The sequence below is a fragment of the Devosia sp. ZB163 genome (assembly GCF_028613635.1).
GTDB lineage: Bacteria > Pseudomonadota > Alphaproteobacteria > Rhizobiales > Devosiaceae > Devosia_A.
Genome location: NZ_JAQRMY010000005.1, coordinates 225,344 through 271,716, shown reverse-complemented (window position 1 = coordinate 271,716; position 46,373 = coordinate 225,344). Strand labels below are relative to the sequence as shown.

General features: G+C 66.2%; 46 protein-coding genes (1 of these 46 cut by a window edge). 16 read left to right on the top strand and 30 right to left on the bottom strand.

The window, feature by feature from the left end; translation table 11 throughout:
- The first annotated feature begins 803 nt into the window (after positions 1-803).
- The gene (locus PRN20_RS22750; protein ID WP_273959957.1) at positions 804-2,762 is read left to right on the top strand and encodes a M23 family metallopeptidase; all 1,959 of its coding nucleotides are present in this window, start codon (positions 804-806) and stop codon (positions 2,760-2,762) included.
- A gap of 2 nt (positions 2,763-2,764) precedes the next feature.
- Here PRN20_RS22750 and PRN20_RS22745 read toward each other — a convergent pair whose 3' ends face one another.
- The 8 genes from PRN20_RS22745 to PRN20_RS22710 form a co-directional block, all read right to left on the bottom strand.
- Positions 2,765-4,270: an MFS transporter gene (locus PRN20_RS22745; RefSeq protein ID WP_273959956.1), complete on the bottom strand. Its 1,506-nt coding sequence runs from the start codon at positions 4,268-4,270 to the stop codon at positions 2,765-2,767.
- A 37-nt stretch (positions 4,271-4,307) separates the two neighbouring features.
- Positions 4,308-4,652, bottom strand: coding sequence for a VOC family protein (locus tag PRN20_RS22740; RefSeq protein WP_273959955.1), 345 nt, complete (start codon positions 4,650-4,652; stop codon positions 4,308-4,310).
- Positions 4,653-5,022: 370 nt separating this feature from the next.
- The gene (gene clpB, locus PRN20_RS22735; protein WP_273959954.1) at positions 5,023-7,638 is read right to left on the bottom strand and encodes an ATP-dependent chaperone ClpB; all 2,616 of its coding nucleotides are present in this window, start codon (positions 7,636-7,638) and stop codon (positions 5,023-5,025) included.
- A 220-nt stretch (positions 7,639-7,858) separates the two neighbouring features.
- Positions 7,859-8,518: a DUF4167 domain-containing protein gene (locus PRN20_RS22730; protein WP_273959953.1), complete on the bottom strand. Its 660-nt coding sequence runs from the start codon at positions 8,516-8,518 to the stop codon at positions 7,859-7,861.
- A gap of 314 nt (positions 8,519-8,832) precedes the next feature.
- Positions 8,833-9,684 (bottom strand): peptide chain release factor N(5)-glutamine methyltransferase, encoded by an 852-nt coding sequence (prmC, locus tag PRN20_RS22725; RefSeq protein WP_273959952.1) that lies wholly within the window; start codon positions 9,682-9,684, stop codon positions 8,833-8,835.
- A gap of 8 nt (positions 9,685-9,692) precedes the next feature.
- On the bottom strand, positions 9,693-10,769 hold the full coding sequence (gene prfA / locus PRN20_RS22720; RefSeq protein WP_273959951.1) for a peptide chain release factor 1: 1,077 nt from the start codon (positions 10,767-10,769) through the stop codon (positions 9,693-9,695).
- A 184-nt stretch (positions 10,770-10,953) separates the two neighbouring features.
- Positions 10,954-13,221, bottom strand: coding sequence for a phosphoenolpyruvate--protein phosphotransferase (ptsP, locus tag PRN20_RS22715; RefSeq protein WP_273959950.1), 2,268 nt, complete (start codon positions 13,219-13,221; stop codon positions 10,954-10,956).
- 66 nt (positions 13,222-13,287) lie between these two features.
- The gene (locus tag PRN20_RS22710) at positions 13,288-14,559 is read right to left on the bottom strand and encodes an aspartate kinase (protein ID WP_273959949.1); all 1,272 of its coding nucleotides are present in this window, start codon (positions 14,557-14,559) and stop codon (positions 13,288-13,290) included.
- A gap of 142 nt (positions 14,560-14,701) precedes the next feature.
- Between PRN20_RS22710 and PRN20_RS22705 the strand changes: the two genes are divergently transcribed.
- The 3 genes from PRN20_RS22705 to PRN20_RS22695 all read left to right on the top strand — a co-directional run bounded on the left by PRN20_RS22705 (position 14,702) and on the right by PRN20_RS22695 (position 17,252).
- Positions 14,702-15,475: a DUF2711 family protein gene (locus PRN20_RS22705; protein WP_273959948.1), complete on the top strand. Its 774-nt coding sequence runs from the start codon at positions 14,702-14,704 to the stop codon at positions 15,473-15,475.
- On the top strand, positions 15,475-16,215 hold the full coding sequence (ubiG, locus tag PRN20_RS22700) for a bifunctional 2-polyprenyl-6-hydroxyphenol methylase/3-demethylubiquinol 3-O-methyltransferase UbiG (protein WP_273959947.1): 741 nt from the start codon (positions 15,475-15,477) through the stop codon (positions 16,213-16,215). The genes PRN20_RS22705 and ubiG overlap by 1 nt, the downstream gene beginning before the upstream one ends.
- A 74-nt stretch (positions 16,216-16,289) precedes the next feature.
- Positions 16,290-17,252, top strand: a complete 963-nt coding sequence (locus tag PRN20_RS22695; protein WP_273959946.1) for a VOC family protein — start codon at positions 16,290-16,292, stop codon at positions 17,250-17,252.
- A gap of 2 nt (positions 17,253-17,254) precedes the next feature.
- On the opposite strand, the gene PRN20_RS22690 is transcribed toward PRN20_RS22695, so the two are convergent.
- The 6 genes from PRN20_RS22690 to PRN20_RS22665 form a co-directional block, all read right to left on the bottom strand.
- A complete protein-coding gene (locus PRN20_RS22690; RefSeq protein ID WP_273959945.1) occupies positions 17,255-17,500 on the bottom strand; it encodes a hypothetical protein in 246 nt (81 codons plus the stop codon).
- A 114-nt stretch (positions 17,501-17,614) separates the two neighbouring features.
- Positions 17,615-18,475: an aldo/keto reductase gene (locus PRN20_RS22685; protein ID WP_273959944.1), complete on the bottom strand. Its 861-nt coding sequence runs from the start codon at positions 18,473-18,475 to the stop codon at positions 17,615-17,617.
- A 92-nt stretch (positions 18,476-18,567) separates the two neighbouring features.
- Complete coding sequence (locus tag PRN20_RS22680; protein WP_273959943.1) at positions 18,568-18,993, bottom strand: DUF1178 family protein; 426 nt, start codon at positions 18,991-18,993, stop codon at positions 18,568-18,570.
- Entirely contained in the window at positions 18,990-19,865 is an 876-nt protein-coding gene (locus tag PRN20_RS22675; protein WP_337956277.1) for a carbon-nitrogen hydrolase family protein, read from the bottom strand. The genes PRN20_RS22680 and PRN20_RS22675 overlap by 4 nt, the downstream gene beginning before the upstream one ends.
- Complete coding sequence (gene grxC / locus PRN20_RS22670) at positions 19,858-20,112, bottom strand: glutaredoxin 3 (protein ID WP_273959942.1); 255 nt, start codon at positions 20,110-20,112, stop codon at positions 19,858-19,860. Before grxC ends, PRN20_RS22675 begins: the two co-directional genes overlap by 8 nt.
- 34 nt (positions 20,113-20,146) lie before the next feature.
- Positions 20,147-20,899, bottom strand: a complete 753-nt coding sequence (locus PRN20_RS22665) for a ComF family protein (RefSeq protein WP_273959941.1) — start codon at positions 20,897-20,899, stop codon at positions 20,147-20,149.
- Positions 20,900-20,965: 66 nt separating this feature from the next.
- Between PRN20_RS22665 and PRN20_RS22660 the strand changes: the two genes are divergently transcribed.
- Positions 20,966-21,823 (top strand): methyltransferase domain-containing protein, encoded by an 858-nt coding sequence (locus tag PRN20_RS22660; protein WP_273959940.1) that lies wholly within the window; start codon positions 20,966-20,968, stop codon positions 21,821-21,823.
- A 3-nt stretch (positions 21,824-21,826) separates the two neighbouring features.
- On the opposite strand, the gene PRN20_RS22655 is transcribed toward PRN20_RS22660, so the two are convergent.
- From PRN20_RS22655 to PRN20_RS22635, 5 genes are all read right to left on the bottom strand, one after another.
- Positions 21,827-22,036 carry a Flp family type IVb pilin gene (locus PRN20_RS22655; RefSeq protein WP_273959939.1) on the bottom strand — a complete coding sequence of 70 codons (210 nt, stop codon included), beginning with the start codon at positions 22,034-22,036 and terminating at the stop codon, positions 21,827-21,829.
- Positions 22,037-22,045: 9 nt separating this feature from the next.
- A complete protein-coding gene (mutT, locus tag PRN20_RS22650) occupies positions 22,046-22,444 on the bottom strand; it encodes an 8-oxo-dGTP diphosphatase MutT (protein ID WP_273959938.1) in 399 nt (132 codons plus the stop codon).
- On the bottom strand, positions 22,441-23,205 hold the full coding sequence (locus PRN20_RS22645; RefSeq protein ID WP_273959937.1) for a GNAT family N-acetyltransferase: 765 nt from the start codon (positions 23,203-23,205) through the stop codon (positions 22,441-22,443). The genes mutT and PRN20_RS22645 overlap by 4 nt, the downstream gene beginning before the upstream one ends.
- Positions 23,205-24,437: a bifunctional glutamate N-acetyltransferase/amino-acid acetyltransferase ArgJ gene (gene argJ, locus PRN20_RS22640; protein WP_273959936.1), complete on the bottom strand. Its 1,233-nt coding sequence runs from the start codon at positions 24,435-24,437 to the stop codon at positions 23,205-23,207. The genes PRN20_RS22645 and argJ overlap by 1 nt, the downstream gene beginning before the upstream one ends.
- A 192-nt stretch (positions 24,438-24,629) precedes the next feature.
- The gene (locus PRN20_RS22635) at positions 24,630-25,616 is read right to left on the bottom strand and encodes a peptidylprolyl isomerase (RefSeq protein WP_273959935.1); all 987 of its coding nucleotides are present in this window, start codon (positions 25,614-25,616) and stop codon (positions 24,630-24,632) included.
- Positions 25,617-25,819: 203 nt separating this feature from the next.
- On the opposite strand from PRN20_RS22635, the gene secA reads away from it, so the two are divergent.
- From secA to PRN20_RS22615, 4 genes are all read left to right on the top strand, one after another.
- Positions 25,820-28,591, top strand: a complete 2,772-nt coding sequence (secA, locus tag PRN20_RS22630) for a preprotein translocase subunit SecA (protein ID WP_273959934.1) — start codon at positions 25,820-25,822, stop codon at positions 28,589-28,591.
- Between the two features lie 170 nt (positions 28,592-28,761).
- Entirely contained in the window at positions 28,762-29,064 is a 303-nt protein-coding gene (locus PRN20_RS22625) for an ArsR/SmtB family transcription factor (RefSeq protein WP_273959933.1), read from the top strand.
- 2 nt (positions 29,065-29,066) lie between these two features.
- Entirely contained in the window at positions 29,067-29,573 is a 507-nt protein-coding gene (locus PRN20_RS22620) for an SRPBCC family protein (protein ID WP_273959932.1), read from the top strand.
- A gap of 115 nt (positions 29,574-29,688) precedes the next feature.
- Positions 29,689-30,621: an SRPBCC family protein gene (locus PRN20_RS22615; protein WP_273959931.1), complete on the top strand. Its 933-nt coding sequence runs from the start codon at positions 29,689-29,691 to the stop codon at positions 30,619-30,621.
- Here PRN20_RS22615 and PRN20_RS22610 read toward each other — a convergent pair.
- From PRN20_RS22610 to PRN20_RS22825, 8 genes are all read right to left on the bottom strand, one after another.
- On the bottom strand, positions 30,618-31,517 hold the full coding sequence (locus PRN20_RS22610; RefSeq protein ID WP_273959930.1) for a DMT family transporter: 900 nt from the start codon (positions 31,515-31,517) through the stop codon (positions 30,618-30,620). The genes PRN20_RS22615 and PRN20_RS22610 overlap by 4 nt on opposite strands.
- Before the next feature lie 119 nt (positions 31,518-31,636).
- On the bottom strand, positions 31,637-32,245 hold the full coding sequence (locus PRN20_RS22605; protein ID WP_273959929.1) for a hypothetical protein: 609 nt from the start codon (positions 32,243-32,245) through the stop codon (positions 31,637-31,639).
- The gene (locus PRN20_RS22600) at positions 32,218-33,003 is read right to left on the bottom strand and encodes a L,D-transpeptidase family protein (RefSeq protein ID WP_273959928.1); all 786 of its coding nucleotides are present in this window, start codon (positions 33,001-33,003) and stop codon (positions 32,218-32,220) included. Before PRN20_RS22600 ends, PRN20_RS22605 begins: the two co-directional genes overlap by 28 nt.
- A gap of 15 nt (positions 33,004-33,018) precedes the next feature.
- Complete coding sequence (locus PRN20_RS22595) at positions 33,019-34,038, bottom strand: murein L,D-transpeptidase family protein (RefSeq protein ID WP_337956276.1); 1,020 nt, start codon at positions 34,036-34,038, stop codon at positions 33,019-33,021.
- A gap of 131 nt (positions 34,039-34,169) precedes the next feature.
- On the bottom strand, positions 34,170-35,129 hold the full coding sequence (locus tag PRN20_RS22590; protein ID WP_273959927.1) for an acetyl-CoA carboxylase carboxyltransferase subunit alpha: 960 nt from the start codon (positions 35,127-35,129) through the stop codon (positions 34,170-34,172).
- Positions 35,130-35,352: 223 nt separating this feature from the next.
- The gene (locus PRN20_RS22585; RefSeq protein ID WP_273959926.1) at positions 35,353-35,943 is read right to left on the bottom strand and encodes a YdcF family protein; all 591 of its coding nucleotides are present in this window, start codon (positions 35,941-35,943) and stop codon (positions 35,353-35,355) included.
- Positions 35,940-36,854, bottom strand: coding sequence for a site-specific tyrosine recombinase XerD (locus PRN20_RS22580; protein ID WP_273959925.1), 915 nt, complete (start codon positions 36,852-36,854; stop codon positions 35,940-35,942). The genes PRN20_RS22585 and PRN20_RS22580 overlap by 4 nt, the downstream gene beginning before the upstream one ends.
- Positions 36,851-37,153, bottom strand: coding sequence for a hypothetical protein (locus PRN20_RS22825; RefSeq protein WP_337956275.1), 303 nt, complete (start codon positions 37,151-37,153; stop codon positions 36,851-36,853). Before PRN20_RS22825 ends, PRN20_RS22580 begins: the two co-directional genes overlap by 4 nt.
- A gap of 131 nt (positions 37,154-37,284) precedes the next feature.
- Here PRN20_RS22825 and PRN20_RS22570 point away from each other — a divergent pair, with 131 nt between their 5' ends.
- Positions 37,285-37,878: a shikimate kinase gene (locus PRN20_RS22570; RefSeq protein WP_273959924.1), complete on the top strand. Its 594-nt coding sequence runs from the start codon at positions 37,285-37,287 to the stop codon at positions 37,876-37,878.
- Positions 37,871-38,986 (top strand): 3-dehydroquinate synthase, encoded by a 1,116-nt coding sequence (aroB, locus tag PRN20_RS22565; RefSeq protein ID WP_273959923.1) that lies wholly within the window; start codon positions 37,871-37,873, stop codon positions 38,984-38,986. Before PRN20_RS22570 ends, aroB begins: the two co-directional genes overlap by 8 nt.
- Positions 38,987-38,989: 3 nt before the next feature.
- Here aroB and PRN20_RS22560 read toward each other — a convergent pair whose 3' ends face one another.
- Both PRN20_RS22560 and PRN20_RS22555 read right to left on the bottom strand, forming a co-directional pair.
- A complete protein-coding gene (locus PRN20_RS22560; protein WP_273959922.1) occupies positions 38,990-40,018 on the bottom strand; it encodes an OmpA family protein in 1,029 nt (342 codons plus the stop codon).
- 245 nt (positions 40,019-40,263) lie between these two features.
- Positions 40,264-40,524 (bottom strand): BolA family protein, encoded by a 261-nt coding sequence (locus PRN20_RS22555; RefSeq protein WP_273959921.1) that lies wholly within the window; start codon positions 40,522-40,524, stop codon positions 40,264-40,266.
- 50 nt (positions 40,525-40,574) lie between these two features.
- On the opposite strand from PRN20_RS22555, the gene PRN20_RS22550 reads away from it, so the two are divergent.
- Positions 40,575-41,216, top strand: coding sequence for a J domain-containing protein (locus tag PRN20_RS22550; RefSeq protein ID WP_273959920.1), 642 nt, complete (start codon positions 40,575-40,577; stop codon positions 41,214-41,216).
- A 3-nt stretch (positions 41,217-41,219) separates the two neighbouring features.
- Here the strand turns inward: PRN20_RS22550 and PRN20_RS22545 are convergent, their stop codons facing one another.
- Positions 41,220-41,534: a hypothetical protein gene (locus tag PRN20_RS22545; RefSeq protein WP_273959919.1), complete on the bottom strand. Its 315-nt coding sequence runs from the start codon at positions 41,532-41,534 to the stop codon at positions 41,220-41,222.
- A gap of 315 nt (positions 41,535-41,849) precedes the next feature.
- Here PRN20_RS22545 and cobS point away from each other — a divergent pair, with 315 nt between their 5' ends.
- The 4 genes in view from cobS to PRN20_RS22525 are tightly spaced (at most 13 nt apart) and all read left to right on the top strand, a layout consistent with a single transcriptional unit that may run on beyond the window.
- Positions 41,850-42,827 (top strand): cobaltochelatase subunit CobS, encoded by a 978-nt coding sequence (cobS, locus tag PRN20_RS22540; RefSeq protein ID WP_273959918.1) that lies wholly within the window; start codon positions 41,850-41,852, stop codon positions 42,825-42,827.
- A gap of 13 nt (positions 42,828-42,840) precedes the next feature.
- On the top strand, positions 42,841-43,590 hold the full coding sequence (locus PRN20_RS22535) for a class I SAM-dependent methyltransferase (RefSeq protein ID WP_273959917.1): 750 nt from the start codon (positions 42,841-42,843) through the stop codon (positions 43,588-43,590).
- Entirely contained in the window at positions 43,590-45,485 is a 1,896-nt protein-coding gene (gene cobT, locus PRN20_RS22530; RefSeq protein ID WP_273959916.1) for a cobaltochelatase subunit CobT, read from the top strand. Before PRN20_RS22535 ends, cobT begins: the two co-directional genes overlap by 1 nt.
- A protein-coding gene (locus PRN20_RS22525) for an esterase-like activity of phytase family protein (RefSeq protein ID WP_273959915.1) crosses the window boundary here: on the top strand, positions 45,482-46,373 show its 5' portion. It continues 140 nt past the right edge of the window; only the first 892 of its 1,032 coding nucleotides appear in the window; it begins with the start codon at positions 45,482-45,484; its stop codon lies beyond the right edge, outside the window. Before cobT ends, PRN20_RS22525 begins: the two co-directional genes overlap by 4 nt.

Sequence of the window (46,373 nt, the reverse complement as noted above, 5' to 3'; positions counted from 1 at the left end):
CCGCAAGAACCTCGCCGTCCACGTTTCTCTTTCTTCAATCTTCACAATGTCAAAGAGCTGACCCCGGATACGTCTCGCGACGGCGGCGTCGGTGGAAGCACAGCTTCCGAATTTCGAGGACAATGATCTGGTCCCGGTTGCCCGGCAGCAAATCTGCCCTTTCAGTGAGCGCTGAACAGTGGGAGCAGCAAGTGCTCGGCGTCGTCAACGTGGCGGGTTGTATGCGAGACATTTCTGTCTGTCAACACCCTGTTTTCAGCTTTCGGAAGGTCCGAGTTCTGAAAACCTGAAAGAGCCAATTTCTTAGTTCTTTCAGAGGTTTGCTTCAGTCTTTGGCGTCGTTTCCGGCGCCGCGGTCTTCAGCGATGGGCGGGTTATAGGGGCGGCCCTTTTGGGTGTCAACAGCCGAAAATGACGAATCTGACATCTTTCGCTGCCGGCCCGCCGGACCGTCATCTGCCTACCCGGAGCGTATATAGCACGCGCGCGCGAGACTTGTCATCTGGTACCCGGAGGGAGGCGTTTCAAGGGGGCGAGCGAACCGTCCGGCCCCCTGTGGACAACTCTCAAGCGCCCGGTCAGACCGGCTCGAGACCGCATCCTGCGCCGTTCGCGATCGCTGCCTGCTCCTCCCTCGCCCCCTCCTGGCCCCGCCATTCTCGGGAGGACCGCCTGCCCACGGTCCCGATAGGCCAAGTTTTGCCGTATTGTCCGCCCACCAAGGCTCGGGGCTGGTGAGTTGACTCGCGCGTAAGCGCGCGCCACTGCTTGCTTCCCAGGGCAACGGGGCTAGGACGAGCGGGTTGAACCCAGCACAGCGCAATCGCAATGCGGCACTCCTCAAGGCCAGCGGCTTCGAGGACGGACCGGCCCTCACCGTGCAATCGACGGACGGTGAGATCCCCCATGGCCGCGAACTGAGTTTCGCCTGGCTCACCGGTACGGTGATGACCGGCCTCACCTCGGTGCTGCTCATGGGCGCCGCCCTCTATGTCTCGTTCGAGGGCCAGGACACTTTCTCGACTGCCTACGAGGCGCTGCAGCTCATCACCCGCCCCGCTGCCGAGACCTCTCACGAATCCAATGTGAAGGGCGACCGTGTGCGCCCGGTCGCCAAGACCCGGTCCGAGCTCGAGATCGTCGAGGCCTCGATCCGCGAGACGGTCGACGGCCGCGCCCTGATCCGCAAGCAACCCTTCGTGCGTGTGCGCGCTACGCTCGCGACCGCCGCGACCGCCCTTTCCGGGGACATCCCCGACTACGACCCCGTCGCCATGATCGATGCCAGCCAGCCTGTGGTCGAGGACGAAGAGGTCGCCAATCCCGACATCTATGGCGCCGAGGTGGAAGGCGAGGTGCAGATCCGCACTGCCGCCCTGCCCGTGACCTTCGTTCCCGCCCCGGCGATTTCCGACAAGGGCGCCTCCGACTTCGTGCGCCTGACGGTGGACAACCTCTTCGCCGAAGGTGGCGGCGAGGGCGAGTTCGCGCTCGCCTATGCCCCGGCCGACACCGGCATCCGTGACCTCGGCGTCGTGACCGATGGCGGCGTCACCGGCATCGCCGAGAACGTCACCGTTCTCCCCAAGACCAAGAGCGCCGAGATGGCCGGCCTCGGCCGGTCCGAGCGCGTCATCACGGTCAACGGCCCGTTGAAGGACGCCCTGCTCAAGAACGGCTTCGACGAGCAGACTTACGACATGGTGGTGGCAACGCTGCGCAACGTGCTGCCGGCCAAGAATGTGCGCCAGGGCGCCAAGCTCCGCATCCTGATGGGCCCGGCCCGCAACGAACCGCGGCTGATTCCGCACCGGCTCAGCATCTACCTGCCCGACAGCCGCTCCAGCACGATCAAGCATGCCGCCACCGCGGCGCTGACCGACCGTGGCAACTACGTGCTCGGCCTCGAGCCGCCGATGATCGAGTTCCCCGAGGAAGACACCGAGGAAATCAACGTCAACAACCTGCCCTCGATCTACCGCTCGATCTGGGAAACGGCGCGCAAGCACGACATCGACGATGCCGTCACCTCGCGCATCGTCGCCATGTTCGCCTACGACATCGACCTGACCAAGAAGGTGTCGGCCGGCGATGCGATCGAGATTCTCGAGACGCAGAAGGACGCGCAGGGCCACCAGGACCTGCTGTATGTGGCGCTCAAGCTCGGCACGACGACGCGCGAGTTGTTCCGCTTCCGCACCGATGACGGCACGGTCGATTTCTATGATCCCTCGGGCGAGACCGGGAAGCGCTTCCTGACCCGCCGGCCGCTGCAGGGCGGCGGGAGACTCGCCAGCCGCTTCGGCAACCGCGTCCACCCGATCTTCAAGTCGCGCCGCATGCACACCGGCGTCGACCTCGCCGCTCCTCGCAACACCCCGATCTATGCCGCCGGCGACGGGGTGATCGAGAAGGCCCAGTGGGTTTCGGGCTATGGCCGCTATGTGCAGCTCAAGCACGTCAACGGCTTCGAGACCGCCTACGGCCACATGAACAAGATCGCCGACGGCATGAAGCCGGGCACCAGGGTCAAGCAGGGCCAGATCATCGGCTATGTCGGCTCGACCGGTAACTCGACGGGCAACCACCTGCACTTCGAGATCAAGGTCAACGGGCGATTCGTCGATCCGCTGAGCGTGAAGCTGCCGCGCGACAAGTCGCTGACCGCCCAGTACGAAGGCAGCTTCGAGCAGACCATGGCGCAAATCCGCGAGCTGATGCAGCGCGACGCCGCCCCGATGACCGTCGCTTCGATCCAGTAGGCCTAGCCCTTCCGCAACCTGTTCACCTGCGTGAACCACGCGATCACCGCCGAAATCAGCGCGAGGGCCGCGTTGCTGTAGGCGATGGCGGCGAAAGCGGCGTCGTTCGCCGCCATTCGCGCCGACTCGGCATCCGCGGCGAGCGGGGAATCGGGCTGCATGCCGAAAAAGACCGGCAGTTCGGCGAATCCGCCCAGCGACCGCTCGAAGACGAAGGCCGCGACTCCGCCCATCAGCGCCACGGCGAGAAGGCCGGCGACGCGGGCGACGGCATTGTTGACCCCCGAGGCGAGACCTGTGTCGCGGTCCTCGACCGAGGTCATCACCGCCGTCGAGAGCGGCGACACCACTGCGCTCATGCCGATTCCCATCAGGATCGTCAGGGGCAGCACGCCGAGCCAGACATTCTGCAGCGGCGCCATCACCCCGAGCAGGGCGAATGCAAGCGCCACGATGGCAGCGCCAATGGTGATCATCGGCCCCGGCCCGATCTTGTCGGCGAGCTTGCCGGCATAGGGCGACAGCACGGTCAGCGCGATTCCGAAGGGCAGGAAGGCGATCGACACCTCGGCCGCGGTCACGCCCCAGCCCCCGATCATGGTCATTGGCAAAAAGAACGTGACCGCAGCGAGTGCGAAGTAGAGGAGGAATGTCAGGCCCTGCGCGCCCGAAAAGGCGACGTTCCTGAAGTGGTGGAGCGGCAGCATCGGCGTTCTGGTCCGCGATTCCCAATAGAGGAAACCAAGCAGGGCGAGGAGCCCGATACCGCAATAGATGACGATGTGACTGAGCATCGGAACACTGCCGTCTGTTCCGGTAAGGCCGAGCGCGACCAGCAACAGTCCTGCCGTGACGAGCGCCCCGCCCAGCAAGTCGAGCCGGCGGCCCGGTTCGGGCGCATCGGCCGGCACGCGAAGCAGCAGAAGCGCGAGCGCGATGCCGCCCAGCGGCAGGTTGATGGCGAAGACGAGCCGCCAGCTCCAGTCGCCCATTGTGGTGAGCACGAACCCGCCGATCACCGGCCCCAGAATCGTGGTGAGCGACGAAAACGCCGACCACAACCCGATCGCCTTGCCCCTCTCCTCGCGCGGATAGGCCTTGGCGATGATGGCGAGACTCCCCGGCACCATCAGCGCGGCGCCGATTCCCTGCACGGCGCGGGCGATGATGAGAAAGGTCGGATCGGGCGCCACCGCGCAGACGAGGGAAGCGGCGACGAACATCAGGATGCCGAGGGCGAAGACGTTCCGCAGCCCGAACCGATCCCCCGCCGCGCCACCGATCAGCAGCAGGGAGGAGAGAAAGAGCAGGTAGGCGTTCGATATCCACTGCGCATCGGCGAGCGTAGCGCCGAGATTGGCCCGGATCGCCGGAGTGGCGATGGAAAGGACCGAGCCGTCGATGAAACCCATCGAGGAGGCGAGAATCGCCGCGACCAGCACATAGATTCGATCACCTGCCGGGCAGAAGGTCGCCTGCGCAGCCGTCGCCGGCCCGGTTTCCGTCATCGCTCAGCCTCGCCTCTCGCCTCGATATCGCGAAAGCCTACGCCTTCTCGATCCAGACGGCGAGTTCGACGCCGCCGGGCTCACGGAAGTGGAATCGCCGTCCGCCGGGAAAATCGAAGGCCGGTCGCGTGATCTCACCGCCCGCCGCCAGCACCTCACGCTCGGCCTGCTCGAGATCCTCGGTGCGGATCACGGCGAGCGGCGCGGCGCTTTTCGCCTCGCTCGAATCGATCCCGGCGTCGATCCCGCCATCGTTGATGCCTTCGTATTGCGGGCTGTAGGTGGTGAACTGCCAGCCGAACGCTTCCGACAGGAAGCGCCGGGTTGCGACACCGTCGGTAGACGGGAACTCGAGGTAGTCGATCTGGTAGCGCTGCTTCATGGGGGCCTCCATTGTTCTTGTTTTGTTCTAGCAGGACGGAACGAACTCGGCAACCAGCGCATCTGCCGGGGAGCCGATGCATCGCTGTCAGCGATCGATCAGGTGGATGGTGGTCAGATGGCGTCGAGGCGACTCGCGGGAATCATGATGCTGGCAAACATTCTGATGAAGCTCTGGTGGTACGCGCTTGTCGCCGCGGCGATAGCCGTGCCGGTGGTGACGCTGCTGGAGTACATGCGGTGAGGCTGGCGATTGCCGGAGCCGGCGCGGCCAGCCGCATCATCGCGTGGGTCCCCGGGATGCGCGGCTCTCTACCCTGCCGAACCGCCCAAGGAAAAGGGCCGGTCTCTCGACCGGCCCTTTTCGATTCTCATGCGGCTTCGGCGTGTTCGCCGGGGCCGGCGGGGCGGATCGTCAGGCCGCCGTCTCCGGCGTCGACGATCACGGTCTGACCGTCGACGATCGTGCCACCCAGGATTTCCTCGGCCAGCTTGTCCTGCACTTCGCGCTGGATGACGCGCTTGAGCGGGCGGGCGCCGTAGGCCGGGTCGTACCCTTCGTTGGCGAGCCACTCGCGCGCCGCCGGAGTAAGTTCGAGGGCGATTTCGCGTTCCTTGAGCAGCTGGCGCAGCCGGCCAAGCTGGATATCGACGATCGCCCCCATGTGCGAGCGGTCGAGCCGGTGGAAGACGATGATGTCGTCGATCCGGTTGAGGAACTCCGGCCGGAACGAGGCCTTCACCACGTCCAGCACCTTGCCGCGCACGGTTTCGACCGATTCCCCGTCCTGCAGGCTGACGAGATACTCGGACCCCAGGTTCGAGGTCATGATGATGAGCGTGTTGCGGAAATCGACTGTCCGCCCCTGCCCGTCCGTGAGCCGGCCGTCATCGAGCACCTGCAGCAGGATGTTGAACACATCCGGATGCGCCTTCTCGATCTCGTCGAACAGCACGACCTGGTAAGGCCGGCGCCGCACCGCCTCAGTCAGCACCCCGCCCTCGTCGTAGCCGACATAGCCCGGAGGGGCGCCGATCAGGCGGGCGACCGAGTGCTTTTCCATGAACTCGCTCATGTCGAGCCGAACCATGGCGTGCTCGTCGTCGAAGAGGAACTGCGCCAAGGCCTTGGTGAGCTCGGTCTTGCCGACACCGGTTGGGCCGAGGAACATGAACGAGCCGATCGGCCGGTTCGGATCCTGGAGGCCTGCCCGGGCGCGCCGCACGGCCTTGGCCACGGCCTCGACCGCCTCGGCCTGGCCGATGACGCGCTTGCCGAGTTCTTTTTCCATGTTGAGCAGCTTCTCGCGCTCGCCCTCGAGCATGCGATCGACCGGAATGCCGGTCCAGCGGCTCACCACCTGGGCGATGTGCGTGGGCTGGACGACTTCCTCGACCATCGGATTGTCGGGCTTGCCGTCGCCATTGGGATCTTCCGCCGCCTTGATGCGCCTCTCGAGATCGGGAATGACGCCATAGGCGAGCTCGCCTGCCAGGGCGAGATTACCGGTACGCTGTGCCAGCTCGAGATCGGTGCGGGCCTTGTCGAGCTCTTCCTTGATCTTCTGGCTTCCCTGCATGCGCTCCTTCTCGGCCTGCCAGCGCGCAGTCAGAGCATTGGCCTGCTCCTCGAGATCGGCGAGTTCCTGCTCGAGGCGGGCGAGGCGGGTCTTTGACCCTTCGTCGGACTCCTTCTTGAGAGCCTCGCGCTCGATCTTGAGCTGCATGATGCGCCGGTCGAGCTCATCGAGCTCCTCGGGCTTGGATTCGGCGGCCATGCGCAGGCGCGCCGCCGCCTCGTCGACGAGGTCGATGGCCTTGTCGGGAAGGAACCGGTCCGAGATGTAGCGGTTCGACAGGGTCGCGGCCGCGACCAGGGCCGAATCCGAAATCCGGATGCCGTGGTGCAACTCGTACTTTTCCTTGAGGCCGCGCAGGATCGAGATGGTGTCCTCGACCGTGGGCTCGGAGACGAACACCGGCTGGAAGCGGCGGGCCAGCGCCGCGTCCTTCTCGACGTGCTTGCGATACTCCTCGAGCGTCGTCGCGCCGACGCAGTGGAGTTCACCGCGGGCGAGTGCCGGCTTCAGGAGGTTCGAGGCGTCCATCGCGCCGTCGGTCTTGCCGGCGCCGACGAGCGTGTGCATCTCGTCGATGAACAGGATGATCTTGCCTTCGGCCGAGGAAATCTCGTTGAGCACGGCCTTGAGCCGCTCCTCGAACTCGCCGCGATACTTCGCGCCCGCGATGAGCGCGCCCATGTCGAGCGACAGCAGCGACTTGTTCTTCAGCGATTCCGGCACGTCGCCATTGACGATGCGAATGGCGAGGCCTTCGACGATGGCGGTCTTGCCGACGCCCGGCTCGCCGATCAGCACCGGATTGTTCTTGGTGCGCCGGCTCAGCACCTGGATGGTGCGGCGAATCTCCTCGTCACGGCCGATGACCGGATCGATCTTGCCCTCGCGGGCGGCCGCGGTGAGATCGCGCGCGTATTTCTTCAGCGCGTCGTACTGGTCCTCGGCCGAAGCGGAATCGGCCGTGCGGCCCTTGCGTATCTCGTTGATCGCGTCGTTCAGCCCCTGTGGGGTGACGCCGGCACTGGCGAGAATCTTGCCGGCATCGGTGTCCTTCTCGACGCAGAGCGCGAGGAGCAGGCGCTCGACGGTGACGAAGGAATCTCCCGCCTTCTGCGCGGCGCTCTCGGCCGTATCGAAGATGCGCGCCAGCTCGCGGCTCATGTAGAGCTGGCCAGCGTCGCCGGAAACCTTGGGAATCTTCTTGAGGGCCGCCTCGGTCTCGGCCCGCGCAATGCGCGCGTCGCCGCCGGCCTTGGTGATCAGGCCCGCCGCCATCCCCTCCTCGTCGTCGAGCAGCACCTTGAGCAGGTGGATCGGCGCGAACTGCTGATGGCCTTGGCCGAGCGCCAACTGCTGCGCATTCTGGATAAAGCCGCGCGCCCGCTCGGTGTATTTCTCGATATTCATTGAACTCTCCTCTGTGGCACGCTGGCCCGCCCAAGGTGAGGCACGGTTCCAACGCCTGAAGCGTTGATTTGGCTCAAACGAAAATTCGCTCTCGCCAGATCAAGTCCGAATGCCCGCTTGGCGGCGCTCCCCGGCCTCAAGGCTGATATGGGGTGCGTTGGACAAAACAAAAAGGCCGGGATTGCTCCCGGCCTTCTGGATTTTCCAAGGGTCGTCCGGCTCACTCGGCCGGCGTATTGCCTGCCGTCAGGAAGGCCGGCAGTTCGCCCACTTCGGGCTGTGGGGCGTTGGCGGGATCGGCCCCGCCTTCCGCACCCTGGCCACTGCGCGAACGGCGGCGCGGACGACGGTCGCGGCGACGCGCCCCGCCCTCACCCTCGGCCTGCTGGGCCTCGCCTTCGACGGGCGCAGCCTCGGCGACAGTGCCTTCAGCCTCGCCGGCCTCGGTGGTCTGGGCGGCTTCAGCCACCGGCTGCGGCTGCTGGTGCGGCTGCTGCTGCGGTTGCTGCGGATTGAACTGGCGCGGCTCGGGCGACGCGAAGCGATCGTTGATCGGGGCGAAATCGTCGTCGAAATCGTCCTCGTCCTGCTGCACTTCGCCACGGAACTGGGCCTGTTGTGCCTGCTGGGCCGCCGAAATGATGCGGAAGTAGTGCTCGGCGTGCTGCAGATAGTTCTCTGCCATCACGCTGTCGCCGGAGGACTGCGCATCGCGGGCGAGCTGCAGGTACTTCTCGGCGATGTGGGCGGCGTTGCCGCGCACCTTCATGTCAGGTCCGTTACTCTCGTAGTTCCGGCTCAGCGGGTTGCCGTGCTTGCGGCCACCATTGTTGTTCCGGCCGCGGGAGCGGTTCTTGTTGTTCTGCTGGTTTGGTCTCATCGTCTCTTTTCAAGCCTTGGAAAAGAATACTGAAGGCAACATCTGGCCATCGGGCACCGGGGGCCACAGACGCCAATAACGAGGCGTGAGCAGTCAAGTCCTCACGGTGCCTGAGCTATCGCGGTTGAACCACTTGTGGCCCATCAAAGCGCCCCGGTTCCTCGTCCGAGTGTCGAACACTGCCTACTGCAGTATCGCCGATGAGCGGGTGGCCGTCTCCCAGGTGCAATCTACTCGCACCGCTGACAGCACCGGCAACCTAACTGGTTCGCCCCCGCATTCCAAGCGAAATATTGGCGTTGCCCAACCGATCATCAAGGGGCGGTGCGCAGGCGCGCCACCGCCATCCGGTCGTGGCCGCCGTAGTCACGGACGATCTCGACCTCGCCGAACCCTGCTCCGACGAGAAGGTCGTGCACGGCCTGGCCCTGCCCCGTCCCCATCTCGAGCAGCAGCACGCCCTCGGGCTTGAGGAAGTGGCCGGCCTCGGCAGCGATGGCGCGATAGGCATCCAGCCCGTCCGAGCCGCCATCGAGGGCGAGCCGCGGATCGTGCTCGCGCACCTCGGGCATCAGCGTCTCGATATCGGCGCTCTCGATATAGGGCGGGTTGGAGGTGATGAGGTCGAAGCGCTGGCCCGGATCGAGCGGGTCGAACCAGGAGCCCTTGAGCGTGGTGAACCGGTCGCCGACGCCGTGGCGATTGGCATTGAGCCGGGCTATCTCCAATGCATCGACGGAGAGATCGACCGCCACCGCGGTCACGTCGGAATACTCGGTGAGCAGCGAGATCGGGATGCAGCCGGTGCCGGTGCCGAGGTCGAGCACCCGGGCATCGTTGAGCGGGCCGATGACCTCGAGCCCGCGTTCGACCAGCATCTCGGTCTCCGGCCGGGGAACGAGCGTCGCCGCGTTGAGCTTGAAGCTCAGGCCCCAGAACTCCTTCTCGCCGAGGATACGGACTACCGGTTCGCCCTTGAGGCGCCGGGCAGCATAGTCATCGAGGATGCTGAGCTGGTGCTGCGGAACAGCCTCGCGCTCGCGGTTGACGAGTTCGAGCCGGTCCATCCCGAAGGCCGCTTCGGCAAACAGCCTCGCGTCGAGCTCCGCGGTGTCGATGCCGGCCCGCCGGAACTGGTCGCGTACCCCTCGCCATGCTGCGCCCACGCTGATCGTCAGCTGATCCTCTCCATGGCCGCGAGCTGCGCCGCCTGATGCTCCGTGATCAGGGCCGAGACGAGCTCGTCGAGAGCCTCGCCGGCAATCACCTTGTCGAGCTTGTAGAGCGTCAGGTTGATCCGGTGGTCGGTTACCCGGCCCTGCGGGAAATTGTACGTGCGGATGCGTTCCGACCGGTCGCCCGACCCCACCTGCTCCTTGCGCGATTCCGAGCGGGCGGTGTCGCGCGCGTTGCGCTGGTCCTCATAGAGCCGGGCCTGCAGCACCTTCATGGCGGTGGCGCGGTTCTGGTGCTGGGACTTCTGGCTGGCGGTAACAACGATGCCGGTCGGCAGGTGGGTGATGCGCACCGCCGAGTCCGTGGTGTTGACGTGCTGGCCGCCGGCGCCCGACGAGCGCATCGTGTCGATGCGGATGTCCTCGGGCCGGATGTCGATCTCGATATCCTCGACCTCGGGCAGCACGGCGACCGTCGCGGCCGACGTGTGGATGCGGCCGGAGCCCTCGGTCTCGGGCACGCGCTGCACGCGGTGGACGCCGCTCTCGTACTTGAGCCGTGCGTAGACGCCCTTGCCGGTGATATTGGCGGTGACTTCCTTGTAGCCGCCCATTTCGCCCGGGCTTTCCTCGAGCAGGGTGAACTTCCAGCCCATGATGTCGGAATAGCGCTGGTACATGCGCAGCAGATCGCCCGCGAACAGCGCCGCCTCGTCGCCACCGGTGCCGGCGCGCACCTCGAGGATGACGCTCTTGTCGTCGGCGGCATCCTTGGGGAGCAGCAGGATCTGGATTTCGGAGACGGCCTGCTCGATCCGCGGCTTCAGCTCGCCGATCTCGGCCTCGGCCATCTCGGCCATTTCCTTGTCGCCCGCACCGACCAGCTCCTCGGCCGATTCGAGATCGTTGAGCAGCTTGCGATAGGCCTGGATCGGCCGCACCACGGGCTCGAGCTCGGCATACTCCTTGGAGAGCCTGACGAACTCTTCAGCCGACGGGCCAGAGGCCAGCGCCGCCTCGATATAGTCGAAGCGCTTGGTCAGCGCGTCCAGTTTGTCCTGCGGGAGATTGGGCATCAGGCTGCGCTAGTTCCGTATAGTGGCTGGGTCAAGGCCCCCTCACCCGGCCTTCGGCCGACCTCTCCCCCAAGGGAGAGGTGATGGAGTGGCCCGATCGTGCCCCGGCTCACCTCTCCCTTGGGGGGAGAGGTCGGCGCGCAGCGCCGGGTGAGGGGGCCTTTGGCGTGGCGTGACATGGTGTTCAGATCACAAGCCCCTGCCGCCCGGCCCAGTCGAGCAGCAGGTCGCGGATTTGGGGGCCGTTGGCGCCCTCGAGAAGGGCGGCGGAGATGGAGTTGCGGATGGGCGCGAGTTCGAGCCCGAGGATCATTTCCTTGATCGGACCGATCGAGGGGGGACTCATCGAGAGCCGCGTCATGCCGATGGCGAGGAGCGCCAGGGCCTCGATCGTCCGGCCGGCCAGTTCGCCGCACATGGTGAGCGGCACGTTGTAGCGCCGGGCCATGTCGACAATGTGCTTGAGCGCCCTGAGCCGCGGCAACGCGATCGGATCATAGGCCTTGGCGACGCGCGGGTTGCCGCGGTCGGCGGCAGTGAGGAACATGACCAGGTCGTTCGAGCCGATCGAGACGAAATCGGCCTCGGGCAGCACGTGGTCGAGCTCCCACAGCAGCGAGGGCACCTCGATCATGGCGCCGAGCTCGAGCTTGCTCGGCACCGTATGGCCGGCATTGCGCATGCGCTCGACTTCCTTGTTGACCACGAGCCGCGTCTGCCGGAACTCCCAGGCATCGGTGACCATGGGCACGAGGATCTTCATCGGCCCGCCATTGGCGGCCTGGAGCAGCGCGCGGATCTGGATGCGCAGCAGCCCCTGGCGATCCAGAGCGAGGCGCAGCGAGCGGAACCCCATGGCGGGATTCTCCTCGGCCTCGTAGCGCAGGTAGGGAATGACCTTGTCGCCGCCGATATCGAGCAGGCGGAAGACGATGGGCTTGCCTTCGACGAGCCGGATCGCCTCGGAATAGAGCTCCACCTGCTCCTTGAGCCGGGGCAGGCGCGAGGCGATCATGAACTGCAGTTCCGTGCGGAACAGCCCGACGCCGGAGGCACCCGTATCCTGCAGCATGGGCAGGTCGGCGACGATGCCGGAATTGTGCAGCAGCGTCACCTCGACGCCGTCGCGGGTGATGGCCGGCTTGTCCTTGAGCTCGAGGTAGTGCGCGCGCCGCTTGGCCCCGAGCCGCACCTTGTCGACATAGACCTGGATCATGTCCGGTGTCGGCCGGAGATAGACCGTGCCCTGCTGGCCATCGACGATGATGTCGTCGCCCGATTCCGACATGGCGACGACGTTCTCGGCCTGGCCCACCGCGACGAGGCCAAGCGACTTGGCGACGATCGCCACATGGCTGATCGCCGCGCCTTCCTCGAGCACCACGGCCCGCACCTTGGTGCGGTCGTATTCGAGCAGGTCCGCCGGCCCCATGTTGCGGGCGACCAGGATGGCGTTGTCGGGCAGTTCCTTCCGTCCCAGCGTGCCGCCGTCGCCGGTAAGGACGCGCAGCAGCCGGTTGGCGAGGTCGTCGAGGTCGTGCAGCCGGTCCTTGATGTAGGGGTCGGTCGACCGCATCATCCGGGCGCGCGTGTCGTTCTGCACGCGCTCGACCGCCGCCTCGGCGGTGAGGCCGTTGTTGATCGCCTCGGTTAGCCGGTCGACCCAGCCACGATCGTTGGCGAACATCCGGTAGCTCTCGAGGATCTCGCGGTGATCCGAAAAGCTCTGCATGTCGCCATGGCTGAGCATCTGGTCGATGGAGAGCCGCATCTGGTCGAGGGCATGCGAGAGGCGCTTGAGCTCGACGTCGGTATCCTCGGCCACGAAATTGGTGACGACGACGCGCGGGTCGTGCAGCACCACCTGCCCCAGCGCCACCCCGTCGGAAAATCCGGTGCCGTTGAACGAGCGCGGACGCCTGAGGTCGATATCCTGGCCCGGCTTGATCAGCGCATCGAAATCGGAGGTCGACATCATCTCGGCGAGCAGCGTCGCCGTGGTCAGCATCGCCTCGATCTCGTCTTCGCCATAGGCATGGGAATCGCGGTTCTGCACCACCAGTACGCCCAGCGTCTGTCCGGCCCGCAGAACCGGCACGCCAAGGAAGGCGAGGAACGGATCTTCCCCCGTCTCCGGCCGGTAGGCGAAGGCGGGATGGGAGGGGGCATTCTCGAGGCTGAGCGGCTCGGCCTGCGCCGCGATGAGGCCGACCAGGCCCTCGCCCAGCCGCAGCGTCGTCATGTGCACGGCAGTGGCCGCAAGGCCGCGCGTGGCGAACAGTTCGAGCGCGCCGTCATCGCGCAGCACGTAGAACGAGCAGACGTCCGCGTGCATGTTGTCGGCAATGAGACCGACGATCTTGTCGAGCCGAGCCTGCGAAGCCAGCGGCTCCGCCATGGTTTCGCGCAATTGCTTCAGGAGCACGCGCGGCCCGCTGATCGCTGTGACCATGATTCCCCTGGGCGGCCCGGCGCCGCTTACATCGCCCGGGCGCTGCGACCGGAGGTCTGGAGCGTCTCAGGCGTCCTGCTTGTCCAAACCGTAATACGTATGCAGGGCCCGGACCGCAAGTTCGGCATACTCGTCATCGATCAGGACCGAGGTCTTGATTTCCGACGTGGTGATCAGCTGGATGTTGATCGACTTGTCCGCCAGCGCCTTGAACATCGAGGCGGCGACGCCTGCATGGTTGCGCATGCCCACGCCCACCACCGAAACCTTGGCGCCGCCCTTGGAACTGGTCAGCGTGCGATACTCGAAGCGTCCCGCCTTGCCGGCAGCTTCGAGCGCCTTCACCGCCTTGTCGTGCTCCGCATCGGGCACGGTGAAGGTGATATCGGTGGTCGAGCCGTCCTCGGAGACGTTCTGCACGATCATGTCGACGACGATGGACTCGTCCGAGAGCGCGCCGAAGATCGCGGCGGCGACACCAGGACGGTCCTTGACGTCGCGCAGCGTGATCTTGGATTCGGCCCGCGCCAGGGTGACGCCCGAAACGATCTGCTTTTCCATGATCTCTTCCTCATCGCATACGATTGTGCCGGGAACTCCCGGCGTACCATCCGGCGCGATCTGCGGCGCATTCGGATCGTCGAAACTGGAACGCACGGTGAGGCGCACCTTGTGCGCCATCGCCATCTCGACCGAGCGGATCATCAGAACCTTGGCGCCGAGCGATGCCATTTCAAGCATCTCTTCGAACGAGATCTTCGAAAGCCGCCTGGCCTTGGGGGTGATGCGCGGGTCGGTAGTGTAGACGCCGTCAACATCGGTGTAGATGTCGCAGCGGTCGGCCTTCACCGCCGCCGCCACGGCAACGGCCGAAGTGTCGGAGCCGCCACGGCCCAGAGTCGTCACCCGGCCCGAGGGGGCGACACCCTGGAAGCCGGTGATGACCGGCACCACGCCATCGGCGAAGCGCTTCTCGAGTTCGGTCGGATCGATGTCGACGATACGGGCGGCGCCGTGCGCGTCGTCGGTCTTGATCGGCACCTGCCAGCCCTGGAACGAGCGCGACGGGATGCCCATCTCGCTCAGCACCACGGCCATCAGCCCGGCGGTGACCTGCTCGCCCGAGGCGACGACCGCGTCGTACTCACGGGCATCGTGAAGCTTCGAAGCTTCGTTCACCCAGCCGACCAGCTCATTGGTCTTGCCCGACATGGCCGAGACCACCACGGCGACTTCGTTGCCGGCCTCGACTTCGCGCTTCACATGCAGCGCTGCCTGACGGATGCGCTCGACATTGGCGACCGAGGTGCCGCCAAACTTGACTACGATACGGCCCAAGGCCCCTACCCCGACTGTTGCCCGGCTGAACCCGCCGGTACGCTCAGAATTTGGCGGCCGATGTGCCACAGGACGGGGGGATTGGCAACGGGGCGATTCGGGGTGACCTTGCGCGACGATCCCGAATGTCCTCGAGGAGCGAGTGGGAAACGAGCATCTGACCTATCCGCGAGAGAACGTCCGCTACCTGCAATGGTACGAGGGACACTTCAGCGCAGTGTTCGTGGCATTCCATCCATTCTTTGTGCTGCCAGGTGTTCGGCCAGATGAGTGCGACTGGGGTACGTTTGTCGTCGACAACCGCGGCGCCATCAATGCTCCGACCCTAGACGATCTAGAGGAACTTCGAGCCGCCGAGCGCGACGGTCTTATCGCTGCAACGGATATCGAGGCGCTGATACCGTCGCGCGCTCGCCCAATGAGTTGGATCGATACTTGCCGCAGCGCCGGCATGCGCAGCCACCAACACCTCAATCAAGCGCTCAGAACGCACATCCGTGGGCTGAAGCGAAAGTTCGAAGACCGGCCGGCTGCCGACCGTCTGGAACAGTTCAGCGCCGAGAAAGGCGTATTCCTGCCCACCGAAGGGGAGTTTCAGGTTCTGCATCGCGAGGGCCTTGCCTCGCTCGCCCGGCAACTTGGAGTATCGCAAGTGGTGGCCGGTGATGATGTCACCGAGGAGGTGCGGGTCATCGAGGTTAGCCACCTAACCAGACCGTGGGAATGGTGGCCGAAACGCCTTTGGACCCCCGATGAGTCGATGCTCGCCGTCGTCGACTCGGACAGCTTCTTCACCCTTATCTGCTTGTCAGACGCCGCCATGAGGACGATAGACATGCCACCCTTCGAGGGTTTCTGGGCCGACGCCACCACCGAGCACGACTGGTGGCTCCACCCACTGCCGGGGACCGCCTGATGACCGACACCACCATCAATCCCGACGAGATCGCCAAGTTTGCCGCCATGGCTGACGAGTGGTGGGACCCCACGGGCAAGTTCAAGCCGCTGCACAAGTTCAACCCGGTGCGGCTGGGTTATGTGCGCGACAAGGCGATCGCCCATTTCGACAAGGACAGTACGGTGCGCCGGCCGCTTGAGGGACTTCGCATCCTCGATATCGGCTGTGGCGGCGGCTTGCTGAGCGAGCCGCTGGCCCGGCTCGGCGCGACGATGGTGGGGATCGACGCGGGCGAGAAAAACATCGCCATCGCGAAACACCATGCCGAGCAGTCGGGCCTCGCCATCGACTACCGCGCGACGACCGCCGAGGCGCTCGATGCGACAGGCGAGAAGTTCGACGTGGTGCTGAACATGGAAGTGGTGGAGCACGTCGACAACGTGCCGCTCTACATGAAGAGCTGCGCCAGCCTCGTGAAGCCCGGCGGGCTGATGTTCACCGCCACCATCAACCGCACGCCGCGCGCCTGGGCGCTGGCGATCGTCGGGGCCGAGTACGTGCTGGGCTGGCTGCCCAAGGGCACCCACGATTTCTCGAAGTTCCTGACCCCGGACGAGATCTCTGCCCTCTGCGGGCGCTATGGGCTCAAGGTCGTCGACAAGGTGGGCGTGGTCTTCCACCCGCTGTCCGACGAGTGGCGGCAGAGCCGCGACCTCGGCGTCAACTACATGGTTCTGGCCGAGAAACCACAGGCCTGAGCCGACACGGCAACGTGTAGTGCGCATGTGAAGCTTGGCGGGCTAGCTACGCCCATTCCGCTCAGGGGCTTTCGATGTCATCCACTTTCACCCGGCGCACGCTGCTGCGCCTTGCCGGCGCCGCGACACTGAGCGCTGCTGCCGCGGCCGCTGCTCGCGCCGAGGGCATTGCGCCGGGCACGACGCGCATGTTTGCAGTGACCACACCGGTCCATGTGCGCGACGTGACGCTGAGGGTCCGCGACCTCGCCAACATGACCGGCTACTACCGCCTGGTACTGGGGCTCGAGGTGCTGTCGCAATCGGACGAGGTGGTCGAACTCGGAGCCGACGGCAAGCTGCTGCTGACCCTCGAAAAGCATGCCGATGCGGCCCTCGAGCCGCGCACCGCCGCCGGACTCTACCACACAGCGTTCCTGATGCCGTCCCGCGAGGACCTGGCGCGCTGGCTGGTCCATGCCGCGGCGGTCCAGGCGCCGATCACCGGCTTTGCCGATCATCTCGTGAGCGAGGCTATCTATCTCGACGATCCCGAGGGCAATGGCATCGAAGTCTACTCGGATCGGCCGGAGAGCGGCTGGCTATGGGTTGCCGGGCGCGTCGCCATGGGCTCCGAGCCGCTCGACATCGACGGCATCCTGGCGCTCGCGAACACGGAGCGCGACGAGTACATGGCCGCCCCAGCCGGCCTCTGCGTCGGCCATATCCACCTGCGCGCCGGCAATATCGATGCAGCGACAGCGTTCTACGGTGCGGCGCTGGGACTGGATGTCACCTCGGCGCGGGCCGACGCGGTCTTCCTGTCCTCGGGCCGCTATCACCACCACGTCGCACTGAACACGTGGGAGAGTCGTGGCGCCGGACAGCGGGACGCGACGACGACGGGTCTCGCCCGCTTTTCGCTCACGCTGGCGGATGCGGACCTGCTTGCGTCGCGGCGCGAGCAACTGGGTGCAGCCGGACATGCGGCGCGGGAGATCGATGGCGGTATCGCCATCATCGATCCCTGGGGGACCGAGGTGCGGCTCGTCGTCTAGGCTCAGCCGACGACCAGCGTTTCCTGCCCGTAGGCCAGCGTGATGGTGCCGGGGATGGGGTGCCCGCGCAGGTCTTCGTCCCAGTAGACGAACCAGTGGCCGGCGCCATAGGCGGCGTCGAGCGCCTGATCGAGAGCGTAGTCGAAGGGCTTCAGCGTCTTGAGCACAAGTGCGGCCGTCCCGCTGGTCGCCGCACGGATGGCGCCGCCATGCGGGGTGGTCGCCGGGGTCAGGGTCGAGTGATGCATTCTATCCTCCTGCTACCGGGCGCCGTGGCGCCCGGCTGTTGGGAGGAAACTGGCCCGGCCGGCTTGAACCTGAACTGAACCGGCCGTTTCAGCTGCCGTTCAGGCTTGTGGCAACTATCCCAGCCGGTCCAGCTCGGCGATGTCGGCGGCCGAGAGCTTCAATCCCGCCGCGGCGGTGTTCTCCTCGAGATGCGCCACCTTGCTCGTGCCGGGAATCATCAGCACCACCGGCGAGCGCTGCAGTGCCCAGGCGATGGCGACCTGGCTGGGGGTCGCATTGTTCCGTCTGGCGACGGCGTCGAGCACCGAATCCTGGCGCGCGAGGCGGCCCGACCCGAGCGGCGCCCACGGGATGAAGCCGATGCCGTGCTGCGTGCAGTAGTCGAGGACGTCGTCGCTATGGCGGTCCGTTGGCCCGTAGCGGTTCTGCACCGTGGCGATCGGCACGTAGCGGCGCGCCTCTTCGATATCGGCAATGCTGACTTCGCTGAGGCCGACATGGCGGGCCAGCCCCTCGTCGCGGAAGGACTTGATCGTCTCGAACTGCAGCCTGCGGTCGACCTTGGAGTCGATGCGGTGGAGCTGCCACAGGTCGATCTGCTCGACGCCGAGCCGCTTGAGGCTGCCCTCGATGCCGCGCCGCAGCTGCTCGGGGCGGCAGTCGATGCGCCAGTCGTCGGGGCCCGGACGCTGGAAGCCGGCCTTGGTGGCGATGACGAGGCCCTTCGCATAGGGGTGAAGCGCCTCGCGGATCAGCTCTTCGCTGACATGGGGTCCGTAGCTGTCGGCAGTGTCGATGAAGTTGATGCCGAGTTCGGGCACGCGCTTCAGCACGCGGATTGCTTCGTCGCGGTCCGCTGGGGGCCCGAAGATGCCGGGCCCGGTGATGCGCATGGCGCCAAAGCCGAGCCGGTTGACCACAAGGTCGCCGCCAATGGCAAACGTGCCCGCAAGGGTAGCGTCGGGAGTAGACATCAGGGAAATCTCCAGGGGAGTGAGCTGGCACGGCCGTCAGCATGACTCCATCGGCGATTGCCGATCAACCTCGCTCTTTGGCGAGTTGAAACCTAGTTCGCTTCTTCGGGCAGGTGCGGGAGGGGCAGGAAATCGACGCCATCGTCGATGAGCTCGGCCACTTCGTCGCGGGTCGCCTCGCCATAGATGCCGCGCGCGTCGGCTTCCTTGAAGTGGATCTTGCGCGCTTCCTCGGCGAACTTGTCGCCGACATAGTCGGCCTCGCTCGTCACCTTCCTGCGCATCGCCCGCATCATCTCGCGAATCTCGGCCTGCATCGGATGGCCGCTCGACAGCGACACCTTGTCGGGGTTGCTGCGGCTGAGCGCGGGCGCCATCAGCGCCTTCTCGACGCGCGTCGAGTTGCACATCGGGCAGGTGACAATGCCGCGGCCATGCTGCTCATCATACGCTTCGGCGCTTTTGAACCAGGCATCGAACTTGTGGGAATTGTGGCAGACGAGCGAATAGGTGATCACGCGGAAACGTCCTCTCGGGCGGTCGGATCAGTACCCGAACGGGCGAGGGTTAGCGAAAACGGACGTGCGTTGGCAAGCGCCGGGACCTTGCCGCGCGCCTCGTCCACAGCTGCGAGGTCGATATCGGCGATGGCAATGCCGGGACCCTCGCCGCCGAGCTGGCTGACGATCCGGCCCCAGGGATCGATGATCATCGAATGTCCCCAGGTCTGCCGTCCGTTCTGGTGCTGGCCGGCCTGCGCCGAAGCGATCACCCACGAGCCGGTCTCGATGGCGCGAGCGCGCAGCAACACTTCCCAGTGCGCTTCGCCGGTGGGCACCGTGAAGGCGGCGGGGACCGAGATCACCTTGGCGCCGGCCTCGGCCAGCGCGCGGTGAAGCGCCGGAAAACGCACGTCGTAGCAGATGGTCATGCCGAGCGGAAAACCGGGCGCGTCGGTGACGACGGCGCTGGCACCACCCGCATAGGTCTCGCTCTCGCGGTAATTCTTGAGCCCGGGCAGCGTCGCGTCGAACAGGTGAATCTTGTCATAGGTCGCCGCGATCGAGCCATCGGGGCGGAAAAGCACCGAGCGATTGGCGAAGCGCCCGTCCGGCAGGGCCACGGCGAGCGAGCCCAGATGGAGGCTCACGCCGAGGCGTTTGGCGATCTGCGCTGCACGCTCGATCGCCGGGTTGCCCTCCCAGGGGCCCGCGACCGAGCGCAGGCCCTCGCGATTCTCGGCAAATACCACCGTGACTTCCGGGGAGAGCAGGTAAGTCGCGCCCTGCCCCGCAGCCTCGGTGGCCAGCCGCTCCAACTGGTCAAGATTGGGCCCGGGCTCGGTGCCCGATGTCATCTGGAGGGCCGCGACGCGCATCCGGTCAGTCACCGAGCAGCGGATCCAGCTGGCCGCCCCGCTCGAGCGCCGACAGGTCGTCATAGCCGCCGACATGGGTTTCGCCCACGAAGATCTGCGGCACCGTGCGCCGCCCGTGGGCACGCTCAACCATCGCTACCCGGATCTCCGGATCGTCGGCATCGACCTCGTCGTAGTCCACGCCCTTCTTGTCGAGCAGCGACTTGGCCGCATCGCAATAGGGGCACCACTGGGTCGTGTAGATCTCTACCTTCTTCATCTCACCTTGGGGGAAACGTGTCCGCTGTTGGCACTTATATGGGGCTCTCTCCGCCTGTCACAACGCGGGCGAAAGAGATCACGTCGATTTTGTCGACGCCTGCGCGTTTGAGCGTACGCGTGATGGCCTTGACGGTCGAGCCGGTGGTGATGACGTCGTCGACAAGCACCACGCCACGCCCGTTGAGCCGCCTGAGGATATCCGGGTGGGCCGTGAAGGCGCCGGCGACATTGCGCTGCCGCGCATCGGCGGAGAGCCCGACCTGCTGGCGCGTCCGCCGGGTGCGACTGACCAGCGTCGGATCGACGGCATGCCCGGTGAGCCGCGACAGCGCCCGGGCGAGTTCAGTGGACTGGTTGTACCGCCGGCCGACCAGCCGCCAGAAATGAAGCGGCACCGGCACGAGTACGCGCGCTTCGGCCCAGAGGTCGCTTCCCGCCGCCGCCATCAGCCGGGCGCAGAAGCCGGCGAGCTCGGGCCGGTCGCCATACTTGAGCCGGCCGACCACGGCGCGCGCCACCTCGTTGTAGATGACCGCCGAGCGCGCCCGCTCGAAGGGCGGCGGATCGGCGATAGCTTCGGCCGAACGGGCGTCGGGGCCGAGTGACACTTCGAAAGGCAGCCCCAGCACCGGGCAGTAGGGCGCGGTGATCGGCCGAAGCTTCGCAAAGCAGCGCGGGCAGAGCGCAGCGTGGCGCGCCGTCGGCGCACCGCAATCGAGGCAGGTGGGTGGATAGATGAGGTCGAGCACGCCGCCGCCGAACCGCGCCAGCGTTGCCCGCTTCACAGCTTTGACTTTGGCCGCCCCCGCTTCCATAAGGCCTGAGCTTAGTCGACACGGCGTGGATTGCCTATGTCCCTCCCCCCGCGGGTCTTCGACCGCGACCTGATCGCCCAGCATCTCAAGCGCCGCGCCCCGGGCGCCGAGGATTTCGTGACGCAGATCGCGCTCGACGATCTCGCCGCCCGCCTCATCACCATCACGCGTGATTTCGACCAGGCCCTGATCATGGGCCCGGATGGCGCCCGCCTGCCGCTCATGGGCCGCTCGGCCAGCGGCGCCTTCGCCTTCGAGCGCGTTTCGACGGTCCTCGGCTCGGAAGAGGCGCCCCTCGTCGACCCCGAGATGCTGCTGTTGCCGCGCCAGGGCTACGACCTGATCGTGAGCCTCTTCGACCTGCAGGTCGTCAACGATGTGCCGGGGTTCCTGTCGCGCATCCGCGCCCACCTCCGGCCGGACGGGCTGATGATCGCGGCGGCACTCGGCGGCGACAGCCTGACCGAGCTGCGGCAGGCTTTCCTGCGGGCCGATTCGGAGATCACGGGGGGCGCCTTTGCGCGTGTCGCGCCCTTCATCCCGCTGGCCGATATCGGCGGCCTCCTGCAGCGCGCCGGCTTTGCATTGCCGGTGGCCGACCTCGAGACCTACCCGGTCCGCTATTCCGATGCGCTGAAGCTGATGCGCGAGCTCAAGGGGCTGGGCGCCCAGAACCCACTGGCGGATCGGCCCGGACGAGCGGCGACACGCACCCTGATCGGCGCCGCCGCCGCGGCCTATGAGGAGCTGGCGGGCGATCCGGATGGACGCGTCCGCGCGACGCTGGAGATCGTCTGGCTGCTGGGCTGGGCCCCGCATGAAAGCCAGCAGAAGCCGCTGCGACGGGGCAGTGCCACGGTGAGCCTCAAGGACGTTCTGGGCAAGGACGGCTGAGCGTCAGGCCGGCGGGATTTCGTTGATATTGTCGAGCTCTTCGCCGGCGCGGCTCGAAATGCCCTCGAACATCGTGCTGACATTGGCGCCGAACATGGTCATGGCGGCAAGGACACCGACCGCGATGAGCCCGGCGATAAGCCCGTACTCGATGGCCGTGGCGCCGCTTTCGTCGGCAACAAAGCAACGCAGCGGTTCGCAGACAGCCGTCATCGACACCCCCTAGAGCAGATCGCAGAGCGGCGCGATCAGCGGCACGTCAGCCGGCGGCATGGGGTAGTCGCGCAAGGCTTGCGGACGCACCCACTTGAGGGCAGCGTGTTCGCGGGCCTGGGGTTCACCTTGCCACTTACGACAGACGTAAAGTGGCATCAGAAGATGAAAGCTTTCGTAAGAGTGAGAAGCAAAAGTTAACGGCGCCAGACACGCGGTCTTAGTGGAAACACCGAGTTCTTCCTCGAGTTCGCGGATCAGCGCCGCCTCCGGCGTTTCCCCCGCCTCGAGCTTGCCGCCGGGGAACTCCCACAGCCCGGCAAGCTGCTTTCCCTCGGGGCGCTGGGCGATCAGCACGCGCCGGTCGGCATCGACGAGCGCACAGGCGACGACCAGTTGGATCCTCACTCGCGTCCCCAGTCCGGCGCGCGCCGATAGCTGTAGGGATAGACTTCGCCGAAGCCGAGCGAGCCATAAAGGTTTACGGCCGGCACATTGCTTTCGAGCACCTGCAGCGCCGCATGGGTCGCTCCGGCGGCGCGAACCCAGTTGAGTGCGGCGCTCATCACCGCCCGCCCATAGCCCATGCCGCGGGCGCTGGGGTGGGTGACGACATTGAGGAAGATGCCCATGCCGCTCGCGACGGCGGCCAGCGTCGCCGCCACCGGCAGACCGGCCTTGTGGTAGACCAGCACACCCGTCGCCTCGCAGGCGATGGCTTCGAGGATCTGACCAAGGATCTCGGTGGTTTCCCCGTCATTGCCCGACATCTGCGCCTGCGCGCGATACCAGGCCGGATCGGCCGGATCGAAATAGCGTGCCTGGAAGCCGACCGGGAAATCGACGTGCGGCATTTCCATCGCCATCACGAGGCTCGGGTCGAACTCCTCCCACTGCAGCCCGTCGAGCACCTCGAGGATTTCCGGCGCCGTCTGCGGCGTGACCCGGAACACGGGCGGAATGCCGTGCTGGCGGCTCATCTCCGCCATGCGCTGCAGCCTGAGCTCGGCATAGAGCCCGTCATTGGGCTCGAGGCAGTGGATGGAATTGGCGCGCTTGGTGTAGCCGCGCGCATAGCGCCAGACCCAAAGCCCGTCATGGGCCTGCTTGAGAGCGGGCCACGCCGTGAGGGTCGCGCCCTCGATCTGAGTGACGCTGAGCGGGACCATCAGGACCTGTAGTCGCCGTTGATGGTGATGTAGCCGTGCGTCAGGTCGCAGGTGTAGACGGTCGCCGTGCCCGAACCGAGCCCGAGGCCGACGCGCAGCTCGATGTCCTCGTTCTTCATGTAGGCGCTGGTCTTGGACTCGTCGTAGTTGGGATCGCGCTCGCCTTCGCTAGCGACGCGGATGTCGCCGAAGCTGATCTCGAGCTTGTCGCGATCGGCCGGCTCGCCTGCCTTGCCCACGGCCATGACGACGCGGCCCCAGTTGGCGTCCTCGCCGGCAATGGCGGTCTTGACCAGCGGCGAGTTGGCAATCGACTGGGCGATGCGGAAGGCGCTGCGGTCGTCGGTCGCGCCCTCGACGGTGACGGTCACCATCTTGGTCGCGCCCTCGCCATCGCGCACGACCTGGATCGCGAGTTCCTTGAGCACGTCCTCGAGCGCCTCGGCGAAGACGGCCGCACGCGGATCGTCCGCCGAAGTGATGGTGGGGATGCCGGCCTTGCCCGTGGCAAACACGAGGCAGGTGTCGGAGGTCGACGTGTCGCTGTCGACGGTCACCGCGTTGAAGCTCGTGTCGATCGCCGGCTGCAGCAGGCCCTTGAGGACCCCCGCCGCGATCGGCGCGTCGGTGAACACGAAGCTCAGCATCGTCGCCATGTCCGGCGCGATCATGCCCGAACCCTTGGCGATGCCGGAGATGACGACCGGGACGCCGTCGAACTCGACGGTCGCCGTCGCCACCTTGGCGAAGGTATCGGTGGTCATGATGGCCCTGGCCGCGTCCATCCAGGGACCCGGCGCGAGGCGCCCGGCCATATCGTCGGTCACACCCGCGAACTTTTCGGCCGGCAGCGGCTCGCCGATCACGCCGGTCGAGGCGAGGAAGATTTCGGACGGCTGGACGCCGAGCGCCCTCGAGACGATGTCAGCCGAGAGCGCTACCGATGCCTTGCCCTTCTTGCCGGTGAAGGCATTGGCATTGCCCGAGTTGACGAGCAGCGCCCGCGCCTTGCCGCCCGGCAGGTTCTCGCGGCACCAGTCGACGGCCGCCGACGGGCATTTGGAGCGGGTGAGGACGCCGGCGACGACAGTCCCCTCGTCCATCGCCACGAGGAGGACGTCGGTTCGGTTCTTGTACTTGATCCCGGCTTCGGCGGTCGCGAACCTGACGCCGGCGACTTCCGGCAGTTCAGGGTAAGTCTTGGGCGCGAGCGGTGAGACGGGATGGGCCATTTTGCGTCCTGGTAGCCAAGCTGAGCCACCCGTTTGCCTCAAGCTCCGACGTGAAGCAAGCCGCAAACCCCGCTTCCGGTTCAGAACTTACCACTCGTGATGAAGCGCCCGAAACGGGGCGTTGCCGGCCAACGCGACAAACGAAAACCCCGGCCGAAGCCGGGGTCCGCAAAACTCGGATCGTATGGCAGCTTACTTCGTCGCTGCCTCGCCTTCCTGTGCCGGCTGGGACTGCTTCTTGACACCCTCGGCCAGCGCCGCGTCCGGGATATCGAGCTTGATGTCCTTCTTGAGACGCGCGATTTCCTCGTCGAACGCCTTGAACATCACCTGCTGGCCCAGCTGCTGGGCCATCTGCTCCAGCGGCGGGGGCGAGCTCATGCGCTTTTCGTCGACCTTGATGATGTGCCAGCCGAACTGGCTCTTGACCGGATCGGAGATCTGGCCGGGCTCGAGCGTGAAGGCGACGCTTTCGAACTCGGGCACCATCATGCCTTTCTGGAAGAAGCCGAGGTCGCCCCCGTTCTGCTTGCCCGAAGGATCGGTGGTCTTTTCCATGGCCAGCAGCTCGAACGGCTTGCCGCCTTCGAGCTCGGCCTTGACGGCCTTGGCCTCGTCCTCGGTCGGAACGAGGATGTGGCGCGCGTGGACTTCCTCGATCGGCTGGAAGCCTTTGACGAACTCGTCATAGGCCGCCTGGATCTGCTCCTGCGTGATGCCGGCGGCGATCTTGTCGGCGAAATAGGACCGCCGCAGCGAGCGATCCTCGAGATAGGCGAGCCGGCGCTTGAACAGGTCGGTATCGGCCATGCCCGCTTCCTTGGCGGCCTTGGCCATCACCTTCATGTCGATGAGCACGGTGACGAGGAAAGCGCGGCGTTCCGCAGCCGGAACCTGCTGCAGTTCGGCCTGCAGGTCCTCGGCGGCAAAGGCGAGGTCGGCCTCGGTGATGGTCATGTCGCCGATCGTCGCGACGACCGCATCGGGGGCGGGCTGGGCCGGAGCGGCAGCGGGCGCTTCGGCTGCAGGAGCTTCGGCTGCAGGAGCCTCGGCAGCAGGAGCCTCGGCGGCAGGCGCGGCGGCATCCTGGGCAACGGCCGGCAGGGCGGTCCCGAGCATCAGGGCGCAGGCAAAAGCCGTGACGGTGTTACGAAAACCCTGCTTGGCAAGGTGGGTCATAGGGTATTCTCCTCAGCTGGCGCAGAGCCCCGCGCCGAAGCGCCGGCGAGGTTTGCCCCATTGCCGTTACGTTGACAAGCAAAACACCCGCTCTTACATGTCGCACCACTTCAAAGAGTGTTGACGGGTGAGGACCCGCCGCTTGCCGGATGATGTTTGGCGCCTCGCGCCCACCCGGCCTGAACAATCAAAGGACGACAGGAATGGTACTGGCTGCAATCGCCAAGGCGATCTTCGGTTCGGCGAACGATCGACAGGTGAAGAAGTACCTCCCGAGGGTCGCAGCCATCAATGCGCTGGAGCCTGAATACGAGAAGCTGACCGACGAACAGCTCCGGGCCAAGACGCAGGAATTCCGCGACATGCTCGCGGCGGGCAAGACCCTTGACGACATTCTCGAGCCGGCCTTTGCCACTGTCCGCGAAGGCGCCAAGCGTTCCCTCGGCATGCGCCACTTCGACGTGCAGCTGATCGGCGGCATGGTGCTCAACAACCGCTCCATCGCCGAAATGAAGACCGGTGAAGGCAAGACCCTTGTCGCCACCCTCGCGGTCTACCTCAACGCCCTGCCCGGCAAGGGCGTGCACCTCGTGACGGTGAACGACTACCTCGCCCGCCGCGACGCCGCCTGGATGGGCCGGCTCTACAATTTCCTCGGGATGTCCATCGGCATCATCGTGCACGGCCTCGACGACTCCGAGCGCAAGGCCGCCTACGACTGCGACATCACCTACGGCACGAACAACGAGTTCGGCTTCGACTACCTGCGCGACAACATGAAATACAGCCGCGATCAGATGGTGCAGCGCGGCCATGAATACGCGATCGTCGACGAAGTGGACTCGATCCTCATCGACGAGGCGCGCACCCCGCTGATCATCTCCGGCCCCTCGTCCGACCGCTCGGCCCTCTACGAACTCGCCGACAGCCTGATCCCGACGCTGGTCGAGGGCGACTTCGAGATCGACGAGAAGCAGCGCTCGGCCACCTTCACCGATGCGGGCGTCGAGCGTCTCGAGGCCGCCCTGGCCGAAGCCGGCCAGCTCAAGGGCGAGGACCTCTACGACATCGAGAACGTGGCGCTGGTCCACCACCTCAACTCGGCGCTGCGCGCCCACAAGATGTTCCAGCGCGAGAAGGACTACATCGTCCGCAACGACGAAGTGGTGATCATCGACGAGTTCACCGGCCGCATGATGCCGGGCCGCCGCTATTCGGAAGGCCTGCACCAGGCGCTGGAAGCCAAGGAACACGTCAAGATCCAGCCTGAGAACCAGACGCTGGCCTCGATCACCTTCCAGAACTACTTCCGCCTCTACAAGAAGCTGGCCGGCATGACCGGCACGGCCGCGACCGAAGCCGAGGAATTCGGCGACATCTACGGCCTCAACGTCGTCTCGATCCCCACCAACGTGACGGTGAAGCGCGTCGACGAAGACGACGCCATCTTCCGCACCGCCGCCGAGAAGTTCGAAGCCATCGCCGAGCTGATCGCCGAGGCCCGCGGCCGTGGCCAGCCGGTGCTGGTCGGCACCACCTCGATCGAGAAGTCCGAGATGCTGGCCGAGCTCCTCCGCCAGAAGGGCGTCGACAACCTGCAGGTGCTGAACGCCCGCTACCACGAGCAGGAAGCCTATATCGTCGCCGATGCGGGCGTGAGCAGCGCGGTGACCATCGCCACCAACATGGCCGGTCGCGGCACCGACATCCAGCTGGGCGGCAACCTCGACATGCGCATCGAGCGCGAGGCCCAGAACCTCGAGGGCGCCGACCGCGAAGCCAAGATCGCCGATATCAAGCGCACCATCGCCGAGGACAAGGCCAAGGTGCTCGCCGCGGGCGGCCTCATGATCATCGGTACCGAGCGGCATGAGAGCCGCCGCATCGACAACCAGCTGCGCGGCCGCGCCGGCCGCCAGGGCGACCCGGGCCATTCCAAGTTCTTCCTGAGCCTTCAGGACGACCTGATGCGCATCTTCCCGGTCGAGTCGATGGATTCGATGTTGTCCAAGCTCGGCCTCGAGCAGGGCGAGTCGATCACCCACCCCTGGGTGACCAAGGCCATCGAGCGCGCCCAGGCCCGCGTCGAAGCCCGCAACTTCGACATCCGCAAGAACATCCTCAAGTACGACGACGTCATGAACGACCAGCGCAAGGTGATCTTCGCCGAGCGCCTGGAACTGATGGACGCCGAGGACGTATCCGACACCATCGGCAACATGCGGCACGAGGTCGTCGACGACATCGTCGCCAAGGCGATCCCCGAGCGCTCCTATCCCGAGCAGTGGAACGTCGAGCAGCTCACCGCGGCGGCCAAGACCTACCTCAACATCGACATTCCCGCCGAGGAGTGGACGCACGAGGAAGGCATCGACGCCGAGATCGTGCGCGAGCGCATCACCAAGGCCGCCGACGAGTTCGCCGCCGCCAAGGTGGCCCGCTACTCGCCCGAGATCATGCGCCAGGTCGAGAAGTCGATCCTCCTGCAGTCGATCGACGGACTGTGGCGCGAGCACCTCGTTACCCTCGACCATCTGTCGAAGGTCATAGGCTGGCGCGGCCTCGCCCAGCGCGACCCGCTCATGGAGTACAAGCGCGAGGCCTTCGAGCTGTTCGAGCAGATGCTGGCGAGCATGCGCGAGCTGGTCACCACCCAGCTCAGCCACGTCGAGATCCAGATGCGCCAGCCGGCCCCGACGCCGGACCTGAGCGGCCTCGACGAGATCCACATCGACCCCACCACCGGCGAGAACGACGTCGACACCCAGGTTACGGGCACCATGCCGCGCGCCCTGGGGCCCGCTCCGGGCCTTGCGGCCTTTGCCGCGGCGGGTGCCGCTGCCGGCGCCGACGTGATCGAAGCCGATCCGGCGCTGCGCCCGATCGACCCCAAGCTCCTGGTCGGTGTGTCGCGCAATGCCCCCTGCCCCTGCGGCTCGGGCAAGAAGTTCAAGCACTGCCACGGCGCGTTCTAGCGCTGGCACACAGCTAGCCTTTTGACGGCCCGCGCCACTGGCGCGGGCCGTTTCGTTTGGGCGGCGTGTGGGCTCGCCGCTCATCGTTCCGGTACCTCGGGGCCGGCCATCATATGGCTATGCCGTTATATGCCTTGACATTCATATGTGTGTTACGGCATATAACTGGCATGACCATCTTCAATGCCATTTCCGACCCCGTGCGCCGCGACATCCTCGCCCTGCTGCGAGCCGGCGAGGTCCCGGCCGGGTCTCTGGTCGAAGCCCTAGACCTGCCCCAGCCCAATGTTTCCAAGCACCTCAAGGCGCTGCGCGAGGCGGGGCTGGTCCGCATCCGCGTCGATGGGCCCAAGCGCTACTACAGCCTCGATCCCGGCCCGCTGCTGGAACTCGACGCCTGGTTGCAGCCCTACCGAGAGTTCTGGGCGGACAAGCTCGACGCACTCGGCGACCACCTCGGCCGGAGCGACTGACCATGCGCGACCTGGGCACCTACGAACGCCACGGCGACCACATCGACGTCCGCTTCGAACGCCACTATCCGCGCCCGCCCGAAAAGGTTTGGCGGGCGCTCACCGATCCCGAGCGCCTCGCCGACTGGATGGGCGAGTCCTATGTCGAGCCGCATGTCGGCGGCCGGTACGAGACCATGCTCGACGGCATCAAGCCGATGCGGGGCAAGGTGCTGGTCTGGGATCCGCCGACCACGCTGGAGCTGCACTGGTCCAACGGCCACGCGCCGGATTCCACCATCCGCTACGAACTGGCCGCGGAGGCCGGTGGCACCCGGGTCGTCTTCACCCATCGGCACATGCCCTTCGCCACCTGTGCCCTCATGCTGCCGGGCTGGCACGTGTTCCTTGGCCGGCTCGCGCAGGCGCTGGAGCGCGAAGCACTGCCCGATTTCGACACTCCATGGCGGCAGATGCAGGCCGTCTACGTCGATCGCTACGGCCTCGGGGAGCTGCAGCTCGACCCCTGACCTAGCGAGCTGAACCAACATCGAAATCACCAACTGGCCGCCGGCGGATGACACCGCCGGGACCGGCAACGGGAGAGGCTTGCCTCGCCCATCCCGACGACCAAGGAGAAGCACGATGAAGAACGACAGGAACTACACCACCACATTCACGGTGGACCAAAGCCCGGAGGAGGTGTTTGCCGCCATCAACGACCCCCGCGCATGGTGGTCCGAGGACATCGAGGGCAGGACGGCAGCAGTGGGCGACGTCTGGTACTACTCGGCGCGCGACCTGCACCGCTGCACCCTCAAGGTGATCACCTCGACCCCAGGCCGGAAGGTCGCCTGGCGGGTGCTGAACAACCTCTTCAGCTTCACCGAGGACAAGACCGAATGGATCGATACGACGATCGAGTTCGTCATCGAGCCGGCAGGGGACCAGACGAGGCTCACCTTCACCCATATCGGCCTCGCGCCTGACCACGAGTGCTACGCGGTGTGCCATGACGCCTGGGGCACCTACATCCAGGGCAGCCTCAAGAGCCTCATCACGTCAGGCAAGGGCCAGCCCAATGCCGGCGCAACTCTCACTGCCGATGACCCGACTGGCATCGCTGCCAACAGCTACACCACGTCCTTCACCGTGGATCAGAGCCCGGAGGCGGTCTTCGCCGCCATCAACGACCCCCGGTCCTGGTGGAGCGGCAGGTTCGAGGGTCAGAGCCGTCGGCTCGGCGACACCTTCACCTACCGCTACGAAGACATCCACTATTCCAAGCAGGAGGTGACCGAACTGGTCCCCGGCAGGCGCGTCGCCTGGCAGGTGCTCGAAAGCCGGCTGGCTTTCCTCGAGGACAAGACGGAGTGGACCGGCACCACCATCACCTTCGACATCGCGCCGAAGGGCGGCAAGACCGAGGTGGTATTCACCCATGTCGGACTGAAGCCGGCCGTCGAGTGCTACGAGACCTGCACCGACGCCTGGACCTCCCTGATCCAGGGTAGTCTCAGGCAGCTGATCGAAACCGGCAAGGGCGTATTGCCCGAACTCGCGGCGCCTGCCGCCTAGGGCGCGTCCACCACGGGTCGTCGCGGACGCCGTTCGCTCCAGGCGAGCACCAGCCCCGCGACGATCACCAGCGCCGCGCCGATAAACACCACGCCGGCCGGCTGCTCGCCCCAGAACAGGAAGCCGAAGACGAAGCTCCAGATCAGGGCGAAGTACTCGACCGTGCCGAGGACGCTCGCCGGAACCAGCCGGGCCGCCTCGACCAGCACGTACTGCGCCGTACCGCCCACGATGCCCGTGGCGACGAGGATCAGCACCTGCAGCGGATCCATCGCCGTCCACAACGGGATCGAGAGCAGGCCCATCGCGAAGGTGTAGAACAGGTTCAGCGAGAAGATCAGCACCATCGAGCTCTCGGACTTCGAGATCGAGCGCATGAGGATCATCGCTACGGCCCAGAAGAAGGCCGCGCCCAGCACCATCAGCGCCGGGATGCCGAAGGTCAGCCCGGCCGGGTTGGAGGCGACGAGCACGCCGAAGAACCCGATGGCGGCGGCGCCGACCCGCGCCAGCGTCAGCTGCTCCTTGAGGAAGATCACCGCCAGGACGATCGTGATGACCGGGGCGAAATAGTAGAGCGTCGTCATCTCGGCGAGCTGCATTTCGCGCCCGGCCGAGTAATACATGCACCAGGCGGCGAGCGTCAGGATGGCGCGCAGCAGCAGCATGGGCTTGTTGCCCGACCTGACGAGATCGACGACCAGCTGACGCCGCCCGATAACGAGGCAGATGGCAACGATCACGACGCTCCTGACGAACAGGATCTGCACCACCGGCGACGCCAGGATCACGCTCTTCACCAGCGCGTCGTGCACCGCGAACAGGGTGTAGGACGCGATGCCGAGGGCCATGCCGCGGAGCGCGGCCGAATGGTTGAGGGCGATGGGAGCGGACAAGGCGGGGGACTCGAAGACGTGACGGATCGATGTAGCGGGTTGCAGAGGGAATGGGAACGTCCCCCCGGAGGCAGCATCGCCGCACGCCCCCTCGATCCCTCAATGGTGGAGACGCTGCCTCAGGTGCAGGTCACGCGCGCTTCGCCGAACCCGGCGGCGTCGGCCGAGAACACCATGATCGCGCATCGCGTTCCCGGCAGGATGGCGAACCCGGCCTCGACCACCTCGCCCGGCCCTTCGACGAAGACGGAATCGGCCGTGATCGGCCCGACCTTGATGACGGCATTGGACTGGCAGATCGGGAAGGTCTCGTTCGGGATGACCATGAAGCGCGTGCCGAGCGGAATGCAGTCGGTCGTGGGCAGGTTGGGGTCAATCGCCGCCGCCTGCGTGGCTGCCCCGGCGGGGGCACCGGGTGCTGCTGCCGGGACGGCTGCGAGTGCCGTCTTCTGCTCGTCCCATGCACCCTCGAGCTTGTTCATCCGGTCCTGCAGCGCCAGGAGGCCCTCCGCCGTACCGTCGTCTCCGGCGGCGGCGAGCTCGTCCGAACGCGCGCCCAGCGCATCCACGGAGCTTCTGAGTTCGGCCAGCGCCGTCGTCATCGCGGCGTTCCGCGCATCGGTATTGAGCTGCACGGCCACGGCACCGGCGAGCGCCACCAGCCCGACGATCGCGGCGAGGAACGGGATGAGCCGGTCGATCACGACCAGGCGGCGATAGCGGCGCATTCGGCCTCCTCCGCGTCTTCGCCGAAGCGATACTCACCACCGCAGGCACCCACCTTGGGCGGCACTCCGGCGGCCTCGAACAGATCATGCCCGATCTTGAGGTTGCGCCAGAAGGAAAGCCAGGGGCTGCCGATCTCGGCAGCGAGCGACATCGCCGTCATCCGGAACGGAAAGACGTGCACGTCCACTGCATCCTGGCCCCTTTCGAGCGCGGCCTCGACCACTGCATAGACCTCGTCGACAATGGCATCGGTGATGGCATAGCAACCCACCGAGGAGCAACCGCCATGCACCATCAGCGCCGAGCCGGTGCGGCCATGCTGGCGGTCGAAGGCATTGGGAAAGCCGAGATTGAAGCTCAGGTGGTGGCGCGAGTTGGGATTGAGCTGCTTCAGCCCCACCCGGTAGAACCCTTCGGGCGACTGCTTGTCGCCCTCCTTGAGCTTGGGACCCAGTTGGCCCGAGAAGGTGCAGATGTCGTAGTCGCGGAACAGCGTGTAGCCACCATCCGCCGCCCGCTTCAACCACAGCTCCAGCTTGTGCTCGCGCTTGTAGATGCGGACATGCGCGGCGTCGCCCAGCGCAAAGCCGGCAGCCTCGAGTTCGGCAAGGAACTCCGTGCGGTCGAACTGGCGCTCCGTTGTGATGGTCCGGTCCCCCCGCCACTGGCTCAGGAGCGAGTGCCCCACCACGATCGCCGCGACGGTGAAGACCACCAACACGACGACCATGCCCAAATGGTGGCGGCGAGGCCGCATGGCAAGCGGCCTCCGCTAGGCCCGCGGCAGCCGCGGCAACGGCTTGGGCGCGGCCTTGGATGGATCGATCACGCCCTGCTCCTGCCCGCCGCCGAACAGGCCGCCGAAGAAGCTGCCGATCGCGTCGCCGCGCTGCTTGGCTGCAGCTTCGGCATCGGCCTGCTTCTGGGCTTCAGCCGCGGCCCGGGCCGCCTTGTCTGCGAGGTTCGCGACCTCCTGGGCGACCGCGGCGTCGTCCGCCGCCGCCTTGGCCTTGACCGAATCCGGGATGTTCTGCGCCACCGTCACCGGGCAGGCGCCCAGGGCATCGAGCGAGGTGCCGGCCGGAACGTCGAACACATATTCCTTGTTGCAGACATCCCAGTTGACCGGAGCCTTCGATATCTCGAACCGGTCGTAGCCTTCCTTGATGTCCTTCCAGAAGCTCATGTTCGGGTTGTCGGCATGCTTGGCGAGGTTCTGCGCCGACATGCGGAAGGGGTAGATCTGCAGCTGGAACGAGGGGTTACCGCCCTTGAAGCTCTCACGCGCCAGCGCGTAGATCTCGGCGATCGACTCGTCGGTCATCGAGTAGCAGCCGCGCGACGAGCAATCGCCATGCACCATCAGGTCCGAGCCCGTGCGCCCGTAGGCGCGGTCGAACTTGTTGGGAAAGCCCGTGTTGAACGCGAGGTAGTAGCTCGAGTTCGGGTTCATCAGCCCGGGCGTGACCGTATAGAACCCCTCGGGCGACTGGCGGTCGCCTTCCTTGATCTTGGGCCCGAGCGCTCCCGACCAGGCGCAGATCTCGTAGGTCTTGAAGTGCTTGTAGGAGCCGTTCGCCGTCTGCTTCCAGACCTCGAGCTCCGAGCTCTCCTTGAAGATACGGACCATCATGCCCGAGCCGGGCGAGGCGCCCATGCTGGCCAGCTTGTGCAAAGTGTCGGACTTCAGCGGCTGCATCGCCTTGGCATTGCCGGGCTTCAGCCCGCCGCACCCGGCAAGCGTCGTCGCCACGGCGAGGCTGGCGCCGAGAAGAAGAATGGATCGGAGCATTTTGCCCAAAGTCGCTACCCGAAAAAATGTCTGCCCTGATAGTCCGGGTTACGAACGGACGGTTACCATACAGTAATCGCGCATGGTTACCCGCCCGTTAGGGTGGTTCTGCGATGCGTCGGCGGTGCCGATCAACTCAAATTGGTGCCGATGGCGAGGAATTTATCCCGCCTGTGTTCCCTGATCTCCAGCCGCCCGCGATTGCCCGGGAAATCGGTGAGGAACTGGCTGATCGCCCGCGAGGTCGATTCCATCACCTCTGCGTGATGACGATGCGCGCCGCCCGCCGGCTCGGGGATGATCCCGTCGACCACGCCGAGCGAGAGCAGGTCCGTGGCGGTGATCTTCATGTTGTTGGCCGCGTCCTGCGCCTTGGCCGCATCGCGCCACAGGATCGAGGCACCCGCTTCCGGCGAGATCACCGAGTAGATGGCGTTCTCGAGCATCAGCACGCGGTTGGCGGTGGCGATCGCGATGGCGCCGCCCGAACCGCCCTCACCGATGATGATGGCGATGTTGGGCACGCCCAACTCGAGGCTGCGCTCGGTCGAGCGGGCGATGGCCTCGGCCTGCCCGCGCTCCTCGGCGCCGATGCCCGGATAGGCGCCGGCCGTATCGACGAACGAGATCAGCGGAATGTCGAAGCGATCCGCCATATCCATGATGCGCACGGCCTTGCGGTAGCCCTCGGGCCGCGCCATGCCGAAATTGTGCTTGAGCCGGCTCTCGGTATTGGAGCCCTTCTCCTGCCCAAGGATCGCCACCGGCTGCCCGTTGAAGCGGCCGAAGCCGGCCTGCAGCGCCGGATCCTCGGCGAACTTGCGGTCGCCCGCGAGCGGCGTCCACTCGGTGATCAGGGTCCTGATATAGTCGGAGAAGTGCGGGCGCTGCGGATGGCGCGCCACCTGCGTCTTCTGCCAGGGCGTGAGCTTCTTGTAGATGTCGACCAGCGCCTCGTCGGCCCGGGCGCTCAGCCGGTTTACCTCTTCGTCGATGGACACGGCCTGGTCGGACGTGGCGATGGACTTGAGCTCGGCGATCTTGCCTTCAAGATCGGCGACCGGCTTTTCGAAATCGAGATAGGACGTCATCCAACCCGCCAGCTAGAGCGCATTCAGGAAAAGTCGCGGACTTTTCCGGTTCGAAGGCGCGACCACATCAAAGACCTGGAGCAGCCGCCGTTCCAGCGGTGGCGGCTCCATCGGAAGGCGCGTCAGTCGCGCCTCAAAGTGGCCGGAAAGTGGCGACGGCGGCCCGGCGAGTCAAGCGCCCAGCGGTGATGTGGTGAAGCCCGTCCCCATGCGTCTGGCGAGGCTACTGCCCGGTCAGCCGGTAGACGAAGCTGAACCAGACCTCCCGCATCAGCATCGGCACCTGCGTGCCGAGCGTTGCGTACCGGCTCGTCGGCGTCGGAGACGGCCTTGCATCGATGCCGGCATCCCGCGCCATCGTCACCGCCCGCCTGAGATGCAACGGGTCGCTGACGACAAGCACCCGGGTAAGGCCGTGCTCGGCAAGGATCGGCTTGGCGAAGTCGATATTCTGCCTCGTGGTTCGCGAACTCGTCTCGACGAGGATCGCCTCGGGCAGCACGCCTGCTGCAATGGCCCAGTCCCGTCCCGCCTCGGCCTCGCCGAGCGCGTCCGAGGGGTTCCTGCCGCCGGTCATGACGAGCATCCGGACCCGCCCGCTGGCATAGAGATCGACCGCATGCCGCAGTCGTTCGGTGAACACCGGTGTCGGCCGGTCCCCCGCGACGGCAGCACCCAGCACCAGCGCCGCATCGGCCGGACCGGGATCGCTGCCCATGCCGTAGGTCCAGGTATCCACGGCAACCCAGCCCGCCACGGGTACGACCACAGCCAGCACGAGGCCCAGCGCTCGACGGATAGTGCGAGCGCTCACCCCTCCTCCGCCAGCGGGTGATGGCTTTCGACCAACGCCCTGAGCTTCTCGTCGAGGACGTGGGTGTAGATCTGCGTGGTGGAGATATCCGAGTGCCCGAGCAGGGTCTGGACGACCCGCAGGTCCGCCCCGCCCGCCAACAGGTGGCTGGCGAAGGCGTGGCGCAGCACGTGCGGCGACACGCGGGCCGCAGCGATTCCCGCGCGGGCGGCGAGCCCCTTGAGTTCGCGCCCGAAGACCTGGCGGCTCAGATGCCCGGACTCCCCGCCTGCCGGGAACAGCCACGGCCCCGGCTCGAGCCTGGCGAGATAGGCCTTCACCGCATCGCGCGCCCGGTCGGTGAGCGGCACGATCCGCTCCTTGCCGCCCTTGCCGCGGATGGTGAGGAAGCTCGCGTCACGCATCACCGCGGCCCGCTTGAGCTCGACCAGTTCGGACACGCGCATGCCCGTGGCGTAGAGCAGCTCGAGCAGCACATAGAGCCGCCCCGACATCGCCCGCTGGGCGTCGCTCGCCTCAGGCAGCTCGACCTCCGATTCGGCGAGCGAGAGCAACCGGTCGATCTCGGCGATCGACAGCACCTTGGGCAGCCCGCGGCGAGCTTTGGGCGACGAGACGATGCGCGTGGGGTCGTCGCCGCGAATCTGGTCGGCGGCGAGAAACTTGTGGAACTGGCGGATGGCCGAGAGCTTTCGCGCGCTCGATGAGGCGGCGATCCCCTGCGCTTCGAGGAAGGCGAGGTAAGCCGTAACCTCCTCGCGTCCCGCGGCCATGGGCCCGGAGCTGCGCCGCGCGAGAAAATCGCAATAGTCGCCCAGATCGCGCCGATAGGCCTGGATCGTGTTCCTGGCGGCGCCCCGCTCGGCCGCCATCATCTCGAGGAAGGTTTCGACCAGGTGGCCGCCGCTCATTCGATTCCCGGCGCGAGCGTTGTCACGCTGCCATCGGTGGCGGGAGCTGGAGCGGGCGCGGCAGGAACCTCGGGAGCGGCAACCGGTGCCGCCGCCGGCACGGTCGTCGTGCGTGTGGTGTCGATTTCGCGCCGGACGAGCGGGTCCCGCCCGGTTTGGGGAACCAGCTCGCGCGCCGGAATCCGGATCGTCACTTGCTTGTCGCGTGGCTCGACCATGGCGACGAGCGCAAACATAGCTCCATAGCCGATGCCGACCAGGACCAGCAGGATGACGATCAGACGAATAAGGGTGGGCATGGCAAACCGCTCTTGTCACGCAGAGGCTAGTGTCCCCTGTTTGTCGCAGGCGATCAAGGGCGCGACAACCATTAGCAGCCATTGACTTTATGGCGCCCTAACGGTTCAAACCGCGCGAACGGGGTAAAGCGATGTCACGCGACGGGACGACGGCGCAGAACGACCGGCGAGAGGAGCTGCTGAAGCTCCTCGGCCACCGTCCGATCGTCCTCATCGGCATGATGGGCGCCGGCAAGACCACGGTCGGCCGCCGCCTTGCCGCCCGCCTCGGCCGCCACTTCGTCGACAGCGACGAAGAGGTGGAGAAGGCCGCCGGCATGACCATCGAGGACATCTTCAAGGCCCATGGCGAGGCCGATTTCCGCGCCGGTGAAGTGAAGGTGATCGCCCGGCTGCTCAAGGACCATCACATCGTGCTCGGCACCGGCGGTGGCGCCTTCATCAACCCCGAAACGCGCGCGCTGGTGAAGGCGGAGTCCATCTCGGTCTGGCTCAAGGCCGATTTCGAGCTCCTGTTCCAGCGCGTGTCGCGTCGCTCCAACCGCCCGCTGCTGAAGACGGCCAATCCGCGCGAGACGCTGCAGAAACTCATCGAGGTCCGCTATCCGATCTATGGCGAAGCCGACGTGACCGTGGTTTCGCGCGACGTGCCGCAGGACCAGGTGGCGGCCGAAGTGATCGACGCGCTCCTCGCCCACCTTCAGGAGGCCGAGAGCAATGGCTGAGCCGACCAAAGTCCACGTCGCCCTGCCCGGCCGCGCCTATGACATCTTCGTCGGCCCCGGCCTGATCGATGAAGCCGGCGCCCGCCTCGCCGCCATGTTCCCCGGCCGCCGCTTCGGTATCGTCACCGACAGCGAAGTGGCGCGGGCCCAGTTGCCGCGCCTTACCGCTTCGCTCGACCGCGCCGGTCTCGGCTATGCATCGATCGTCCTCCCCAATGGCGAATCGACCAAGTCCTTCGCCCGGCTGGGCGAGGTGGTCGAAGCCATTCTCGAAGCCCGCCTCGAACGCGGCGACCTCATCATCGCGCTCGGCGGTGGGGTGATCGGCGATCTCGCGGGATTCGCCGCGGCCATCGCCCGGCGCGGCATGGACTTCGTCCAGATCCCGACCTCGCTGCTGGCGCAGGTGGATTCGTCCGTCGGCGGCAAGACCGGCATCAACTCGCCGCACGGCAAGAACCTGATCGGCGCCTTCCACCAGCCGCGGCTGGTCCTCGCCGATCTCGATGCGCTGGTGACGCTGCCGGAACGGGAGTTCGCGGCCGGCTATGCCGAGGTGGTGAAGTACGGCCTGATCGACGACGCCAAGTTCTACTTCTGGCTCGAGGAGAACCGGCGCCAGATCTTTGCCGGCGACGCCGCGCTGCGGGCCGAAATGGTTGCCCGCTGCTGCGCCAGCAAGACCCGCTTCGTGCTTGCCGACGAGAAGGAAACAGGCGTGCGCGCCCTGCTCAATCTCGGCCACACCTTCGGTCACGCATTGGAGAAGGCGACGGGCTACTCCGATCGCCTGCTGCACGGCGAAGGGGTCGCGATCGGCATGGTGCTGGCGCACGGCTTCTCAGCCCGGCTCGGCCTCGCGCCCAGCCAGGACGCCGGCCGTATCGCCCAGCACCTGCAAGCTGCGGGTCTGCCGACCCGCCTCGCCGACATTCCCGGCGAACTGCCCGATACCGACTACCTGATGGGCGCCATCGCGCAGGACAAGAAGGTGGTGCGTGGCGCACTCACCTTCATCCTGACGCGCGGCATCGGCGAAGCCTTCATCGAGAAGAACGTCGACCCGGACACCGTCCGCGCCTATCTCGAAGAGATGCGCTCGACCTGACGCCTACGGCGCGACCGAGATCACCACGCGCCGGTTGGCCGAAAACGTGTCGCCGAACTGCTCGGTGGCGCCGGCGCCGGCCGCGGTGACCTTCTCGAACTTGAGGCCGGCCTGCTTGAGATAGGTGAGCACGTTCTGCGCCCGCTCGATGGCAAAGAGCGCGTTCGTGGCGTGATTGCCCTGCTTGCTCGAATAGCCCGTGACCAGCACCGTGCAGCGCTCCTCGCCGATATCGGCGATGATCTGGTCGAGCCGCTGCCTGAGCCGCGGCGTCAGGTCGTTCGAGTTCTCGTTGAAGCCGATCACGTTGTAGAGTTCGTCCCGTGTGCATACGGGATTGCCGGCGACCTCCGGCTGCGTCTCTTCGAGGCTCGCCGTTTCCGTCACCGTCTCGCTGGCCGATGGCAGCTTCAGCGCCTTGACCGCCTGCGGCTTCTCGCTCGATGCCGTCGCGACCTCGGTCTTCACCTTCTCGGCCGGTATCGGAGCGGCGGCGATCGTGGCGTCGGGCAGCGGCCAGCCGCCGGCCGGTGCCTTCGAGACACCCTCGACATTGCCGTCGCGCAGCACCAGGAACTCGGCGAGCACTTCATTTTCGGTATCGGCCTTGGTGCCCTGCGTGGAGAGGCCCGAGACCGTCACCGCGCGGCCGTTCACGGCGACAGCGGCGAGGTAGAGATTGCGGTCGCGGTTCGAGCCGTCGCCACCATAGGCCTCGTTGACGAGCCGCACCCGCACCTCGCCACCCGGCTTGAACATCTCCTCGGGGATATCGAAGTCGAAGCTCTGCACATAGGCCGTCCGGTCCGCCGCATCGGCGAAGCGCCCGACCGTCGCGGTGTCGATGGCCGCGTTCACGGCGCCCTCGCCCAGCACCTTGCCGTCGAAGGTCACCTCGAACTTGGGCGGGCCGTCATAGGCCTCGCCGCCGATGATCAGCTGCAATGTGCTCGATGCTGCGAGCGCGCTGCCGGGCAACGCGCACAGCATGAGAGCGGCCGCGACGGCCGCATAGGTCTTCCTCGGTGACATGGTCGCCCTCCGTTTCTGTCTGCGAGAGCATCGCTAGGCAGGAGCTGGGGCGATAATTCGGAGAGAACGTGGCGAAGCGGCCACCTGTTGGCCGGGCTTTGGCCGCAAAATCAGTGTCTGCCGGGCTCCGGGGGCGATTTCCGCCGCCGTGACCGTCACTTAGCGCCGCCACGGGATCGCCCAAGTTGCAATCGGCGAACCGAGCCCCATATGGCAATCATCCAGCGATCAACAGAAACCTGCGCTCAGCCGCTCACCACCTCGATGGCGAGCGCGTGGACGCCTCCCTTGAGTTCGGCATCGAGCGTCTGCATGACGGCGCGATGCTGCGCGACGCGAGGCATTCCGGCGAATTCGGGGGAAGCGATGCGGACGCGGAAATGGCTCTCTCCACCCTCGCGATAACCGCCATGCCCCCTGTGTTTGTCGCTCTCGTCGATCACTTCAAGGTGGGTCGGCGTGAATTTGACCGAAAGTTTTTCTGCAATCTGGTCGCGAACGGACATATGGATACCGGTTCAGTTGGAGGAGTGGCACGAGCCCGTAGTTAGGATTGATGAAGCTCGATTCCAAGTATTTCGACCGCATCAGGATCCGTTCGCGGCATCCCGAACCCGAACCGCAACCGGAAGTGCCGGTCTGTGGCTGGGAGGGTTGTGACCAGCCCGGCCTCTACAAGGCTCCCAAGGGCAACCGGGCCGTGGGGGAGTACCACCACTTCTGCCTCGAGCACGTGCGGCACTACAATCAGGTGTTCAACTTCTTCTCCGGCATGAAGCCCGAGGAGATGGAAGCCGAACTCACCCGCGAGAAGGAAACGGACGGCCGCCCCAGCTGGGGCTTCGGCGCCAAGCCCGGCTCCAGTTCGGGTCCGCGCATGCCGCGCGGCGCTCAGCGCAACCCCAATGCCAAGCGCGTCAACGACCCGTTTGGCGTGTTCGCCCGCTACGCCCGCCACCAGCAGAAGCAGCCCCAGCAGGAGCGCGTGAAGCCGCTGCACGAGCCCGACCGCCGCGCCTTCGAGACGCTGGGCTTTTCGGGCTACGCCAAGGCCGAGGATATCCGCGTGGCCTACAAGACGCTGGTGAAGCTCCACCACCCCGACGCCAATGGCGGCGACAAGAGCTCCGAAGATCGCCTCCGCGCCATCATCGCCGCCTACACGCACCTCAAGCAGAAGGGCTTCGTCGGGCGCTAGCAGTCACTGGTACGGCGGCGGGCGCAGAAGCGTCCGCCTGAGAACCAGCGAGGCCACCAGCGATCCGACGACAATGCCGACGAAGAGCGCCAGCGCGATCGCCACGATGAAGGTGATGCCCATCTGGAACGCCAGCCCGCGCACTTCGGCGCCAACGAGGTCGATCTGCCGGCTCACTTCCACCGAGATGGCCGAACTGGTGTCGGCGATGACCTCGGCAAGCTCCGGCCCCGGCACCTCCGGCTCCTGCGCCAGTACCGGCAAGACGAGAACCTGAGCCACGAAAAGCGACAGCGCGAACAGTAGGCGGACCAGCATGCCGCACCTCCTCCGATGGGGTTGCTGGAGTATCGGGCCGCCGGGTGCGTCGAGCGTCAATCGACGGGCAACAATCTGAGGCGAATACGCGCTTCCTCGTCTCTGGAACCGGGGTCCGTCGATGAATGTTTCTGATGGTGCCATTCATTGCCGCGATAGTGCCCGGGAACGGTGCAGTTGCAGCAAGATGTCCTTTGTGACGTAGCGTCACCGCAGCGCCATCCGGCCCTACCGCCGCGCCCGCGATGCTGCTATAGAGCCCGCAATCGCCAAGGCAGTCGTCTTGACCTATTTCTTCCCGAGAGCCTCGTCAAAATGCCTGAATTCACCAATCTGCCGAACAAGGAATATTCCGTCCGCGAAACCTTCGGCATCGACAGCGACATGAAGGTGATGGGCTATGCGGAAACCGATCCGCATGTGCCGCCGGCCGATCCGGACTACCTGTTCGACCGCAACACCACGCTCGCCATTCTCGCCGGCTTCGCTTTCAACCGCCGCGTCATGGTCCAGGGCTACCACGGCACCGGCAAGTCGACCCATATCGAGCAGGTCGCGGCGCGCCTCAACTGGCCGCTGGTCCGCGTCAACCTCGACGCCCACGTCTCGCGTATCGATCTCGTCGGCAAGGACGCGATCGTGCTCAAGGACGGGAAGCAGGTCACCGAATTCCGTGACGGCATCCTGCCTTGGGCCGTGCAGAACAACATCGCGCTCGTCTTCGACGAATACGACGCCGGCCGCCCGGACGTGATGTTCGTGATCCAGCGCGTGCTGGAGACGCAGGGCCGCCTGACGCTGCTCGACCAGAACCGCGTCATCACCCCGCACCCGGCCTTCCGGCTGTTCGCAACGACCAACACCATTGGTCTGGGCGATACGTCGGGCCTCTATCACGGCACCCAGCAGATCAACCAGGGCCAGATGGACCGCTGGTCGATCGTCACGACGCTGAACTACCTGCCGCACGACAAGGAAGTCGGGATCGTCCTCGCCAAGGCCAAGACCTACACCGGCGAGAGGGGCAAGAAGATCGTCTCCAACATGGTCCGCCTTGCCGATCTCACCCGTCAGGCCTTCATCAACGGCGACCTGTCCACCGTGATGAGCCCGCGTACCGTGATCACCTGGGCCGAGAATGCCGAGATCTTCGGCGATGTCGGCTTCGCCTTCCGGCTGACCTTCCTCAACAAGTGCGACGAGCTCGAACGCCCCGTGGTGGCCGAGTTCTACCAGCGCGTGTTCGGCGAAGACCTGCCGGAATCGGCCGCGAACCTCGCGGTGGTCGCCTGATCTGGAGGCCGTTGTGGCCCAGAATATCTACGACGACCCGAAGTTCCTGGCCGGGTACAGCGAATTCCCGCGCTCGCGCGATGGCCTCGGGGCCACGAGCGAGTGGCCGGCATTTCGCGCCCTCCTGCCGGGGATTGCGGACAAACGCGTCGTCGATCTGGGCTGCGGCTTCGGGCAGCTGAGCCGCTGGCTCGGCGAAGAGGATGCCCGCTCGGTTTTGGGCATCGACCTCAGCGAAAAGATGCTGGCGCGGGCCAGGACGGAGACGACCAATCCGGCCGTCACCTACGCCCGCGGCAACCTCGACGAACTGGTGCTGGCGCCCGATAGCGCCGACCTGATCGTCAGCTCCATGGCGCTGCACTATGTCGAGGATTTCGGCCGCATCGCCGCGATGCTGTTCGACGCCCTCGCGCCGGGCGGCCAGCTCGTGTTCTCCGTCGAGCACCCGATCTACGCCGCCCGCGCCGAACCCGAATGGGTCGCCGCCGCCGACGGACGGCAGGCCTTCGCGATCGCCGACTATTGCGTCGAAGGCCGCCGCGTTACCAACTGGATCGTCGACGGCGTGGTGAAGTACCACCGCACCATCGGCACCATGCTCAACATCCTCACCGGCGCTGGGTTCCGTTACAAGGCCGTCGATGAGTGGAAGCCATCGGACGAACAGTTCGCCGCCCATCCCGACTGGAAGGCGACCGAACTGACCCGCCCGATGTTCCTGCTGATGTCCCTGACCAAGCCTGCCAGACGAGATTCCTGATGGCCCCTCCGCCGCGCAATAACAGCAAGCCGAACAAGCCCGACACGACCCAGCCGTTCAAGACGGCCATGGGCGCGGCCGTGCGCGCCATCGGCAACAAGCGCGATCTCGAGGTGAGCTTCTCGGCCGACCGGCCGATCCTGACCGCCGACAAGGCCCGGCTCGCGAACCTGCCGCGCCTGCCCACGATGCGCGACATCGCCATTGCCCGTGGCCAGGGCGACGCCATGGCGATGCGGCTCGCCAGCCACGACCCGGAAACGCACCGGAAGCGCGCGCCGGCCGAGCCCGAAGCGCGCGCCGCCTATGACGCGCTCGAGCAGGCCCGCGTCGAGGCGCTGGGCGCCGTCCGCATGCCCGGCATGAGCGGCAACATCCACGAGATGCTCGAGGACCGGCTGTTCCGCCAGAACTTCGCCGAGGTGAACGACAAGGCCGATGCTCCCCTCGCCGAGGCGCTGGGGCTGATCCTGCGTGAGAAGATTGCCGGTATCTCGATACCGCCCTCGGGCAACGCGATCGTCAATCTGTGGAAGAAGGAAATCGAGGAGAAGGCGGGCCCCTCGCTGACCACCCTCTTTACCCGCTTCGAAGACCAGGACCTGTTCAGCCGCGCCACCCGGCAGTTGCTGCGCGACCTCAGCCTCGTGCCCGACAGCGACCTCGACGACGGCGAGAGCGACGACAGCGAATCGGGCGAGGACGAGGAGCCGCAGCGCGGCCAGGACGACGAGAAGAATCCCGAGCAGGGCGAAGGCGAGAGCGAAGACGCCGAGGCCGACGAAGACCAGACCCCCGGCCAGTCCGAGGAGCAGGGCGACGTCGAAGGCGCCGAGATGGACTTCACCGAGTCGGACGAAGACGAGTTCTCGGAGGAAGGGGCCGACCAGCCCAATGCCCCGCCCCCTGGCGCCAACGCCAAGGAATTCCAGAACGTCTTCAACTACAAGATCTTCACCCAGAAGTTCGACGAGGTGGTACGCGCCCCCGACCTCTGTCCGCCGGAGGAACTGGACCAGCTGCGCGCCCTGCTCGACAAGCAGCTCGAGAGCCTCGCCGGGGCCGTCGCCCGGCTGGCCAACAAGCTGCAGCGGCGCCTGATGGCGCAGCAGAACCGCAGCTGGGAATTCGATCTCGAGGAAGGCCTGCTCGATACGGCGCGCCTGACCCGCGTCGTCACGGACCCGCTGGGGGCGCTGAGCTTCAAGGTCGAGCAGGACACCGATTTCCGCGACACCTGCGTGACGCTGCTGCTCGACAATTCCGGCTCGATGCGCGGCCGCCCGATCACCATCGCGGCGATCTGCGGCGACATCCTCGCGCGGACCCTCGAGCGCTGCGGCGTCAAGGTCGAGATCCTCGGCTTCACCACGCGCGCCTGGAAGGGCGGCAAGAGCCGCGAGGCCTGGCTCGAGGCGGGGCGCCCGCCCAATCCGGGCCGCGTCAACGACATCCGCCACATCATCTACAAGGCCGCAGACGAGCCCTGGCGTCACGCCCGGCGCAACCTCGGCCTGATGATGCGCGAGGGGCTGCTCAAGGAAAATATCGACGGCGAAGCCCTGCAGTGGGCGCATAAGCGCCTGCTCGGGCGGACCGAAAATCGCCGCATCCTGATGGTGATTTCCGACGGCGCGCCGGTCGATGATTCGACCCAGAGCGTGAACGCCGGAAATTACCTCGAGGCCCATTTGCGTCAGGTGATCGAAGAGATCGAAACCCGTTCGCCCGTGCAGCTGGTGGCGATCGGCATCGGCCATGACGTGACGCGCTACTATCGCCGCGCCGTCACGCTGCTCGACGCCGAGGAACTGGCCGGGGCCCTCACCGACGAGCTCGCCGCCCTCTTTGACGAAGAGGCGCCGGGTTCCCAACGCCAGAGTAGATACGGATGACCAGGCGGCGGGGTGCCTCGCGCCTTGCTGCCGCGGGCCTGATGATCGTCAGTGCCCTGTCCGCCATCCTTGGCGCCGCGGCCATCGGGGCACGCGCCGAGGCTGAGACGGTCACCTCCATCCCCATCTCGACTTTCATGTCGGCCGGCATCGGCGAACGCGTGCAGGGCCTCGTCTGGCGCGGTGGCATCGAGATGAAGAGCCAGACTGATACGTTCGGCGGGCTCTCCGGCCTCGGCTTCACGGGGCCGGACAACAAGCTGGTGATGGTCTCCGACCGGGGCAACTTCGTCACCGGCCAGCTGCTCTATGACGAGAACGCCCGCCCGGTCGGCCTGATCGGTGTGCGCATCGAGCCGATCCAGAACTCCAAGGGCGACGAGCTGCCGCGCGCCTATACGCGCGATGCCGAGGCGCTGACCGTCATTTTCCGCGACGGTCGGCCCAGCGCCGTGCGCGTCGGCTTCGAAAACCTCACCCGCGTCGCCGATTTCGCGCTCGTCGATGGCCGCCCGCAGGGGCCGGCGCGCGAGGTGAGCATCCCCAGATGGCTGAGCGATACGCGCACCAACGAGACGCTTGAGGCGGTCTGCATCGCGCCCGAGGCCTCCCCGATCGCCGGCTCGACCCTGCTGCTCACCGAGGGCGTCATCGACGATGACGGCCTGCACTCGGCCTATCTGCTGGGCCGCAACGACAAGGGGCCGCTGGGCTATGTCTCGGGCAGCGGCACCAACCCGACCGACTGCGCCTTCATGGCCAACGGCGACCTGCTGGTGCTCGAGCGCGGCATCGCTCTCCTCGCCTTCCAGATGCGGCTCGTCCGCATTCCGGCCGCCGAGGTGAAGGCGGGGGCGCACATGAAGGGCGAACTGCTGCTCCATGCCG

Excerpts from the sequence above, each read along its gene's own strand:
- PRN20_RS22545 (WP_273959919.1), bottom strand. The coding sequence starts at position 41,534 with ATGCTGGTCCGCCTACTGTTCGCGCTGTCGCTTTTCGTGGCTCAGGTT.
- ubiG (WP_273959947.1), top strand. The coding sequence starts at position 15,475 with ATGACCGACACCACCATCAATCCCGACGAGATCGCCAAGTTTGCCGCC.
- prfA (WP_273959951.1), bottom strand. The coding sequence starts at position 10,769 with ATGCCCAATCTCCCGCAGGACAAACTGGACGCGCTGACCAAGCGCTTC.
- PRN20_RS22825 (WP_337956275.1), bottom strand. The coding sequence starts at position 37,153 with ATGCCCACCCTTATTCGTCTGATCGTCATCCTGCTGGTCCTGGTCGGC.
- grxC (WP_273959942.1), bottom strand. The coding sequence starts at position 20,112 with ATGAAGAAGGTAGAGATCTACACGACCCAGTGGTGCCCCTATTGCGAT.
- PRN20_RS22625 (WP_273959933.1), top strand. The coding sequence starts at position 28,762 with ATGACCATCTTCAATGCCATTTCCGACCCCGTGCGCCGCGACATCCTC.
- PRN20_RS22595 (WP_337956276.1), bottom strand. The coding sequence starts at position 34,038 with ATGCTCCGATCCATTCTTCTTCTCGGCGCCAGCCTCGCCGTGGCGACG.
- PRN20_RS22560 (WP_273959922.1), bottom strand. The coding sequence starts at position 40,018 with ATGTCACCGAGGAAGACCTATGCGGCCGTCGCGGCCGCTCTCATGCTG.
- aroB (WP_273959923.1), top strand. The coding sequence starts at position 37,871 with ATGGCTGAGCCGACCAAAGTCCACGTCGCCCTGCCCGGCCGCGCCTAT.
- PRN20_RS22730 (WP_273959953.1), bottom strand. The coding sequence starts at position 8,518 with ATGAGACCAAACCAGCAGAACAACAAGAACCGCTCCCGCGGCCGGAAC.
- PRN20_RS22615 (WP_273959931.1), top strand. The coding sequence starts at position 29,689 with ATGAAGAACGACAGGAACTACACCACCACATTCACGGTGGACCAAAGC.
- PRN20_RS22690 (WP_273959945.1), bottom strand. The coding sequence starts at position 17,500 with ATGCATCACTCGACCCTGACCCCGGCGACCACCCCGCATGGCGGCGCC.
- secA (WP_273959934.1), top strand. The coding sequence starts at position 25,820 with ATGGTACTGGCTGCAATCGCCAAGGCGATCTTCGGTTCGGCGAACGAT.
- argJ (WP_273959936.1), bottom strand. The coding sequence starts at position 24,437 with ATGGCCCATCCCGTCTCACCGCTCGCGCCCAAGACTTACCCTGAACTG.
- PRN20_RS22605 (WP_273959929.1), bottom strand. The coding sequence starts at position 32,245 with ATGCGCCGCTATCGCCGCCTGGTCGTGATCGACCGGCTCATCCCGTTC.
- PRN20_RS22580 (WP_273959925.1), bottom strand. The coding sequence starts at position 36,854 with ATGAGCGGCGGCCACCTGGTCGAAACCTTCCTCGAGATGATGGCGGCC.
- PRN20_RS22600 (WP_273959928.1), bottom strand. The coding sequence starts at position 33,003 with ATGCGGCCTCGCCGCCACCATTTGGGCATGGTCGTCGTGTTGGTGGTC.
- PRN20_RS22655 (WP_273959939.1), bottom strand. The coding sequence starts at position 22,036 with ATGACGGCTGTCTGCGAACCGCTGCGTTGCTTTGTTGCCGACGAAAGC.
- PRN20_RS22570 (WP_273959924.1), top strand. The coding sequence starts at position 37,285 with ATGTCACGCGACGGGACGACGGCGCAGAACGACCGGCGAGAGGAGCTG.
- cobS (WP_273959918.1), top strand. The coding sequence starts at position 41,850 with ATGCCTGAATTCACCAATCTGCCGAACAAGGAATATTCCGTCCGCGAA.
- PRN20_RS22745 (WP_273959956.1), bottom strand. The coding sequence starts at position 4,270 with ATGACGGAAACCGGGCCGGCGACGGCTGCGCAGGCGACCTTCTGCCCG.
- ptsP (WP_273959950.1), bottom strand. The coding sequence starts at position 13,221 with ATGGTCACAGCGATCAGCGGGCCGCGCGTGCTCCTGAAGCAATTGCGC.
- PRN20_RS22550 (WP_273959920.1), top strand. The coding sequence starts at position 40,575 with ATGAAGCTCGATTCCAAGTATTTCGACCGCATCAGGATCCGTTCGCGG.
- PRN20_RS22660 (WP_273959940.1), top strand. The coding sequence starts at position 20,966 with ATGTCCCTCCCCCCGCGGGTCTTCGACCGCGACCTGATCGCCCAGCAT.
- clpB (WP_273959954.1), bottom strand. The coding sequence starts at position 7,638 with ATGAATATCGAGAAATACACCGAGCGGGCGCGCGGCTTTATCCAGAAT.
- PRN20_RS22740 (WP_273959955.1), bottom strand. The coding sequence starts at position 4,652 with ATGAAGCAGCGCTACCAGATCGACTACCTCGAGTTCCCGTCTACCGAC.
- cobT (WP_273959916.1), top strand. The coding sequence starts at position 43,590 with ATGGCCCCTCCGCCGCGCAATAACAGCAAGCCGAACAAGCCCGACACG.
- PRN20_RS22695 (WP_273959946.1), top strand. The coding sequence starts at position 16,290 with ATGTCATCCACTTTCACCCGGCGCACGCTGCTGCGCCTTGCCGGCGCC.
- PRN20_RS22620 (WP_273959932.1), top strand. The coding sequence starts at position 29,067 with ATGCGCGACCTGGGCACCTACGAACGCCACGGCGACCACATCGACGTC.
- PRN20_RS22590 (WP_273959927.1), bottom strand. The coding sequence starts at position 35,129 with ATGACGTCCTATCTCGATTTCGAAAAGCCGGTCGCCGATCTTGAAGGC.
- PRN20_RS22685 (WP_273959944.1), bottom strand. The coding sequence starts at position 18,475 with ATGTCTACTCCCGACGCTACCCTTGCGGGCACGTTTGCCATTGGCGGC.
- PRN20_RS22555 (WP_273959921.1), bottom strand. The coding sequence starts at position 40,524 with ATGTCCGTTCGCGACCAGATTGCAGAAAAACTTTCGGTCAAATTCACG.
- PRN20_RS22635 (WP_273959935.1), bottom strand. The coding sequence starts at position 25,616 with ATGACCCACCTTGCCAAGCAGGGTTTTCGTAACACCGTCACGGCTTTT.
- PRN20_RS22645 (WP_273959937.1), bottom strand. The coding sequence starts at position 23,205 with ATGGTCCCGCTCAGCGTCACTCAGATCGAGGGCGCGACCCTCACGGCG.